This window comes from Pseudomonas baetica, assembly GCF_051216495.1.
GTDB classification, from domain to species: Bacteria; Pseudomonadota; Gammaproteobacteria; order Pseudomonadales; family Pseudomonadaceae; genus Aquipseudomonas; species Aquipseudomonas baetica_B.
In genome coordinates this window covers 228697-286367 of record NZ_JBPKAM010000001.1, presented here as the reverse complement: position 1 = coordinate 286367, position 57671 = coordinate 228697, and the positions used below count along the sequence as shown (strand labels likewise).

At 54.3% G+C, this 57671-nt stretch carries 40 protein-coding genes and 6 pseudogenes (1 of these 46 running past the window's edge); 33 read left to right on the top strand and 13 right to left on the bottom strand.

Features of this window, described 5'->3' with window-relative positions:
- Positions 1–176: 176 nt before the first annotated feature.
- Together ACSFE6_RS01340 and ACSFE6_RS01335 are read right to left on the bottom strand one after the other, a co-directional pair.
- Positions 177–284, bottom strand: a pseudogene (locus tag ACSFE6_RS01340) (IS66 family transposase); the annotation flags it as partial.
- A gap of 231 nt (positions 285–515) precedes the next feature.
- Positions 516–698, bottom strand: a pseudogene (locus ACSFE6_RS01335) (MobH family relaxase); the annotation flags it as partial.
- 226 nt (positions 699–924) lie between these two features.
- Here ACSFE6_RS01335 and ACSFE6_RS01330 point away from each other — a divergent pair.
- Positions 925–1119: a DUF7740 domain-containing protein gene (locus ACSFE6_RS01330; protein WP_260956150.1), complete on the top strand. Its 195-nt coding sequence runs from the start codon at positions 925–927 to the stop codon at positions 1117–1119.
- A gap of 698 nt (positions 1120–1817) precedes the next feature.
- Here ACSFE6_RS01330 and ACSFE6_RS01325 read toward each other — a convergent pair.
- On the bottom strand, positions 1818–3290 hold the full coding sequence (locus tag ACSFE6_RS01325) for an APC family permease (protein ID WP_435425939.1): 1473 nt from the start codon (positions 3288–3290) through the stop codon (positions 1818–1820).
- Between the two features lie 1533 nt (positions 3291–4823).
- On the opposite strand from ACSFE6_RS01325, the gene ACSFE6_RS01320 reads away from it, so the two are divergent.
- The 3 genes and pseudogenes from ACSFE6_RS01320 to ACSFE6_RS01310 form a co-directional block, all read left to right on the top strand.
- Entirely contained in the window at positions 4824–5726 is a 903-nt protein-coding gene (locus tag ACSFE6_RS01320; protein WP_435425938.1) for a LysR family transcriptional regulator, read from the top strand.
- A 130-nt stretch (positions 5727–5856) separates the two neighbouring features.
- The gene (locus tag ACSFE6_RS01315; RefSeq protein WP_435425937.1) at positions 5857–6483 is read left to right on the top strand and encodes a glutathione S-transferase family protein; all 627 of its coding nucleotides are present in this window, start codon (positions 5857–5859) and stop codon (positions 6481–6483) included.
- Between the two features lie 62 nt (positions 6484–6545).
- Positions 6546–7428 (top strand): annotated as a pseudogene (locus ACSFE6_RS01310) (pyridoxamine 5'-phosphate oxidase family protein); the annotation flags it as partial.
- Between the two features lie 203 nt (positions 7429–7631).
- Here the strand turns inward: ACSFE6_RS01310 and ACSFE6_RS01305 are convergent.
- Positions 7632–8024: a limonene-1,2-epoxide hydrolase family protein gene (locus ACSFE6_RS01305; RefSeq protein ID WP_435425936.1), complete on the bottom strand. Its 393-nt coding sequence runs from the start codon at positions 8022–8024 to the stop codon at positions 7632–7634.
- A 303-nt stretch (positions 8025–8327) separates the two neighbouring features.
- Between ACSFE6_RS01305 and ACSFE6_RS01300 the strand changes: the two genes are divergently transcribed.
- Complete coding sequence (locus ACSFE6_RS01300; protein ID WP_435425935.1) at positions 8328–9380, top strand: LacI family DNA-binding transcriptional regulator; 1053 nt, start codon at positions 8328–8330, stop codon at positions 9378–9380.
- Positions 9381–9422: 42 nt separating this feature from the next.
- On the opposite strand, the gene ACSFE6_RS01295 is transcribed toward ACSFE6_RS01300, so the two are convergent.
- From ACSFE6_RS01295 to ACSFE6_RS01285, 3 genes are read right to left on the bottom strand one after another with little or no spacing between them, the layout of a single operon-like run.
- On the bottom strand, positions 9423–10226 hold the full coding sequence (locus tag ACSFE6_RS01295; protein ID WP_435425934.1) for an SDR family NAD(P)-dependent oxidoreductase: 804 nt from the start codon (positions 10224–10226) through the stop codon (positions 9423–9425).
- The gene (locus ACSFE6_RS01290; RefSeq protein WP_435425933.1) at positions 10223–11191 is read right to left on the bottom strand and encodes a zinc-binding dehydrogenase; all 969 of its coding nucleotides are present in this window, start codon (positions 11189–11191) and stop codon (positions 10223–10225) included. The genes ACSFE6_RS01295 and ACSFE6_RS01290 overlap by 4 nt, the downstream gene beginning before the upstream one ends.
- Positions 11188–12078 (bottom strand): isocitrate lyase/PEP mutase family protein, encoded by an 891-nt coding sequence (locus ACSFE6_RS01285; RefSeq protein ID WP_435425932.1) that lies wholly within the window; start codon positions 12076–12078, stop codon positions 11188–11190. Before ACSFE6_RS01285 ends, ACSFE6_RS01290 begins: the two co-directional genes overlap by 4 nt.
- Before the next feature lie 290 nt (positions 12079–12368).
- Here ACSFE6_RS01285 and ACSFE6_RS01280 point away from each other — a divergent pair, with 290 nt between their 5' ends.
- From ACSFE6_RS01280 to ACSFE6_RS01250, 7 genes are all read left to right on the top strand, one after another.
- Entirely contained in the window at positions 12369–12938 is a 570-nt protein-coding gene (locus tag ACSFE6_RS01280) for a VOC family protein (RefSeq protein ID WP_435425931.1), read from the top strand.
- Positions 12939–12951: 13 nt separating this feature from the next.
- Positions 12952–14127, top strand: a complete 1176-nt coding sequence (locus ACSFE6_RS01275; protein WP_435425930.1) for a serine aminopeptidase domain-containing protein — start codon at positions 12952–12954, stop codon at positions 14125–14127.
- A 219-nt stretch (positions 14128–14346) separates the two neighbouring features.
- Positions 14347–17868, top strand: a complete 3522-nt coding sequence (locus tag ACSFE6_RS01270; protein ID WP_435425929.1) for an indolepyruvate ferredoxin oxidoreductase family protein — start codon at positions 14347–14349, stop codon at positions 17866–17868.
- Positions 17865–18383, top strand: a complete 519-nt coding sequence (locus tag ACSFE6_RS01265) for a DUF1993 domain-containing protein (protein ID WP_435425928.1) — start codon at positions 17865–17867, stop codon at positions 18381–18383. The genes ACSFE6_RS01270 and ACSFE6_RS01265 overlap by 4 nt, the downstream gene beginning before the upstream one ends.
- A gap of 45 nt (positions 18384–18428) precedes the next feature.
- Positions 18429–19613, top strand: a complete 1185-nt coding sequence (locus ACSFE6_RS01260) for an acyl-CoA dehydrogenase family protein (protein WP_435425927.1) — start codon at positions 18429–18431, stop codon at positions 19611–19613.
- Positions 19610–20380: an SDR family NAD(P)-dependent oxidoreductase gene (locus ACSFE6_RS01255; protein WP_435425926.1), complete on the top strand. Its 771-nt coding sequence runs from the start codon at positions 19610–19612 to the stop codon at positions 20378–20380. Before ACSFE6_RS01260 ends, ACSFE6_RS01255 begins: the two co-directional genes overlap by 4 nt.
- Entirely contained in the window at positions 20377–21405 is a 1029-nt protein-coding gene (locus ACSFE6_RS01250; RefSeq protein WP_435425925.1) for a phosphotransferase, read from the top strand. The genes ACSFE6_RS01255 and ACSFE6_RS01250 overlap by 4 nt, the downstream gene beginning before the upstream one ends.
- 90 nt (positions 21406–21495) lie before the next feature.
- Here the strand turns inward: ACSFE6_RS01250 and ACSFE6_RS01245 are convergent, their stop codons facing one another.
- A complete protein-coding gene (locus tag ACSFE6_RS01245) occupies positions 21496–23292 on the bottom strand; it encodes an acyl-CoA dehydrogenase (protein WP_435425924.1) in 1797 nt (598 codons plus the stop codon).
- A gap of 399 nt (positions 23293–23691) precedes the next feature.
- Between ACSFE6_RS01245 and ACSFE6_RS01240 the strand changes: the two genes are divergently transcribed.
- The 14 genes and pseudogenes from ACSFE6_RS01240 to ACSFE6_RS01175 all read left to right on the top strand — a co-directional run bounded on the left by ACSFE6_RS01240 (position 23692) and on the right by ACSFE6_RS01175 (position 41695).
- Complete coding sequence (locus ACSFE6_RS01240; RefSeq protein WP_435425923.1) at positions 23692–25392, top strand: FAD-dependent monooxygenase; 1701 nt, start codon at positions 23692–23694, stop codon at positions 25390–25392.
- A complete protein-coding gene (locus ACSFE6_RS01235) occupies positions 25389–26270 on the top strand; it encodes an SDR family oxidoreductase (RefSeq protein ID WP_435425922.1) in 882 nt (293 codons plus the stop codon). The genes ACSFE6_RS01240 and ACSFE6_RS01235 overlap by 4 nt, the downstream gene beginning before the upstream one ends.
- A 165-nt stretch (positions 26271–26435) precedes the next feature.
- Positions 26436–27548, top strand: coding sequence for an alcohol dehydrogenase catalytic domain-containing protein (locus ACSFE6_RS01230; protein ID WP_435425921.1), 1113 nt, complete (start codon positions 26436–26438; stop codon positions 27546–27548).
- Between the two features lie 20 nt (positions 27549–27568).
- Positions 27569–28111 carry a cupin domain-containing protein gene (locus ACSFE6_RS01225; RefSeq protein ID WP_435425920.1) on the top strand — a complete coding sequence of 181 codons (543 nt, stop codon included), beginning with the start codon at positions 27569–27571 and terminating at the stop codon, positions 28109–28111.
- Positions 28112–28288: 177 nt separating this feature from the next.
- Positions 28289–29935 carry an AMP-binding protein gene (locus ACSFE6_RS01220; protein WP_435425919.1) on the top strand — a complete coding sequence of 549 codons (1647 nt, stop codon included), beginning with the start codon at positions 28289–28291 and terminating at the stop codon, positions 29933–29935.
- 154 nt (positions 29936–30089) lie between these two features.
- Positions 30090–31217: an OmpP1/FadL family transporter gene (locus tag ACSFE6_RS01215; protein ID WP_435425918.1), complete on the top strand. Its 1128-nt coding sequence runs from the start codon at positions 30090–30092 to the stop codon at positions 31215–31217.
- A 159-nt stretch (positions 31218–31376) separates the two neighbouring features.
- The gene (locus ACSFE6_RS01210) at positions 31377–32954 is read left to right on the top strand and encodes a Re/Si-specific NAD(P)(+) transhydrogenase subunit alpha (RefSeq protein ID WP_435425917.1); all 1578 of its coding nucleotides are present in this window, start codon (positions 31377–31379) and stop codon (positions 32952–32954) included.
- An 11-nt stretch (positions 32955–32965) separates the two neighbouring features.
- Positions 32966–34372, top strand: coding sequence for an NAD(P)(+) transhydrogenase (Re/Si-specific) subunit beta (locus ACSFE6_RS01205; RefSeq protein ID WP_435425916.1), 1407 nt, complete (start codon positions 32966–32968; stop codon positions 34370–34372).
- 46 nt (positions 34373–34418) lie between these two features.
- Positions 34419–35690, top strand: a complete 1272-nt coding sequence (bktB, locus tag ACSFE6_RS01200; RefSeq protein ID WP_435425915.1) for a beta-ketothiolase BktB — start codon at positions 34419–34421, stop codon at positions 35688–35690.
- A gap of 129 nt (positions 35691–35819) precedes the next feature.
- A complete protein-coding gene (locus ACSFE6_RS01195; protein ID WP_435425914.1) occupies positions 35820–36545 on the top strand; it encodes an enoyl-CoA hydratase-related protein in 726 nt (241 codons plus the stop codon).
- Positions 36546–36711: 166 nt separating this feature from the next.
- Positions 36712–37734 (top strand): annotated as a pseudogene (locus tag ACSFE6_RS01190) (PAS domain-containing protein); the annotation flags it as partial.
- A pseudogene (locus tag ACSFE6_RS01185) lies at positions 37729–38025 on the top strand (methyl-accepting chemotaxis protein); the annotation flags it as partial. The pseudogenes ACSFE6_RS01190 and ACSFE6_RS01185, both read left to right, overlap by 6 nt.
- 398 nt (positions 38026–38423) lie before the next feature.
- The gene (locus ACSFE6_RS01180; RefSeq protein WP_435425913.1) at positions 38424–40250 is read left to right on the top strand and encodes an amidohydrolase; all 1827 of its coding nucleotides are present in this window, start codon (positions 38424–38426) and stop codon (positions 40248–40250) included.
- A 392-nt stretch (positions 40251–40642) separates the two neighbouring features.
- Positions 40643–41695 (top strand): helix-turn-helix domain-containing protein, encoded by a 1053-nt coding sequence (locus tag ACSFE6_RS01175; protein ID WP_435425912.1) that lies wholly within the window; start codon positions 40643–40645, stop codon positions 41693–41695.
- 15 nt (positions 41696–41710) lie between these two features.
- On the opposite strand, the gene ACSFE6_RS01170 is transcribed toward ACSFE6_RS01175, so the two are convergent.
- Positions 41711–41854, bottom strand: coding sequence for a hypothetical protein (locus ACSFE6_RS01170; protein ID WP_435425911.1), 144 nt, complete (start codon positions 41852–41854; stop codon positions 41711–41713).
- Positions 41855–42225: 371 nt separating this feature from the next.
- Between ACSFE6_RS01170 and ACSFE6_RS01165 the strand changes: the two genes are divergently transcribed.
- The 3 genes and pseudogenes from ACSFE6_RS01165 (at position 42226) to ACSFE6_RS01155 (ending at position 45918) form a co-directional block, all read left to right on the top strand.
- Complete coding sequence (locus ACSFE6_RS01165; protein ID WP_435425910.1) at positions 42226–43578, top strand: DUF1329 domain-containing protein; 1353 nt, start codon at positions 42226–42228, stop codon at positions 43576–43578.
- Positions 43579–43962: 384 nt separating this feature from the next.
- Positions 43963–45060, top strand: a pseudogene (locus tag ACSFE6_RS01160) (HAMP domain-containing protein); the annotation flags it as partial.
- On the top strand, positions 45037–45918 hold the full coding sequence (locus ACSFE6_RS01155) for a methyl-accepting chemotaxis protein (protein WP_435426022.1): 882 nt from the start codon (positions 45037–45039) through the stop codon (positions 45916–45918). The pseudogene ACSFE6_RS01160 and the gene ACSFE6_RS01155, both read left to right, overlap by 24 nt.
- A gap of 692 nt (positions 45919–46610) precedes the next feature.
- On the opposite strand, the gene ACSFE6_RS01150 is transcribed toward ACSFE6_RS01155, so the two are convergent.
- The 4 genes from ACSFE6_RS01150 to ACSFE6_RS01135 all read right to left on the bottom strand — a co-directional run bounded on the left by ACSFE6_RS01150 (position 46611) and on the right by ACSFE6_RS01135 (position 51209).
- Complete coding sequence (locus ACSFE6_RS01150) at positions 46611–47663, bottom strand: IS4 family transposase (protein ID WP_435425909.1); 1053 nt, start codon at positions 47661–47663, stop codon at positions 46611–46613.
- 350 nt (positions 47664–48013) lie between these two features.
- Positions 48014–48808 (bottom strand): SDR family oxidoreductase, encoded by a 795-nt coding sequence (locus ACSFE6_RS01145; protein WP_435425908.1) that lies wholly within the window; start codon positions 48806–48808, stop codon positions 48014–48016.
- A 61-nt stretch (positions 48809–48869) separates the two neighbouring features.
- Positions 48870–49922: a phosphotransferase enzyme family protein gene (locus tag ACSFE6_RS01140; protein ID WP_435425907.1), complete on the bottom strand. Its 1053-nt coding sequence runs from the start codon at positions 49920–49922 to the stop codon at positions 48870–48872.
- 9 nt (positions 49923–49931) lie between these two features.
- Complete coding sequence (locus ACSFE6_RS01135; protein ID WP_435425906.1) at positions 49932–51209, bottom strand: aspartate aminotransferase family protein; 1278 nt, start codon at positions 51207–51209, stop codon at positions 49932–49934.
- A gap of 419 nt (positions 51210–51628) precedes the next feature.
- Here ACSFE6_RS01135 and ACSFE6_RS01130 point away from each other — a divergent pair, with 419 nt between their 5' ends.
- The 4 genes from ACSFE6_RS01130 to ACSFE6_RS01115 form a co-directional block, all read left to right on the top strand.
- Complete coding sequence (locus tag ACSFE6_RS01130; protein ID WP_435425905.1) at positions 51629–53251, top strand: DUF1302 domain-containing protein; 1623 nt, start codon at positions 51629–51631, stop codon at positions 53249–53251.
- Positions 53252–53408: 157 nt separating this feature from the next.
- Positions 53409–54479 carry a WD40/YVTN/BNR-like repeat-containing protein gene (locus ACSFE6_RS01125; RefSeq protein ID WP_435425904.1) on the top strand — a complete coding sequence of 357 codons (1071 nt, stop codon included), beginning with the start codon at positions 53409–53411 and terminating at the stop codon, positions 54477–54479.
- Entirely contained in the window at positions 54476–56941 is a 2466-nt protein-coding gene (locus tag ACSFE6_RS01120; protein ID WP_435425903.1) for an efflux RND transporter permease subunit, read from the top strand. The genes ACSFE6_RS01125 and ACSFE6_RS01120 overlap by 4 nt, the downstream gene beginning before the upstream one ends.
- Before the next feature lie 130 nt (positions 56942–57071).
- Positions 57072–57671 carry the start of an amidohydrolase gene (locus tag ACSFE6_RS01115; protein ID WP_435425902.1) on the top strand. The gene runs 1062 nt beyond the window's last position, so the window shows 600 of its 1662 coding nt (coding positions 1–600); the start codon lies at positions 57072–57074; its stop codon lies off the right edge, out of view.

Here is a 57671-nt window from a genome sequence, read left to right as displayed (position 1 = left end):
ATCGCGACGAGATGAAGGCGATGCTGATCCACTCCATTCGGTCCGACGAAGCGATGTGCGCTCTCAGCGTGTCCAGCAAGTACAACGCGGGCTGGGACTTCCTTTGCGGACTGCGCGACAACGGACGCCGCGAGGCAGAACGAGTGGTGCAGTAGGCCTAGACGCAAGCTTGGTGGTTTTTTCTCTTTCGGTGCGAGCATCTGCACTGGCGTTTCGTCAGCGTGGATCACGCCTTGAGCAAGCACTGTTTCGCGCAGAGCATCGACCAAGGGCTGGAGCTGCACATCGGGCCCGGGGACATTTGGTCGAGGTTGGGTGAGGAAGTCATACCGCGAATTTTGCCAGAGCAGGCCGTTCTCAGCGATAGACTAATGGGCTAATGGCGGGTGGAAATCCTGACGTTAAGGGCTATTACGTCCGCTTAAAAATGCGCGGACACCATCGCCCTTAATGCTGGAGTTCGGAAGCTGTGTTCCCTGAACGCTTTCTTCTACGTGACGATGGATTGGATTTTAATAGAGTTGGATGAACTGCGCATGGGAGAGGGTGGTGTACTGTCAGATGCGATCTAGCTACTGGCGGTGGTACTCCGCTGCTAACAGGCTGTGGGCAGACTCGATGGGCAGGTAACTTGCGGCGACGCTCATGGTCGGTGGTGGAGAGGGCTTCTGCCTTTTGTGGCGAAATAGACTGAGCATCGTGACCTTCGGGAAATAGTTGGGACAATGGTCTTTTAGCCTTTTCGGATAGAGCTCTTACCCTTGAGTCCCCATTCCCTTCCGACCCTTGCCCGTTCTTTTTGGCTCGTGCCCCCTTTGTGTGGCAATCAAAATATCTATACTGCTAAACATCGTTTTGTTGGGAGGGCTATCTCGGCAAAGACAAGAGTCGGTACACTGCCGCGTAAATTTTTTGGGTGCTGCCATGAACCTCACTGACGCCACGCTTGTGCTGCTGCTCGCGGCACGTATCCATGGGACCGACGAAGCCGTCAGGGTTTCGGCGAAGAGCGTGGTCAAGAAGTTGCCGCGCAGTAAACGCGATTTGATCTACAAGGTGATCGACAGCGAGAGCCCTCTAGACTTAGTGGGCTTTTTGATCGAGAACCTCGAGCTGTGAATATCCATGCTGTGTACCCAGCTCCAGTGAGCGCAAGAATCAGGTAGTCCTTACCAGTCCTGTAAAAACAAGCCAGCATCAATTGGTGAGTCTGGATTTGACGGTGCCACTGAGGACGAAAGTGCATGTGGTTGAAGTGTTGCGGGACGCGGGGTTGAAAGTGTTTTTCGAACGGCTCACATCCGCACCGCTGCTTCTTTAGATACAAGGATAGATTGAGGTCGCATACGCCCGTTAGCGGGATCAACCTCGGGTCTGTACCTCTGCCCTGCTTCTTACGCTGTATAGTTTTATACGGCAGCGATGGGGCTACCCATGGTCCATGATGTTATTGTCGATCGCTCGGCGCATTTTGATAACTCATAAGCAGTCGCCTTCGGGCTATAGGTTGTTACCGAGGCGGAGCGAGTCTCCATAAGCCGAATCGGGTAAATGACTGCCGCCATCCTCCGACAGCCTGGACCTCTAGGTAGCACTTTGCGACTGGGTTCTAGTAGAGGCTGCGCTTCTGTAATTCGGGGATGATTAGTTACACAAGTTTTCAGGTGTGCCGGGACTGATCAACGGATTAATTATGTATCCGCTGGCGCCGGAAGTGCTCGCGTGCTCTTCGATTCGGTCGACTACCTTTTGCGAGGAGTCGACCAGGATCAAGATTGGCTGACTGGTGCGAGCCCAGTCAGCAAGCTGAATAGATGTTAGCTCTTCGAGTTAAAGTTCTGAGCGATTGCGGAATATACATCCGGATGAGACTTCTTAAGGCGAATGGCATACAAGCCACCAATGATAAACGCCAGGACAAGCAGGTAGGGCAGGAGAAGTACTACTGGGTTCTTACTTCCAGTCAGGAGGTCGAAATTTCTTACGGCAAGTGACACCGCCAACGCAAGACCGATGAAGCTTACGATGGGGGCGGTCAGAGTGCGCCACCAATGAGTGCGGCCCTTGCGACGGAAGTAAGCGATGATCGCAAGGCTGGTAAGTGCCTGAAGCGCGATGATACCAACCGTTCCGAATCCGATTCCGACTGCTCCCAAGCCTAGTAGAGGATCAAGGCCCAATGCAAAGGTGATGGTAACAACGGTAATCGTGATCAGGGTAATAAGCACACTCGCATTGTGAGGTGAGGCGTGCGTCGGATGTACACGCCCTAAAAAAGCCGGGAGACAGCCCTGTCGACCAAGGGCAAAGATATAGCGACTGGCCACATTATGAATCGCAAGCAAGGTTGCAAACATGCTCGTGGAAAGGAACAGTTCCATGGTATGGGTGGCAAGCTTATTGAGGTATTGGTCCCCGAGATTGAAGTAGAGCGTTGCCAATTGACTCGTCGCGACATTCTGGACATCACTGCCCACAGCGCCAATGGTGATCCACGTGGTCACAAAATAGAACAGCGCCGTGAGGGAAACAGCCCCGAAGGTTGCCAGCCCGATACTGCGCGAAGGTGAATGGGTCTCTTCGGAATACAGTGCTGCAGATTCCACGCCGATGAAACAGGTAAACGCCAACATGATGGCGATGCCAGGTGCCCCGCTGAAAACCGCGCTCAAACTGAAAACACTGACGGGAAATGCGTCTGCCCCTTTGCTCCAGATAATGCTAATGTTCAGTGCAATCAGGACGGCGAATTCGACCGCCAGCAGAATGGCGAGCATGCGCGAGCTGAAATCGATCTGCCGATAGCCAAGGATCGCCGCGAGTACCACAGCAACTATTGCCGGCACTATCCAATGCACGTTGATACCGAAAAGATCGCTTAACGCAACCTGTGTAAAGAAAGCCACATAACCAACGACCCCACACACGAAAGCCGTGTAGGAGAGTATCGCCAGGAAGGCTGAGCCAAGCCCCAATACACTACCGAAGCCACGGGCTACATAAGCGTAGAATGCACCAACATTCACCACCTCCTTGCTCATCGCGTTATAGCCGACCGTAAAAAAGCCCAGAATGACGGCGACTCCCGCGAAAGTGAGTGGTACCCCCAGTCCATTACCAAAAGCAAAGGCGATGGGTACGACACCCAGTACCGCCGCCATCGGTGCCGCTGCAGCGATGATCAGAAAAATAAGACGCAATGTACCTAGGCTCGGGCGGAGCGTATCGGCTTCCTCTGTTGGGAGGCTGGTTCCCAAGCTGTCCAGAATACTTCTGTTTTCAACTTTCATCGCATTCTCCGCGTGCAGCGACTCCAAATCAGGAGCGCTACTAAGATTTATCGGTTTTATTGGTTTCAATGACGGGATCACGATGACTGGCCATTTTAAAGTCAGCGCGCAGGCCCGTTGACAGTGCCTTTGTCCTATATCCATTGTTTTCTTCTGAAGTGAACTCAGAAGTCGAAGTCCGATAGATCTATCCTACGTAGCCTGGAATGCTAGCGTTAGCCGGAATTGGCACAACATGTCTTGATGCGAACGGGACCAATGCCAGCTTGGCGAGCACACATAAAAAGAACAATTTGAGTGAAAACCGTATCAGCCATTACTACGGGCATTGCTATTTTACTGGGGGATGCCGCGTGCCTTCAGTAGCGCTTTGTATCCCGCCTTGCGCAGCAAAAATATCGGTTGCCCGTCTGTACGGCAGCAGTCTGCAGGCGGTGCTTATCACTGCCTGGCAAACAGAGACCGGCCTACGCAGTGTCACGGTGGAGACGGGTGGTGCGGAAATAACGCCATGGAATTTGAAAGCTTTGCACCTGCAGATCTTGAACCCGGGAGCTCCCACGGTGTGTCGCCACTCTCGGTACTGTGTTCAGGTTTGTATAGCCCGACCCGCGGTATCAGCATGAAATGCTTATGATGTTCCACTCTGCGTAGAGGTCGGCCCCGCGTGTGTCGGGGGTTTGTACGCTGCGGTTCAGGCTCGAGAAGTCATAGAGCAGCGCGCCGGTATTCACGGTCGGGAGAAAACCGCATTGAAGCCAGCATGGTGGATTTGGGTATTAATTTTAACAGGGCCTGCATAGTTGCTTGCAATCTCGCTGGGAACCAGGAGCCTAGTGCCCGGCCATTGCTGTAGAACATCGGATCGTAGCTTTCGGAGGAGCGACTATAGCGATATTTGACTACAGGCTTCATTGGCCGCTGAACGTCCATCCCGCCTCCAAGTGCCAGGCGCTTTCTCGCCGAGTGTCAGTATGTTCTCAGGCATAAATCAGGTCGATGCTTTCGTTGTCCGTGCTGAGTAGAGGAGGCTTCCCGTTTCTGGTGGAGTATGCGTTCCATGCCACACGAGTTCCCCAATGAAGCATATGACCTTCGCCGACGCCGAGTGCGCGCAGCGGGCATGGATGCAGTCGGCATGGTTGAAGGGCGCAAGGCCGAACAGGATTAGAGGCGGGTGTTGGCGCGAATGACGGAAAAAGGCGAAGCGTGTTCCAACTTGATGAGACAGACATGGGAGAAGATTATCAGGGCCTGCAGACGCAGTTGGGATAAGGGAGGCTGCAAACGCTGTTGGAGCTGCTCAATGACTTGAAAGCGCTCAAGCGCTAATCAATTGCATCATGAGTCAGTGATGACTGGCTCATGATTAGGGCTGTCATCATCTGAATCCACCACTCATGGTGCATATCGGATAGCGGTCGAAGCCGAGCAGGCGTGTTCCGCCAGTGTTGATTGGGCGCAATGCCAACAGGGCTTAGTGAGCCAGTTTCGAATATAAGTACCGATGTGGCGGTAGTAGGAAATTAATCCATGGACCGATTTCAGGAAATGCAGATTTTCGTCACAGTATCCCAAATGCAAGGCTTCTCCTCGGCGGCGCGGCATTTGGGGGTGTCGGCGGCCAGTGTCAGTCGGGCAGTGACGGCACTGGAGGCGCGAATTGGTACTCAGCTGCTGACGCGTACTACCCGCACAGTAAATTTGAGCGAGGCTGGTCAGCGTTATCTGGAGGACTGTCGGCGAATTCTCGCAGAAGTACAGGAAGCCGAGGACTCGGCGGCCGGGAGTCATGCCCAACCTCGCGGGCAACTAACGATCACTGCTCCGGTGTTGTTCGGTCAGTTGTTCGTCACGCCGATCATGGTGGACTATCTTGATCAATTTCCAGAAGTCAGCATTAACGGTGTGTTGGTCGACCGCGTGGTGAGCATGGTCGAGGAAGGCATTGATGTGGCCGTACGCATTGGTGAGTTACCCGACAGCAACCAGCACGCGATTCGGGTTGGTGAAGTGCGGCTGGTGATCTGCGGTTCACCAGGCTTCCTGGCAGCCCGTGGCAGGCCACAGCATCCTGAGGATCTCTATGGGCTACCCATCGTCGCAACCTCTGCCATTGGACAGCAAAGAAGTTGGCTATTTCTGGAGGCAGGAAAGTCGCTGAACATTCGCCCAGAACCACGACTGGTAGTCACTGCCAATCAGGCCGCCATCACTGCCGCTTGCCTGGGGTTGGGATTAACCCGGGCTCTGTCTTATCAGGTAGCGAGCAATATTGCGGCGGGTGAGCTGGAAGTTGTTCTGGCAGACTTCGAGATCCCCCCTTTACCCATCCATGTTGTTTACCAGGGTGGGCGCAAAGCCCCGGCGCGGGTTCGTAGTTTTGTGGATTTTGTCGTGAAAGCGTTGCGTGAAGATCCTGCCTTGAACGGTTAAAGCACTATTGCAGTGGATGAAATTATGGATTGCATTTCATGATTATTCTGTTGTTTTTAAAGCGGGTGGAAGATAGCTCCCGCTCGGCGCCGTTCACGATGGAACGGCGCCATCACCCAGCGGAGTCACCATGCACACGATCAAACTCTATAATTTTCCCCGCTCTGGCCACGCACACCGTGTGGAATTGATGCTATCGCTGCTGAAGCTACCGACTGAGCTTATCTTTGTCGATCTGGTCAATGGTGCACATAAGCAGCCGGACTTTCTGGCCCTCAATGCCTTTGGCCAAATTCCAGTGCTGGACGATCAGGGTGTAATCCTGGCGGATTCGAATGCCATTCTGGTGTACCTGGCAAAAAAATACGGTAACGGCCGCTGGCTGCCCACCGACCCAGTCGGTGCCGCCAAGGTTCAGCGCTGGTTGTCGGTTGCAGCCGGTCAACTGGCCTCTGGCCCTGGCATCGCCAGGTTGATCACTTTGTTTGGCGCACCTTTTAACGCCGAAGAGGTGATTGGCCGCTCTCATGCATTGCTCAAGGTGCTTGATCAGGAGTTGGCCGAGACTGATTATCTCGCCGGCACCGACCCCACCATCGCCGATGTTGCCATTTACACCTACACCTCTCATGCGCCCGAAGGCAACGTGTCCTTGGATGATTACGCCAACGTTCGTGCCTGGTTGGCGCGAGTGGAAGCCTTGCCAGGATTTGTCGGCATGCCACGCACTATCGCTGGTTTGCAGACTACCGCTTGATGCACACGGCCCAACCCGGTTGGGCCGTTCACATTGTGCGCGCAGGTGCATGGAGACGCATTATGGAGCACTCACCTTGGAATGCCGGCGAGAAACAATTGCAAGGCCATCTAGGGGTTATCGAGCAGATGGAAGTGTACGGCCGCAGGGCGATACGCAGCGAAATGCCGGATCAGCATCGCCAGTTCTATCAGCAGCTCCCCTTCATGTTGTACGGTGCGGTGGGTGCTGATGGCAACCCGTGGGCCAGTATTCTTGAAGGGCCGTTGGGCTTCGCTCATTCTCCCGAACCTTCGCTTTTGCTGTTGGATTCTCTGCCGGCCGCCGATGATCCTGCTCAGTTGCATCCCGGGGCAGCCATCGGCCTGTTGGGTATCGAACTGCACACCCGGCGGCGCAACCGAATCAATGGCCGGGTTGGGGGTCATGACGGCGAGCGGCTTCGGCGTATCGGTGGAGCAGTCTTTCGGTAACTGCCCGAAATACATACAGTTACGGCAATTTCATTCGGTGCCGTTGGCGGATCCTTCGACCCGCATCGCGCACTATCTCGATGGGTTGGATGATGCGGCTAGGGCGATAATCACCGAGGCGGATACCTTCTTTGTCGCCAGTTATGTGGACGTCGATGGCCAACGCTCGGTGGACATTTCTCACCGGGGTGGCCAGGCCGGTTTCGTGTGCATTGATGGCAATCGTCTGACGATTCCAGATTTTGCCGGTAACCGGTTTTTCAATACCTTGGGCAACCTGTTGCTCAATCCGCGTGCCGGATTGTTGTTCATCGACTTCAACTCCGGCGACCTGCTGCAGCTCAGCGGTCGGACCGAGATTATTCTCGAAATGCCTCAAGTCGAGTTCTTTCAAGGGGCTGAACGAGTATGGATATTTCAGGTGGAGAGCGTGATACGCCGTCCCGCGGCGCTTGTTCTGCGCTGGCGCTTTCACCCAGCACCTTAACGACAGGTACCTGTGAGGACTCGTATGCAAGTTCAGGAGTGGTGGATTGCTGAAGAATGAGCCGCAGTAATATGTGCTTGGCGGGAAGCCACGACAGCCGCCTGATCAAACCGGGGTTCGCCAGGCAATGCTCAGGTCGGTGAATCGGGGCTTTCCTCGGGCTAATTGGAGCCAGCGAAGGTGCAGGCTTAGAGCGCGATATTTGCGCGCTCCGCTTGACGCGTAAGATCGCCGAGATCGAAATAGTCTCGCCATTCGACGATTTCACCGTTTCGAACGCGGAAACTTCCCATCAGTGGGATGGAGATACGTCCGCCATCTTCAGTGATGAAGTCGTCAACCCGCTCTGTGAGAACGACCTCCCCGGCAGCTGCGATTGCGACTGTCTTCCAACTTGATGTTAGTCGGCTGCCCATGCCAAAAGCGTGGGCAAACTCGCGAGCAGCCTCTCTTCCATTGATGGGGGGCAGCGGAATGTTGTGATAAAAAACGTTTTCGCTGAGATGATCCATGGCTTTATCGATCTGCCCTGAGTTGATGTGCTGGATGAAGCTCTCAACGATTTGGATTGGTTCTGACATGATGAGTCTCCTTTGAGGTGCCGATGGATACAGGCTCTTTTGTAATACTCTATAAGTCACGATTTCTGAGCGGCTGTCCTAGCTAGATGCTTGGACGATGCGGGGCGGCTGCACGCGGGTTATTTTTGAGGTTGGCAGCATCATTTCAGCTCCGTTGAGTGCTTGGTGCAAACTTGTTCGGAGAATCCTTAACCCTGTCTTTCAGTACGCGTTATTATTCGCTCTGGCGTTGAACATGGGAAAAGCGGAGTGCCATGTTAAGGTGATTCCATCCCGTATCATCCATCCACTATGTGTACCCTAATGACGACAGCAAAAGATCTCGCCAAGCATTTGAATTTGTCCGTATCGACGGTGGGGCGTGCTCTTGCCAATGACTCTCGAATCAGTGCCGAGACACGACAGCGGGTCATGAAGGAGGCTGAGCGTTCTGGGTATGTTGCCAACCGCGCGGCCCAAATGATGCGCGGTGGTTCAAGCAAGCTTGTCGGCCTCGTGCTCTCTGATCTAGGTAACAGCCAATACAGTATTGGCGCGCACGCCCTCTCGAAAACTTTGGAAGAGGAGGGCTACCAACTGGTCCTCTCCGAAACCAATGATGATCCCGATGCAGAATTGCGTCAGTTGCGCGAATTGATCAGCGCCAGCGCCGCCGGGATTGTGATTACCCCAACCAAAAATCCGCGCCCCGAAACCATCCGGCTTCTCAAGTCCACGCCGCATGTTCAATGGATCAGGCGACATCCGTCTTTGGGTGAGCAATGGTTTTGCTTTGATAATGTCAAAGCACTTGAGGTCGGTACTGAGCATCTTATCGCCTTGGGCCATAAACGGATTGGTTACATCGGGTTGATGCCAACAACCTTCGCGGGCGAAGAACGCCTCAAAGGTTTTTATATGGCGCAAAAGCACATAGTCATCGATGAGGAGCTTATGGTGTTCGGTCCTGGCGCCTCCTCAGAGTTCGGGCGCACGGCCTTGCGACAGCTTCTTGCTTTGAATGAGCCGCCGACGGGTATTGTGCTCGGCTCATTGCAGATCACTCGGGGTATTTTGGATGAGGTGATTGATCAAGGTTTGAGGATTCCCGAACAGTTTTCAGTCGTAGGCTTCGGTGACGAACCTGGTTTCCGCTGGTGGCAGCCTGGCTTAACGACGGTTTCTGTGCCGAACGCTCAGATTGCCACGGCGTGTGGCCTTTGGCTTCTGCATCAAATGAAAGTGGGGAGTGCGGCATCGAATGCTTCCTTCGGGTCAATTACGCCCGGAGAGTTAATTGTGAGAGGTAGCTCCGGCGCTCCCGGCAAGTTATTTTCATCACCAGCTACCGCTCTGGAAAGTCGAGAGCTGCTTTAACGGCTCGGGCATCTCGATAGGTGAAAACACCTATCGAGGCAATTACTGGAAAGCGCGCCCTCCATCCACGATAAAGTTGCTACCAATAACGCATGAGGCTTCGTTGCTTAAAAGGAAGACGACAACGTTGGCCACTTCTGCCGCTTGGGACAAGCGACCTAGCGTGTAACGGGAAATGAAGCCTTCCCGGTTCACACCTTCTCTGGAAAGGAAGCCATCGGTCATGGGGGTTTCGACTGCGCCGGGGCAGACACTATTTACCCGAATATCCGGCCCCAATTCTTTGGCAATGGTTCGGCTGTATTGCACCAAGCCTGCCTTGGCGGCGGAGTAACCTGCGCTGCTGACACCTGGCATTATCGCTGCGAGCGCTGCGATGTTGACGATGGCTGCGCTCTTTCCGTTTCCTGCTGCCTCGCGCAAAAATGGAAGTGCTGCCCGACAGGCCAAAAACGGGGCAGTCAGATTAGCCAGGATGCTTTGATTCCAGCGATCCAGATTGCACTCCTCCAGGGTGCAGACGTCAAGGACCCCCACTGCATTCACCAGTCCGTCAAGACCGCCCATGGATGAGGCACATTCGTAGACGGCACGCTTGGTAGCATCCTCGTCGCGTAGATCGGCGCATACTGAATAGCCGCCCGTAACTGCCTGCACCTGAGATAGTGGTGCTTGCCGTCGGCCAATGACCGAGACGATTGCGCCTTCCAAACTGCACCGCTCGGCTATCGCACGACCAATTCCGGTTCCGCCGCCTGTGATAACAATGCGTCTCCCCGAAAGGCGCTGGTGTGCCCCGCTATGCATCATCGAAAGCGTTTCTGTTTTGCTGAATGGTGAGCTCATACGATTGCCAACAATATTTTGCCGAAGTGTTTGTTGTCCCGCATCAGCTCCTGTGCGGCGCCTGCTTCGGCGAGTTGAGCTATACGGTCTATACGCGGTTTGAGTTTGCCCGCAACGACGAGGGGGATAATATGCGAGGCAAAAGCTCTGGCGATGGCGGCTTTTTCTTCAATATTCCGAGATCGAAATGTCACTCCGGTAATCTGTGCGCGCTTGAAAGCAAGCATGCCGATATCCAGCGTGTCGCTTGCGCCGCCCAGACGGCCTACTGCAACCATACGGCCGCAAATGGCGAGAGCCTGAAGGTTGCCGTTCAAAGCCCCGCCGCCAACCATGTCGATTATGAGATCTACACCTTGTCCACCTGTAGCCTCGCGCACAGCTTCGGCCCAGCCGTCCTTCATCGCAAAGGTCTGATCCACTTCCTCGCTCGTTAACTGATCCAGTTTGTCTTGCGAGCGCGCGACGCCAATAACGGTTTTCGCGCCGTTTAACTTGGCTAGTTGCGCAGCAGCTTGACCCACCCCTGAGGTGATCCCCTGGATGAGTACCGTCTCTCCCGCGCGCAATTTACCCTGCGTGATCAACGCGTCATATGCCGTCATGAACCATGCGGGTAACGAGGCGGCAGTCTGCCAGTCAATATCATCCGGCAGTTTCACTGCGATTCTATGGTCGACCTTGGCAAACTCAGCGTGGGACCCGCTTGAAAGCGCCATGACTCGGTCCCCTTCAAAAAAACCGCTGCAACCAGCACCCACTTCGACGACTTCTCCAGCCAGTTCGGTGCCAACGACCGTGTTGGGTGCGTAGTGGTCGGGGGTCAGCCCCAGATCTGCACGGTTAAGGCCTGAAACCCTAACGCGAATAAGGAGTTCGCTTTCGCTGATTTTGGGTTTTGGTATATGTGCCAACGTGAGCCGGGGTTTATCCGGCGTACTATCATCAACGATGAGCCCTTTCATTCGGTGATACCTCCAGTGACCTTTTCAAGTGATAGCCATTCCTCGGCTTTAACGGCGTTGGCGAGAAGGGCGCGAGCGCGTTTTTCATCCTCCAGCACTGGTGGTGGTGTGCCGTTTATTGCGCTCAAGCGAAGCGCCTGGAGTGCGTCGTCAAACAACGTGCACATTGGCAACAGCAGTGCAAGCGGATACAAGATCTGTGTATAGCCCATACCATGGAGTTCACTGACAGTCATTGCCGGCCAGTCCTTTCCTCCATAAACAACGGCGATAAGCGGCGTGCCACGGAACACCTCACCGATACGTTCAAGCTCTTCGGGCTTGCGTACGCCTGCGAGAAACAAACCATCCACACCGCTCTTCAAATACAGCTCCGCACGGCGGATTGCGGCATCTAAACCTTGTGCGCCATAGGCGTCGGTGCGCCCGATGACCCACATATCTTTGCTATCACGAGTATCGAGGGCCACCTTCAGTTTTGCCGCGATTTCTTCGTCATGCACCACGCCGACGGCAGCACTCTGACCGGGACGTTTAAGCGCACGTTTTTGGTCTTCAAGTACGAGCGCACCGACGCCGAGGGCCTCATTTGCACGAACGGTCCGCGCGACGGATTTCACGTCGCCGTAGCCGTCATCGCCGTCGACCATGCAGGGTATCGATGTGGCATCGAGAATGTTGCGAGTTACATCGCAAACGTCTGCAAGACCCGCTATTCCCAAGTCGGGAAGTGCAAAGCGTGCAGCGAGTGCGCCGGAGCCGCTGATCGCAAATGCTGGGAAACCAGCCTGTTCGATCAGTCGCGCCGTGAGCGCGTCGTGAGCGCAGGGCATGACTAGCGGCGCTCCTGTGGCGACTAGCTGACTGAAGGTTTGACGCTTTGCCATTCATCACCTCTTGCTTCATTTTTGGTCATGTGTCGACCTGCCAATTGCTCTAACTGTGCAATCGTTATAACACACGATTTTAGGATGCTCAAACCTGACGCACTGCAATGAATAGCTCCTATTTTCCAATGTTTTGGCATATTTTTAGACATAAGCGCTCTGAATACTGACGAATTCGTATGGCATTCTCACTTTACAGCGGTCCATAAAAAAACTAACGTTAGCACTGTGCTGAAGGTTTACAGGTCACCCATGCGCTTGCTCAAGCGCAAATCAACAGGAGACAAGTGATGACTAGATGTCCGCGCAATCCCGAATTGCCGCAAATCTTCGGGTTGGATCACGCTGCGTATCGATGCCGGGACGCGCAAGAGACATGTGACTTTTACGAAGGTGTGCTCGGCTTCCCGCTTGAGGTTGCAATGATCAACGAGCGGCACCCGACCACAGGGGAGGAGATGCGCTATTTGCACTTGTTCTTCGACATCGGGACAAACGTCCCCGGTGAGTCTTCCTACTTGGCATTTTTTGACGTGGCGGACGTTCCTGATGGTTCTGTCTTTGAATTCAAGCGCCAATGGGGTATGGACCTGCATTTCGCCATCAAAGTAAAAAGTATCGAGGCCATTCATGAGTGGCAGGATCGCCTGCAGGAACGTGGAGTGAAATGCGACGGCCCGGTTGATCATGGAGTCTGCACATCGCTGTATTTTCATGACCCGAACGGCTATCGGTTAGAGTTTATTACTTACTCTGAGGAGAATGCCGAGGCGTGGGAGCATCACAAGCGCGATGCTCATAAGTCTTTGAAGGCTTGGAACAAGATAAAGGCGCAGCCTGCAATAGCGCTGAAGGGTTAAGGAGAAGCACATCATGGCAAGCCAAGATCACGCCTTCTCTTGTGAATGGGTACATATAACTTACGAGGAGCGTTCACGTTTCGCCGAAACTTATGGTTACTCGGGCACGCAGGGTAAGGTCAATTTAGAGGGCATGCTTCTGCGCCCAACTGAAGGGTCTTCCAAGACCCTCATCATTTTAATGCACCCCAGCTCCACACTGCATTTGCTTCCTGTGCCTCAGGCCTTTGCGCGGTCAGGGTTGCATGTTCTATGCGCGGGCAGTCGTTATCCCAAGAACGATACGGCGCTCATCATGGAGAAAGTTGTTCTTGATCTCGGTGCTTACATTCGCCATGCAAAGGAGTCGTGGGGTTACGAGAAAGTCGTCCTCCTGGGTTGGAGTGGTGGTGGGTCACTGTCGCTGTTTTACCAGTCGCAGGCTGAGACACCTACGATCATCGATACCCCGGCGGGTGACCCTGTCGATATCGTAGGGGCCGGGCTGATACCCGCAGATGCCGTTGTGTTTCAGTCTGCACACGCAGGGCGAGCCTTGAATCTTGCCGAGGTGATTGATCCCTCCGTGCGTAATGAGGCGAATCCGGATGATCGGGATGTGGAGCTCGATATCTACGACCCGCGCAACCCGAACCAGCCGCCATATACGTCCGAATATGTCGCTCGTTATCGTGCAGCTCAACAGGCTCGTCTTCGCAGGATCACAGCCTGGGTGAAAGACACGCTCGAGGAGCTTAAGTCCCGCGGCACCGGCGAGCTTGAGCGAGGGTTCGTTGTGCATCGCACCTGGGCTGATCTTCGCTTCCTGGACCCGACACTCGATCCCAATGACCGTGCGCCGGGCGGGAGGCTTCTAGGGGATCCTGAAACCGTAAATTCCGGACCGATTGGTTTGGGACGGTTCTCGACATTGCGTGCCTGGCTTTCGCAATGGTCTCCGGAAGATTCCCGCGCCAATGGTTTTGTATGCGCCGCCGCGATGACCTCTCCGCTTCTTGTGATCGAAGGGAGTGCTGATGATGGTGTTCCTCAGCCCGATTCCAGGCGAATTTTTGAAGCGGCTGGCTCTCAGGACAAAGAAATGCATGTCATCAAAGGGGCAACGCATTACTACGCAAATCAGCCTGAGCAGATCGCCGAGGCGACAAGCATTGTCCGTAGGTGGCTAGAGGCTCGCCAGTTGCTTTGAGTCAGTCTGAACGCCGCACGTCCTTAAATGGTTCATAGGGCGCCTGCAGCTTTTTCCTATAAGTGAAGTGGCGTTGCAAAGCGCTATCCCACGTGATTGTTCATTTTAGCGTGTCCTTGTTTGTCGCGGTTTCGGCGTGCGCTGAAGCCGCCGACTCCGGCGCACGCCGTAACGGCGTGGCCAACAAACTCAAAGCCGTTCACATCTCTGGAGTCCCAAATGGCAGTGTTAGATAAACCACGCCAAACCAAGCTTGAAGATCGCTATGAGCTGCGTGAGGGGGTCGTCGCTTTGTCTGGCACGCAGGCGCTCTCCCGTTTGCCGCTTGAGCAGCGCTGGCGCGACCAGAGCGTTGGTCTTAACACGGGCGGCTTCATCTCTGGTTATCGCGGTTCTCCCTTGGGCTCCTATGACATGGAGCTGATGCGGATCAGAGCCAAGCTGAGCGAGCTGAACGTCGAATTCTTGCCTGGAGTTAACGAGGATCTTGCTGCAACCGCCGTTTGGGGGACGCAATACGTCAACCTCTATCCCGGTGCCAAGGTCGATGGAGTGTTTGGTATTTGGTATGGCAAAAGCCCCGGCGTTGATCGCAGTGGCGATGCCTTTCAACATGCCAACACCGCAGGCACGGCGCCAAACGGCGGGGTGATCGCTCTGGTTGGAGATGATCATGCGGCAAAATCATCTTCTCGTTCTGCGCAATCGGACATGCAGTTGAAGGCTTGCGGGATGCCGATCCTGTATCCCTCGAACACTCAGGAAATTTTGGATTACGGTCTGCACGGCATTGCCATGAGCCGATATGCAGGTCTTTGGGTTGCGATCAAGCTGGTTACAGATGTCGTGGAAACAACCTCGACCGTCGAAGTCGGCCCGAATCGCGCACGTCCTGTACTTCCCTCCATGCCCACGCTAGCGCCGAAGGGGGTGCATATTCTTGCCAACGAGCCGCCGCTTGAAATGGAAGCGAGGCTTTATGAGCATCGAGTTCCTGCTGCCATCGCTTATGCGCGGGCCAATGGGCTCAATCGAATTATGCTGACTCCAATCAGACCCAGATTGGGCATCGTTTCTGCAGGAAAAAGTTGGACTGATACGCGCAGCGCTATGACCGATCTGGGGCTGACCGATGAAGTCGCCACGAATGCGGGTATACGCCTTCTAAAGCTGGGCATGACTTATCCGATCGATCCGAAAATCGTTGAAGCGTTTGTGAAAGACCTGGACTGTGTATTGGTCGTCGAAGAAAAACGGCCCTTTGTTGAGGAGCAAGTTCGCGCCATCCTGCAAGCGGGAGGGCTGCATGTTAGGGTTTGGGGTAAGGCGGATCCGTCTGGTGCAAGCCATACGTCTGAAGGTGTGCCTTTATTGCCAATGTCGGGAGAGCTTTCTCCCAAAATCATTTCCCGCACCATCGCAGGGCTGGTTGGTCTGAAGGCACTTGCATCTGACGAAGAGGGTGGCGGGCTTTCACTCGATGTGCCGGCGCTGTTACGCACTCCGAATTTCTGTTCGGGCTGTCCGCACAATCGATCCACTGTGGTGCCTGATGGCAGTCGCACGATGGCTGGGATCGGTTGCCATGGCATGGCTATGTGGATCCGGCCCGAGACCACTGGCACCGTGACCCACATGGGTGCTGAAGGCATGTTCTGGGTTGGGCAATCACGTTTCACCAGCGAAAAGCACGTTTTTGTGAATCTCGGGGATGGCACTTTTTTTCATTCTGGAAGCATGGCGATTCGACAGGCAGTCGCCGCCCGAGTGAGAGTGACATACAAACTGCTTTATAACGGATATGTCTCGATGACCGGCGGGCAACTCGTGGACGGTGAGCTAACGGTCCCGCGTGCAATTGATCTGGTCCGCGCCGAGGGGGTGGAGCGGATCGTGCTCGTAACCGATGACGTGACGCGCTATCACGGAGTCAGTCTGGCGCCAGGCGTCGATTTGCGCCCTCGCAATGATCTGGATGCGGTGCAGCGAGAGCTCCGTGAGTTTGAGGGAGTGTCGGTGCTGATTTACGACCAAGCCTGCGCCACTGAGCTACGGCGCCAACGCAAACGCAACCCTGCAATCGATGTGGCAAGGCGTGTGTTGATCAATGCCGAGGTGTGCGAGGGCTGCGGCGATTGTGGTCGAAAGTCCAACTGTATGTCGATTGAACCGCTCGAAACAGAATTGGGCCGCAAGCGAAAAATCAATCAGTCGAGCTGCAACAAGGATCTCACCTGCGTTGAGGGATTCTGCCCAAGCTTCGTGACTGTCCGCGGCGGAAAGCTTAAACGCCAGGTAGGTGTCAGCGCGAATGCCTCAGACAGATGGGGCGATTTGCCGGAGCCGATTCTGCCAGATACCAAGGGCGGATATGGGGTGCTCGTTGCCGGTATCGGAGGCACAGGTATTGTAACCATCGGGGCAATCCTGAATATGGCTGCAACCCTTGAGGGGCGTGAAAGTAGTGTGCTTGATGTGACGGGCATCGCTCAGAAATACGGTGCTGTGATGTCTCATCTGCGTTTTGCTCCAGCAGGCGAGACGCTGCGAAGCTCCCGGTTAGGTTTGGGCGAGGCAGATCTTGTCATCGGTTGTGACCTGATTGTGGCTTCCGGTGAAGAGGCGGTCAGCAAGCTAAGCCTCAGCCGGAGCCATGCCGTCATCAATTCTGTTATAGCGCCAACTTCGGACTTCCCTAAACGACCTGACTGGAAGGCCAATGCCGAGGGGCTAATAGAGCGTTTAAGCGTGACGACTGGAGGGAAGATTCACACGCTTGAGGCCAGCCACATAGCGACAGGCCTGATGGGCGATACCCTTGCAGTGAACATGTTCATGCTGGGCTTTGCTTGGCAGCAGGGGCGCGTCCCTGTCGGCCTCAAGTCGCTTCATCATGCGATTGAGCTCAACGGAGTGAAGGTGGATTTCAACATTCAGAGTTTTGAATGGGGGCGTCGCATGGCTGTCGATCCAGAGGCTGTTCGCCGCGAGTTGATGAGCCAAGCCAGGTCAGGCAATGAAAGTGTTGTACGGATCATTGAGCCCAATCCTAGCGTGAATGACATCGTTGAAGATCGCAGCTCGCGTCTCATTGCATATCAAGGTAAGGCTCTAGCCAAGCGATATACGAGCGCTGTGAAACGTGCACAGGACAAAGATGCTGAAATGGGGGCCGAGGGCGCTTTGGCCAGTGCCGTAGCGCGGTATTACTACAAGTTGCTAGCGCACAAGGACGAGTATGAGGTGGCGCGGATTTACTCTTCCCCTGCGTTTCGCGAAGAGGTCGAGAGCCAATTTGAAGGTGACTACCGGCTGCACCTAAACCTTGGGGCGTGGCCGTTTTCAAAGAGGGACCCCGTCACGGGAAACCTACAAAAATGCGAAGTAGGTTCCTGGGTGTTCCCGATCATGCGGGCTCTTAAATCGATTCGAGCCATTCGCGGAACGCTGATTGATCCGTTCCGCTACAACGCGGAAAGCAAATTGGCGCGCGAGCTTCTCAAGAACTATGAGGACGATTTGGTTCTGATTAATGAGTGCACGGGTCGGCAACAAGGCATTGCTGATGCGTTAGCCCTGGCTTCACTGCCTGAGAAAATTCGTGGCTATGGGCATGTGCGCGCCGACCACGCCAACAAGATTGCTGGTGAGCGTGTGACGCTTCGGGAGAGGCTTCGCAATGTGCTCTCCCAGGGTGAGGCTCCGAAGAACACCGTCCTGGAGTGCAAGGAGAGCCTATGACAGTTTCACTTTTTGATGCGCTGGTGCCTTCCTGGATACAAGTTCTGGAATCCATGTCCGGTCTGATGGATAAGGCCGAGCACCATTGCGCAGTGTGCGGAGTGGAGCCACAAGTGCTGATCAATGCGCGTTTGGCGCTTGATATGCGCCCGCTGAGCTATCAGGTAAAGGCTGCTATAAGCCATTCCAGCGGCGCTATCAATGCGGTGCGCCGGGGCCGGTTTTCGCCCGACCTTTCGTGGCCTGAAAGCTTCGGTGCAATGAAGGGGGGTGTGGATATGGCGATTGAAGAGCTGTCAGCTTTAGACAAGGATGAAGTCAATGCTTTTGCTGATAAGGACCTTCTCTTCATGGCAGTGGATTACCAGGCCGAGTTTACGGCTGAAAATTTCCTGCTCTCGTTCTCGTTGCCGAACTTCTATTTTCACACCTCCATAGGCTACGCCATCTTGCGCGAGCAAGGCCTCGACATTGGAAAGATCGACTACCTGGGCAGACTTCGAAGGAAGTGCTGATAACCCGACGCAACTCGCCATTCCTTGACGCAGACGGATGACATGATGAACTTTAATCTATCCCCTGAGCTTGAAAGCCTGCGTGATCACACGCGGCGATTCATTGCTGACAAGATCATTCCTTTTGAAAATGATCCACGCCAAGGCGCGCATGGTCCAAGCGCAGATTTGCGCCGAGATCTGGTCGAACTGGCCCGCGCCGAAGGACTTTTGACGCCACATGCAGGTAAAGAGCTGGGCGGTTTGGGTCTCAGCCACATTGAAAAGGCGGTGGTATTTGAAGAGGCTGGCTATTCATGGCTCGGCCCCACTGCAATGAATATTCACGCACCCGATGAGGGCAATATTCACTTGATGGAGGCGGTTGCTACACAGGAACAAAAGGAACGTTGGTTGCGCCCGCAAGTCGCGGGGCAAACTCGCTCTTGTTTTGCGATGACCGAGCCTTCCCCTGGGGCGGGGGCAGATCCAAGCATGCTCCAGACCAGTGCTGTTCGCGATGGCGATACCTTCATCATCAATGGTTTGAAATGGCTGATCACCGGTGCTGATGGCGCCGATTACGTCATCATCATGGCTCGAACGGAGGGTGGTGATGCGACGATGTTTCTGAGTGATATGGACGCCGATGGCATTACGCTAGAACGCAAGATGGATGCGATGGATCGTTGCTTCACCGGTGGGCATGGTGTTTTACGTTTTAGTAACCTACGGGTGCCTGCGGCAAACGTCCTTGGGGAAGTTGGCAAAGGATTTCGCTATGCCCAAGTCCGTCTGGCACCTGCTCGTCTAACCCATTGCATGCGCTGGCTCGGACAAGCACGCCGCGCTCATGATCTGGCAGTGGAATATGCAAGCCGCCGCGAAGCCTTTGGCAGGCCACTTGGCAAGCATGAAGGCGTGGGATTCATGTTGGCCGACAACGACATGGACCTTCAAACCGCCCGGCTTCACATCTGGCATACCGCCTGGATGATGGATCAAGGTCACCAATGCAATTTTGAATCAAGCCGGGCAAAAGTGGTTTGCTCAGAGGCTGAATGGCGCGTGGTTGATCGTGCGGTGCAGATCCTGGGGGGGCAAGGTATGACTGGTGAAACCGCCGCCATGCGCATCTTCACCGATATGCGTGCATTCCGTATCTATGATGGCCCGAATGAAGTGCATCGCTGGAGTATGGCGCGCAAGATCATCAAGGCATTTGAAGATGCGAAGGAGTCGACGCAATGAGCGGATCTGATCGTTTCTCTCTGCTTGGCAAGCAAGCTTTAGTGACTGGCGCATCAAGTGGTCTGGGCGATCACTTCGCTCGGCTTCTCGCGGCTCAGGGCGCACGAGTGGTTGTGGCTGCACGCAGCGTGGAAAAGCTTAAAGCATTGGTCAGCGAAATCTCGGAGAGTGGGGGAGAGGCTCGTGCAGTGGCCTTGGATGTAACCGATCCGGCCAGCGTAAACCAATGCTTTGACGAAATTGCCGACTGGGGTGTGCCGGACGTTGTAGTCAACAACGCTGGCGTCACTGTTACCCAATCCGCCCTCAAGCAAACTCCGGCTGACTTTGACCTGGTGATGGATACCAACCTCAAAGGAGCCTGGCTCGTCGCCACAGAGGCAGCCCGGCGCATGGTGTCTGTCGGGCGTGCTGGCAGTATCGTCAACATTGCCTCAATTCTGGGGGAGCGGGTAGCCGGTGGCGTTGCGCCTTATGCGATTTCCAAGGCGGGCGTTATTCAGGCCACCAAGGCATTGGCGCTAGAGTTGGCGCGTTATGACATTCGAGTCAACGCACTCCTGCCTGGTTATGTCATCACAGCTCTCAATCGTGATTTTTTGCTCGGGGAGCAGGGGGACAAACTTCGGTCACGTATTCCAAGTCGTCGCTTTGTAGAGCTGGCAGATTTAGATGGCCCACTTTTGCTCCTTGCCAGTGATGCAGGTGCCTCGATAACGGGAGCAACGCTGCCGGTAGATGCAGGTCATCTGGTGAGTACGCTATGACTAAGACACTTAATATCCCCGCATTGCAATCCTATCTGTCGGGTCAGGGGCTTGCGGCAGATGGTTTGATCGCTGTTCCGCTCACAGGTGGGCAGTCCAATCCGACCTTTTGCCTTGAAACCAAAACCCGAAAATACGTACTTCGCAAAAGACCCGAAGGCAAGCTATTGCCGGGAGCACATGCGGTCGACCGTGAATATCGTGTCATGCGGGCTCTGGGTGAAACAAGCATTCCGGTACCAGAGATGCTGGCCTTTTGCGAGGACGAGAGCATTCTGGGAGCGCAGTTTTACCTAATGGAATTCCTTGCTGGGCGGGTGATTACTGATCAGTCTTTGCCTGGGATGTCTGCGCATGAGCGCGTTGCGATCTATCGGGAGATGAATAGTCTGATCGCGCGTCTTCATGCGGTTGATTACCGCGCGATTGGACTTGAGACCTACGGCGTGGCGGGCAACTACATCGAACGGCAAGTTCGTCGTTGGTCGCGTCAATGCAGCGAGGCTACTGTGCCGATCACCGCGGATATGCGGCGTTTGATGGATTGGCTGCCGGAGCACGTTCCCGCCGACGATGAAACAACCCTGGTTCATGGCGATTTTCGACTGGATAATCTCGTGTTGCATCCGACTGAGCCCAAGGCGATTGGCATCCTCGACTGGGAGCTGTCCACCTTGGGAGATCCACTGGCGGATTTTTCCTATCACTGTATGGGATGGCACATTCCCCCCACGCTTTGGCGCGGGATCGCAGGGCTGAATCTTGCCAAGCTCGGAATACCTGATGAGTCCGATTACGTGCGCAAGTACGTCTTGGCGACTGGTCGCCAGCGTGCGCTCGAGCACTGGGATTTCTACATGGCGTTCAACTTGTTTCGGATGGCAGCAATCCTGCACGGGATTGCCCAGCGCGCTGCAGACGGAACAGCAGCAGCGAAGGATGCCACTCAGACTGGGGCTAAAGCGGGTCCGCTTGCGGCGATCGCTTGGCAATGTGCATTGCGCTATGAGGCGTCGCGTAAATAGTCTGGTATTTGGTTTGGCCGATGCATGAAACACGTTTGATGCCATCTTTCGTGCTTCTGCATCGGCCGCTTTGTTTTGAATATCGGAACCTCAAAGCGTGTTTGGGTTTGCCCTGAATGGAATGAGGTTCGGGGTCTCTAACAGGTCCATCTGGCGATCTGTTTGTGGCAATTCCCATTCAAGGTAATAACGTGCCGCTGTCAGTTTGCCCTCGTAATAGAGTGCATCGTTTTGCGTTGTATCTTTCTTTTCTTGGGCCACCACTGCTTGCTTCAACCAGAGCCAGGCCACACAGACGCGACCGAATACGTCGAGGTAAATGGTTGCATTGGCCAAGGCCTCGTCAGCTTCCTCGGCATAGCGCTCAAGCAAGTCTTGGGTGAGGCGGATCAGGCGCTCCAATCGTTTTTTGAGATCGCGCGCCAATCCTGGGAGATCTTGGTCCGAGCGTTCCGCTGCCTCGATCGTTGAAGTTACTTGGGCGGCAAATGCATTGACTGCAGCTCCTCCAGAAATTCGTACTTTCCTGCTGAGAATATCCAGTCCATGAATGGCCTCGGCGCCCTCGTGGATTGGGTTGATCCGCTGGTCGCGGTACAGCTGTTCGACGATATACTCCCTCGTATAACCCGCTCCTCCCAATATCTGGATTGCTTGATCGTTCGATGCGCAGCCGTATTTTGCGGACCACGATTTGACAATGGGTGTCATCAGGTCAAGCAATAGGCCTGAGCGCTTGCGTTCTTCAATATCTGGATGTGTATGTTGGTCCTCAAACAGGGACGCGGCAAAAAAACACAGTGCCAGTGCTCCTTCGGAATAGCATTTCTGCATCAGGAGCAGACGGCGCACGTCTGCGTGTTCGGTCAGCATTACTTGCGGCGATTTCGGGTCCTTGCTAGACGGCAGCCGGCCTTGCGGACGTTCACTCGCATAATGCAGCGAATAGAGAAAACCCCGATAAGCCAGTGCGGCGCTGATGATACCCACACCAATCCGTGCTTCATTCATCATCTGAAACATGGCTGCCAGCCCCTTACCTTCTTCTCCTACCAGCCAGCCGACTGCCCCCCCGTTATCGCCAAAACTAAGGGCGGTAGTGGGCGAGCTACGCTGTCCCATTTTGTGCAGCACACCGGCAAGGTGCACATCATTGCGCTTCGACAACTTGCCTTCATCGTCGGGAAGCCATTTGGGCGTAAGGAAGAGTGAGATGCCCGCAGCCCCTGCTGGCGCGCCCTTCGTTTTGGCGAGAACCATATGAACTATGTTGTGCGCCACATCAGAATCACCGGCGGAGATATAGATCTTTTGCCCAAAAATGAGCCAGGTTCCATCCTTTTGGGGTTCGGCTCTTGTAGTTATGTCAGCAAGTGCCGAGCCTTGCGCCGGCTCAGTTAGGGCCATGGTGCCGATGGACGCTCCGCTGACGAGCTGTGGAATCCATAGCTCCTGTTGCGCCTGCGTCCCGAAGCTACGAATCAGATTGATGACGCCCTGCGTAAGGAATGGATAGACCGCGAAACTAGTGTTGGCGCTTTGAAAATACGTCTGCACTGCCCGTGAAATGACTTCGGGTACTTGCAGTCCGCCAGCGTCGACGTCGGCGGACATGTCCATGAAGCCACCATCGCAGATCGCACGCCACGCCAAGATGACTTCAGGTGTTGAGACGACTGCGCCGTCCACCATTTGCACCTCCTTTTCGTCGCCCTTCTGATAGAAGGGCAGCAGGTAGCGTTCGGAGGCAGCGCGTGCTGAGCGCAGAATTTCATCATAAATCGTTCGGTCTTGCTCGGCGTATCTCGGGCGCGCATGGAGCGCTGTCGTATCGAGAAACTCATAAAGCAAGAATTCAATTTCTCGATCGCGGACAAATTCAGTCATTTTGGTGCCCTATGGAAGCGTGGACGGATGTGGTTGATCAATGAATTGATCAAGTCGTCGCCGGCTCCAGCGTTGCTGGAATCTGGTCTCGTTGCACTGAGCTCAGCTGCGAGAGGGTGACGACTATGAGTGCTTCATTTGTGCTAACGTTATAGCAGACGTTGTGCGCTTTCCGCTGCTAAATATTTCGGTTCTAAAGGGGGTTGTCTCTATTTTTTTTTAAATAATACTGATGTGGGGATTTTATTTTGCTTTGTTTGTGCTAACGTTAGGCATAACAAGTCAGCCGAAGGATGTCATCCTAGGACTGCTGTAGCAGTGAGCTTCAGGGCTTGCTGGTAGTCCAGGTAAGTCTGAGGCTCGGGCTAACAACAAAAACAATAGTGAGGAGACTTCTGCATGCAGAAAGCTACTATCGATGCGGACGTCGTGGTGGTCGGTGCCGGGCCTGTTGGATGTGGCCTGGCTACGGAATTGGGTCGCCGTGGCATAAAATGCATCATTGTCGAAATGACAGACGGAGTTTTCACAGATCCGCGCTTGCACGCGATTAGCATTCGAACCATGGAGTTGGTCCGTACTTGGGGTATTACTGATCAATTGCGCGGTTGCGGATGGCCGGCGGATCACCCTCAGGACGCTGCCTACCTGACCTCGCTCGTTGGGTACGAACTGGCGCGGATTCCATGGGCTGCGATTAGCAAGATGGAGCCGCCGCAAGAAAGCCCGACCTTTGCGCAGCGTTGCCCACAAAGCTGGTTCAACCCGATCCTTCATCGTTTGGCAGGCAGTTTCGATTCGGTTGAATTCCTATGGGAACATAAATTCCTGGACATGACCCAGGATGAGCATGGAGTGTCGATTGAGGTTCAACCGCTGAAGGGCGGTGATGTTTTCTCGATCCGCGCAAAATACTTGGTGGGTTGTGATGGCGCTCGTAGCGAAGTACGCCAGAAAATTGGTGTTCAATACCAGTGCTCCGGCATCTATGGGCATTCGGCTGAGGCGATTATCCAAAGTAAGGAAATCGCTGATCTTGCCCGGCCGCGCATCGGTGGTCGTTATACCGCAGTGACAAATAACGGTGTGTCAGTGACCTTGCTGCCCTATGACGGTATTGATCAATTCCGCATTGTGTTGGTTGCCGAACCAGACAAAGTCGACAAGGCGCGCATGGATGAGGCCGTCGAGCAAGTAGTCGGACAGAAGGTCGAGTTCAAATATCTGACCGAGCTTTTGCCCTGGCTGAATCGAGAGCGGACCGCAGAGCGATTCCGCGATGGGCGGGTTTTCATCGCAGGAGACGCCGCGCACACCATGCCGCCTGCTGGTGGTCACGGAATGAATACCGGAATCCTGGATGGATTTGACCTCGGATGGAAGTTGACCGGGGTGCTCCAAGGCTGGGCCGATGAAGCATTACTCGATAGCTATGAATATGATCGGAAAATGGGTGCGGCGCGGACCGCAGCCATGGCTGGTGAGCTGTATCTTGATTGGGGGAGGGTGAAGCCAACCATCGATCAGCATCTCCCGAATCTGAATCAAGAAGACGCTGAAGGTGACGCGTCGCGCAAAGTGATCGGTGAGCTGATTACGAGGGTCTTCAAGCGTGAGTACAACTCCTTGGGCACTCCGCTGGGCTACCGATACTCCGGTTCACCTGTGATTGTGGATGATGGCTCGCCCGAACCTGCTGACGATATCGTTCAGTACACCCAGGTGGCGCGCCCCGGCCACAGGCTTCCGCATGCCTGGCTAATGGATGGTCGTTCGACGCTAGACCTCGTCGATAAGGTTTACACGCTTATCGAGGTTGAGGGCGACACCCTCTCGAAGACCTTTCAAGCCGCGGCAGAAAAAAGGGGGATTCCCCTCGTCATTCATCACATCCACGATCCCCAACTAAGAGAACTTTTTGCATCACGTGCCGTTATTGTGCGCCCCGATCATCATGTGGCTTGGCGCGACAACGGTAAGGCGTTTGATGTCGACAAGGTATTTGATGTTCTGATCGGGCGAGCGAAAGTTTTGTCTTCTGATGGGGCAGATCAGATCACCAGGTTTGAATGCGTCAGCTCCGAAGAGGGTGTGGCATGAGTACCTCTAGTAAGCCCCTTGCGGGCAAGACTCTATTCATCACTGGGGCAAGTCGCGGAATTGGCCTTGCCATTGCGCTGCGCGCTGCGGCCGATGGGGCAAACGTCGCGATTGCTGCTAAAACCGCCGAACCGCATCCCAAGCTGCCAGGTACGATCTATTCGGCGGCGGAGGCCATCGAGGCGGCAGGTGGCAAGGCGCTGCCTCTCATCGTCGACGTGCGCGACGAGGATCGAGTAAAGGAAGCCGTAGCCGAAACCGCTGCACGTTTCGGTGGCATCGATGCATGCATCAACAATGCTTCAGCGATCGACCTGTCCAAGAGCTCGGACATCGCGTTGAAGCGGTTTGATCTTATCCAGCAGATCAATATGCGCGGAACATTCGTGGCCTCACGCGCTTGCATTCCGTATCTGCGTCAAAGCAGCAATCCTCATATTCTGGCGCTATCACCGCCGTTGCAGATGCGCGCCGACTGGTTCGCTCAGCACCTGCCCTACACTTTGTCCAAATATGGCATGTCGATGGTGATGTTGGGGCTGGCGCAGGAACTGCGCGAAGACGGCATTGCCTGCAATGCTTTGTGGCCCCGCACAACGGTGGCGACGGCCGCAGTCGAGTTCGCATTGGGCGGCGATGCCATGCTGCGTCAATCACGTACTCCCCAGATTATGGCGGATGCCGCCTACGCCATCCTTTGCCGCGATGCCCGCATCTTCACTGGAAATTTTGTGCTGGATGATGACGTCTTGTCAGAGGAAGGGGTGAATAATTTTGATCGCTATCGCAATGATCCAAATACCGCGCTTCTGCCTGATATTTTCGTCGATCCCAAGGATCCACTTCCTCCGGGGTCCAGATATGAGGTTAATCCATGATGCGGCTCGCTAATCACATCGTTGTGCCTGCGATGCTGCCTGGCTGGTATTTTGAGCAAGGGTTGGTGAGTGCATAACGAACGGGGTTCGCGGGAGACGAGTCTGCGGACCATAAAACAAAAGCAGTCATAACTGCCGATAAATCTGACACGGAGAAAAATAATAATGTTCAAACCAATGATGCGTGCTGCTCGCTTGCATGAACCCGGTGGTCAGTTCCAGGTCGACGAAGTACCTATGCCGCAAGTTCGTGATACTGACGTGATTGTTCAGGTGAAAGCTTCGGGTGTGATCCCGAATCTTCCCAACGTCATCCACCATTTCGCTCAATGGTTCCCGTCTTTGCCGATGGCAGAACTTCCCGCTACCTACGGTTTGGACTCTGCCGGTGTGGTCGTAGCGGTCGGAGAGCGAGTGCGTCAGGACATCAAACCGGGCGATCGGGTTTATGTGAACCCCGGCCTTTCTTGCGGAAGCTGCACAGCCTGCCGCGCTGGGCAAGATGTGAATTGCTCGGCCTATACCTTCATGGGGTATTTCGGCTTCGGTCCGGGCTCGGTTGATATGTTCAAGGACTATCCGTATGGCGGTTTCGGGGAATTCCTGACAGCGCCTGCACGTAATCTGGTAAAGCTTCCCGACAACGTCAGCTATGAGGCTGCCGCGCGATTTGGCTACATCGGCACAGCTTATTCCGGTCTGCGTAAGGCGAACCTGCAAGCCGGTCAAACAGTCATGATCGATGGTGGCACGGGCACTCTGGGTGTTGGTGCAACGATTTGCGCGCTCGCCATGGGGGCGGCAAAAATTTTTGTGACTGGTCGGAATACCGACCTCCTCGCAAGGCTCAAATCCGTCGCTCCAAACCGTATACATGCCTTGGTTGCAGGAGAAGGGGTGGTCGAAGAAATTTTGCAGAATACGCACGGCCTGGGCGTGGATGTGATCATCCAATGCTTAGGAGCCAACGCGCCTGCAAAGTCTGTGGTGACCTCCATAAAAGCGTTGCGTCGTGGGGGCATTTACGTCAACACCGGTGGCCTTTTTGAGCCACTTCCAATTGATACCGTCGATCTGATGACTCACCAGAAGTCCATCCTTGGTTCGCTTTGGTTCACTACCGCTGAAGGGCAGGCGATGGCCGATATGGCTGAGGCGGGTGTACTGAACCTGCAGGTTTTCGAGCGTCAGAGTTATTCGATTGAAAAGGTCGATGAAGCCCTTGCAGCGCTCGAAGTTCGGGACGGTGGTTTCACTAACATCGTTATTGTGCATTAACGACTGCGAGGAGAAACCTGATGGAATTTCGCCGTATTGTGACCGGGTACGATGACGCCGGAAAGTCAGTCATTTTGTCCGATGGACAGCCAGCGACCAGCCATGATTTCAACCATACCCCAGAGATGCACGTATCACTTCTCTGGACCACTGGCCCTGATCAAAGTGTGGGTAAGCCGGCAACGGACCCTACGGATTCGGTCACCTGCTGGACACCGGCGCCGGGCGGCAGCGTAGCTATGGTCGTGGTGTTTCCTCCTGACTCGGTGATGATGGCGCCGGATTTCGATCCTTTGGCTGCGGGGGGGGAGTTCCTTGGGAAACTGCCTGGTTTCGCTTGCAAGTTTGAGGCGAAAAACCCGGGCTTTCATACGACTGACACCGTCGACTATGGCATTTTGCTTGATGGCGAACTGATCATGGAGCTGGATGACGGTACGACCACCCTGGTCAAAAAGCATGACGTTATCGTTCAGAACGGCACCCGCCATGCATGGCGCAACCGTTCAGATAAGCCGGTTCCGGTACTCTTTGTGCTTGTCGGGGCAAATCGTATTTCCTGATCCGCATAGAGCGCCCGTTCGATGTGCCTGAGTCCATTCTCAAGCGGTGACTCACGGTGGAGCAGTATTTCCCCTGTTTCGGCTGCGGGCTGAGACATCGGCAATGTGAGGCTTCCAACACTGATCGGGTTGCAGGTTACAAAGCGATCATGAGCATTGCTCCAAGGAGTGAAAGCTATGGAAAAGTTTGAACACATAGTCCGGTCAGCTTTTGACGACTTTATCCCGGGCCCCGCGAACAAAATCGCGTTGACACCTATAAGCACGCTGGCGCGCGCAGCTCGTGTTTTTCCGACCAAGTCAGCCGTTATTGATGGAAACCGGTGTACTACCTACGCCGAAATGAACAGGCGCTGCCGCCAACTGGCCGATGTGCTGTGCAAATCCGGGGTAGGAGCAGGCGACGTGGTGTCGATCATGGCGCCAAATGTGCAGGCCATGATTGAGGCGCATTTTGCTGTGCCAATGTCCGGTGCAGTGCTAAACACTATCAACACACGCCTGGACACCAATGCCGTTATTGCGATACTGCGCCACGCCCAAGCGCGTGTTTTCTTTGTAGATGAAGAATTTTCAGCAGTCGCCAATGCCGTGCGAGCCGATAGCTCCCTCGATATCTTGGTCATTGATATTGTGGAAGACGATCACACTAAAGGATATGAGGCGTTCCTGGCGAAGGGAGACCCTTGTGGTGAGCTACCCGAGATCGTTGACGAAGATGCGGCCATTTCGCTGAGTTATACCTCGGGCACGACAGGCGATCCCAAAGGGGTCGTCTATTCCCATCGAGGGGCGGCACTGAATGCACTTGGCAACGCTTTGTCGATGGGGTTCGGACCAAGCAGCACCTACCTTTGGACGCTGCCGCTGTTTCATTGCAACGGCTGGACGCATTGCTGGGCCCTGGCTGTTGTCGGCGGCACTCAAGTCTGTCTGCGAAAGACCGAGCCGGCAACGGTCTTTAATCTGATAGCAAAACATAGCGTAACCCATCTGGCCGCTGCGCCTGTGGTTCTGTCGATGTTGATCCATGCTCCAGAGTCCGACCGTCGCAGATTCGATCATGTGGTGCGGATTGCTACTGGTGGCGCTGCTCCGCCAAGCGCGGTGATTAAGGCGATGGAGGATCTGGGTTTCACTGTCACCCATCTTTATGGCTTGACCGAGACCTACGGCCCGAACCTCATTTGTGAGCCGCAGAAAGAGTGGGCCAATTTACCGCTCTCAGAGCGCGCACGGCTAATGGCTCGGCAGGGCGTCCCACATCCTTTGGTCGGGGACGTTTCGGTGCGCAATCCTGATGACATGGTCCCCTTGCCCTGGGATGGCCTGACCATCGGCGAGATCATGGTGCGCGGCAATACAACGATGAAAGGTTATCTCAAGAATCCAGAAGCCACGGCCAAGGCCTTCGCAGGTGGTTGGTTCCGAACTGGTGACCTGGGGGTCACTCATCCTGATGGCTATGTTGAGATCAAGGACCGATCCAAAGACATCATCATCTCTGGCGGGGAAAACGTATCGAGCCTTGAAATCGAGGAGGTGCTCTATCTGCACCCGGACATTATGGAGGCCGCCGTAGTCGCACGCCCTGATCCTAAATGGGGCGAAACACCGATGGCATTCATCACCTTGAAGCCGAACACTGTCAGGCCTACCCCCGAAGCCCTGATCGTCTTTTGCAAGGAGCGACTGGCTGGGTACAAGACTCCCAAGCATTTTGAATTTGGAGACTTGCCCAAGACACTCACGGGAAAGATCCAGAAAAATATCCTACGTGAACGCGTAGCGGAATTAATTAACGAGGAGAGTACTGTCCATTAAAACCGAACATTGTCTTGCCTGAGTTTTCGAATACTTTGGGTCATATGAAAAAATAATCGAGCTTCCGGCTTAGATCGCGATGCGTCGGCTGTTGCGTCCTAGAAAATAACCCAATTGCACTACCTGAATAAAAATAATAATTAGAGGGTGAATCATGAAAGTTAAATACCTGGCCACAAGTTGCGCGGCGGTTCTGCTACCTATTCTGGGTGGTGAAGCTAGCGCAGTGAACGGATTGCAATTGACCGGTTATGGAAGTAAGGCCCAAGGAATGGGGGGTGCCTCTATCGCTTTTCCACAAGATGCCATGGCCGCGGCGAATAACCCCGCAGGGATGGCTTATGTCGGGGACCAACTTTATCTTGGTACGCAAGCGCTTTGGGATCATACGGATAGTCGTAGTGGACCGATGACAAACCATGGTGCGGGCGTCAGTTTTACCCCGGAGATTGGTTACAACCATGATCTCAATGAACAGTGGACGATAGGTATTTCAAACGCCTCCAATGGCGCCGGTTTTGAGTATGACAACAATATTGCTACTGGTGGAAGCGACGGAACGAAGGGAACTGTCATCACACAAATTATATTGCCGACAGTCACCTATAAACCCACCCCGGATTTGGCAATTGGCTTCTCTCTCGCTCCAGCAGTCTCGGCCATTAATCTCGAAAATTTTCCAGGAGTGACACACAAAGGGTACGAATTCGCAACGGGACTTGGCTGGCGCGCCGGGGTCCTATGGCGAGCCAATGATATCTGGTCGTTCGGCGCCATGTATGGCTCAAAAATCAAAATGGGTTCCTTCGATGGTTACGGCGAACAAGCTCTCGCCGGCACTAACGGCGCGTTGGATGTGCCGGAGCAATATGGGATTGGCGTTGCTGTTAACTTAACCCCTAAGCTCACGCTGGCTGCCGATTTTCTTCGAATTCGATGGGGGGATACGCAGTTTGCCCCCTTGTTTGGATGGAACGATCAAAAGGTTCGGAGGATCGGGCTTAACTATGCAGTGAATGATAGTTGGGCAGTTCGTGCCGGTGTAAGTTACGCGAATCGTACATTTGATTCTGACGATACGGTAAGGAATCTTATGTTGGTTGCGATCAATTCGAAAGCAGCCTCCATCGGGGCAACGAAAACCTTTTCCGATGGTGACGAATTAACATTTGGCGTGGAATACACTTTTGACTCGCCCGCAGTTGGAACTGGCGTGAGTGCGGGCAATAAAATCGATACGGATTTGATCGTGGCATCAGTTGGATACAGTTTTCATTTTTAGCTTGGCGGTGATCTGAATAGGCCTTATTTGAAGGCAAACGAAAAGACTGATGACAGTTTTTACCTGGCTTTTCTTATCAAGAACGCGCGCTCAGCAGCTTTCGGGTTCTCCGAAAACGCTTTGTGTCGCGGTTTTTAAATGTACTCGGAGAGTTAAATAATGAATTTGAATCCGATGCGAATAGGTGTTCCGAAGGAGATAGACGAAGGGGAAGCGCGCGTGGCACTGACCCCGGAAGTCGCCAGGCAGTTGAAGACGCTAGGCTTCAGTTTGGCCATTGAAACCGGCGCCGGTGCACTGGCCAATTTCGACGATGATCAGTTTCGTGAAGCGGGCGTGGAGATTATCGAAGATCCGAAAGAGCTGTGGCGCACATCCGATATCGTCATGAAGGTACGCCCACCGACTGAGCATCCGGAATTGGGCTTTTATGGTGTCGAGCTTCTGGGCAAGGGGCAAACCTTGATCAGCTTCCTGTATCCGGCCCAGAACCCCGAGATGCTAAAAGAACTGTCCCGTCGAGGCGTCACGGCGTTGTCGATGGACTCGGTACCTCGTATTTCCCGCGCTCAGAAAATGGATGCCCTGAGCTCCATGGCCAACATCGCCGGCTACCGTGCCGTAGTCGAGGCAGCACAGCACTTCGGTCGCTTTTTCACCGGCCAGATCACTGCCGCCGGCAAGATCCCGCCGGCCAAGGTGCTGGTGATCGGTGCCGGTGTCGCGGGTTTGGCCGCCATCGGCACGGCCAAAAGTATGGGCGCCATTGTGCGTGCGTTCGACACTCGTCCCGAGGTCAAAGAGCAAGTCGAGAGTATGGACGGCGAGTTCTTGATGCTCAATTTCGAGGGGGAGGACGGCAGCGGCCAAGGCGGTTACGCCAAGACCATGAGCCCAGAATTCATCAAAGCTGAAATGGAGTTGTTCGCTGAGCAGGCCAAGGATGTCGACATCATCATCACCACCGCCCTGATCCCGGGAAAACCTGCCCCTGAGTTGATCACCGAGGAAATGGTTTCCAGCATGAAGCGGGGTAGCGTCATCGTCGATCTGGCGGCGGAGGCGGGTGGTAACTGCAAACTGACGGTCGCCAACGAGGTAGTTGTAAGGCACGGCGTCACCTTGATCGGTTACACCAATCTACCCAGCCGCTTGGCAGCGCAGTCCAGCCAGTTGTATGCCACCAACCTGCGCCACTTGCTGACTGAGCTGTGCCCTGAGAAGAACGGTGAGATTTTCGTCAATATGAATGACGAAGTGATCCGGGGTGCAACGGTAGTCAAGGAGGGTCTAGTGACCTGGCCACCGCCCGCACCGCGCCTGTCGGTCGCCCCCAAGGTTGATACGAACAATAAGGCCAGCGCAGTACTGCAAAAAGCCGAACCCAAGCCGGCAAGTCCGCTGACATTTCTTGCGCCGCTAGCACTGGCAGGCATTGCGCTGTTAGGTCTTGGCTCAGTGGCACCGCCGGCGTTCATGGCCCACCTGACAGTGTTCATGCTGTCCTGCTTTGTCGGTTACATGGTGATCTGGGGCGTATCCCATTCGCTGCACACACCCCTGATGAGCCTCACCAACGCGATCAGTAGCATCATCGTCATCGGCGCGCTGATTCAGATATCCAGTAACAGTCAGCCGGTGGTGATACTTGCGGCGTTGGCCGTATTTCTCACCAGCATCAATATCGTCGGTGGCTTCGCCGTTACCCAGCGAATGCTGCGGATGTTCCGCAAATAAGGTTCCCTAAGATGAATACAGGTGTCATCACAGCTTCATACATCGGTGCCAGCGCACTCTTCATCCTGGCCCTGGGCGGTCTGCGCCATCAGGAAAGTGCGCGTCGGGGCAACCTTTACGGGATGTTGGGTACGGGCCTGGCGATGGCCGTCACCGTCTTCGGCTTGGTGACCCATAATCAATACTTCCTGATCGGCGGTATGGTCGCAGGCGGGGGTATCGGCTGGTATCTGGCAAAAAAAGTCGAAATGACTCAGATGCCGGAGTTGGTTGCGATCCTTCATAGCCTGGTCGGCTTGGCAGCGGTTTTGGTCGGGTATGCCAACGCGCTGGACCATGGCAGTGTCATTAACAATGTCGAGAAGACCATCCATGATGTCGAGACCTACGTAGGCATTCTGATTGGTGCAGTGACTTTCTCCGGTTCTGTTGCCGCCTACCTTAAGCTCAGCGCCAGAATCAGTGGCAAGCCGCTGCAGCTTCCGGGCCGTCATCTATTCAATGCGGGCATGGCCGTGCTGGCGATCCTGTTCGGGATGTTCTTCATCGAAGGCTCAGTCGCAGGTGATGGTTTAGTCTGGTTGGTGCTGATGACCCTGGTCGCACTGGTATTTGGTGTACATATGGTCGTCGCGATCGGCGGCGCTGACATGCCGGTGGTGGTATCGATGCTCAACAGCTATTCCGGCTGGGCCGCGGCAGCTATGGGCTTCATGCTCGGCAATGATTTGCTGATTGTGGTCGGCGCCCTGGTGGGTTCAAGCGGTGCCATTCTCAGCTACATCATGTGCAAGGCGATGAATCGCAAGTTCATCAACGTCATCCTCGGTGGCTTCGGTTCCGGCTCAAGCAAGGGCGGTGGCTCGGCGAGTCCGGCAGGCGTAGCCGGCGAGGTTCAGGCAATCGATGCCCAAGAGACGGCCGATCTGTTGGGAGGCGCCAAGAATGTGATGATCTTGCCTGGCTATGGTATGGCCGTTGCCCAGGCGCAGCATAGCGTGTACGAGATTGCCAAGAAACTACGTGAGAATGGCGTCAAGGTACGCTTTGGTATTCACCCCGTGGCCGGCCGTATGCCGGGCCACATGAACGTTCTACTCGCAGAAGCCAAGGTGCCCTACGACATAGTTTACGAAATGGATGAGATCAACGAAGACTTCTCCAACGTGGATGTCTCGATCGTGATCGGTGCCAACGATATCGTTAATCCGGCGGCGCAAGAAGAGGCTGACAGTCCCATCGCCGGGATGCCGGTGCTGGAGCCCTGGAAAGGAAAAAACACGATCGTGCTCAAGCGTGGCATGAGCTCCGGCTACGCTGGTGTCGATAATCCACTGTTCTATAAAAACAACACACGCATGCTATTCGGTGATGCCAAGGACAGTGTTGATGCAGTGCTGAAACTATTGAACTTCTGAGTATTTTTCTTGCTGCATCGAGACTCCAAAGAGTGAAATTTGGGACTTGGCAGTTGGGCAGTACGGGGGTCGTTATAAAGTTGTTCATGTCGATTTTTTAGCCGACCGACGTTGGTGCACCGAGGAATTTATTCATGAAAATGCATTAGGTGGTGGTACTGAGTGGAGTACGCACAGTATCGGTACATTGGGTGGAATCCTCAAAGCGGAGCCGCCTGGTGAGCTCGCTGGGCTCGTAGTGCGTGAAGCGGTCGCGCGTGCAGGTATCGCAACTGAAGCAGTCGGGCACTGTGTATTTGGCCATGTCATTTACACTGAGGCTTCTGATGCATACATGGCGCGAGTGGCTGCCCTTAAGAGTGGACTGGCGCACATAACACCCGCTGTCACTGTCAATCGCCTGTGCGGCAGTGGCCTGCAGGCGGTGATTCTCGCTGCCCAGCAGATAGAGACCGGCGTTTGTAGTGTTGCGGTGGCGGGTGGTGCGGAAAATATGAGTCGCGCGCCTTACTGGGTACCCAACGCCCGTTTTGGTTACCGAATGGGTGATGGTCAATTGGTAGATGCCATGGTGGGAGTGCTGCACTGCCCGTTCGAAAATGTGCATATGGGGATGACTGCAGAAAACTTTGCGCAAAAGTGGACCATCAGCCGCCAGGAACAGTATCAAGCAGCATACGAAATCCACAATCGCGCCCAGCGCGCCATTAAGCAAGGCTTTTTCAAAGAGCAGATCGTGCCAGTCGAATTGAAGTCCCGCAAAGGGGTAACGCTGTTCGATACGGATGAACATGTTCGCCATAACGGTCCGGTAGAAGATATGGCTGCGCTCAAGCCGGTATTCAAACGGGATGGAACAGTCACTGCCGGTAACGCCTCCAGCCTCAACGATGCGGCTGCGGCGCTGGTGTTGATGGAGCGGGGGAAGGCTGAGACACGGGGGCTTAAGCCCATGGCCAGATTGGTGGGTCATAGCTTTGCGGGAGTGGATCCTAAATACATGGGTATTGGACCGGTGCCGGCTATCCGACAGGTGCTGGAAAGCGCCAACCTAATGGTGAGCGATATCGATCTATGGGAAGTCAATGAGGCGTTTGCCGCCCAGGCATTGGCGTTGGCAAAAGAATTGGGTATTCCCGGTGACAAATTCAACCCCAACGGCAGCGGCATCTCGCTTGGTGATCCTATCGGTGCCACGGGCGCGGTAATTACCGTGAAGGCTTTGCACGAGTTGGTGCGCATTAAGGGGCGCTACGCGGTGGTTAGCCTTTGTATCGGTGGTGGACAAGGCATTGCCGCGCTGTCTGAGCGTCTCTAAACAAAATTGGTTGGCAGTTGGGGCGGCAAGAGTAATCCGTTGAACGCTGGTGGCCATCGATGGCACGGAGTGATTCACCCACTAATCGAAGGTGCGATAAAACGGAATGGACGAGCTTATTCAAAGCGAATGCATTGGAAAAATACTTTCGATCACCCTCAACCGAGCGGGAAAAAAAACGCTCTCAGTACGGCAATGTACGAAGCGTTGACCCGTCTATTCGTGCAGGGTGATAAGGACGATACAGTCGTAGTCATTCATATTACCGGCACCGGTGACAGTTTTTGCGCTGGCAACGATATTGGCGATTTTTTGGCGGCGGTGCGGCGTGGGGCTTTGGATAGCCCTGCACGCCTGTTCTTGCAGCAGTTGAACCGTCAGAGAAAGCCGGTGGTAGCAGCAGTGAATGGGATTGCAGTAGGCATTGGGGTAACGATGCTACTCCATTTTGATTTTGTTTACGCAGCAACCGACGCGCGTTTCCGACTTCCATTCGTGGACCTTGGCCTGGTACCCGAAGGCGGGAGCAGCGCGCTGCTCCCCTTGATGTTGGGCCATCGGCGCGCATCGGAGCTGCTGATGACCGGAAGCGGCTTCGATGCTGCGAGTGCCGAGCGATTGGGGATTGTTAATGCCGTTTTGTCGACGGAACAACTGATTGTTCGAAGCTGGGCAATGGCAGAGTTGCTGGCTGGAAAACCGCCCCTCGCATTACAGCAGACCAAAGCGATGATGAAATTGAACCCAGGACAGCCCCTTGGCAAGGTCATCGACAGCGAAGTCGATCAATTCATGGACTGTCTTCGCGCGAGTGAAGCACAACGCGCTCTTCGCACGCTTATGGGCGGTGACTAGTGAGCGGGGCCATTCGCGCCTGCCCCGCGAGGCTACTGTTCCAGGGATTATTGAAGATAGTGAGCTGCCCTCAGCAAAATCCCGGCTACATCTATACATAAAATCTGTGCTGTGACGATATGACAAGTACCTGTAGGTGCTTTAGAACTCATCCAATAAGAAGAGCATGCCCACAATGTTCAGTCTTCCAGGTTCGCGCGGTGATCGAAAAACTCGCCTGCAGCTCATAGCTGCCTTAGAGGGAAAGCAAGACCAACCCGAGTTCCGCGCAAGCGCCAGGGATCAAGAACTCAAGCGCGCATGGGAGAGCGCAGCCAATAGAGAAAAGGGACTGCTGGCACACGTCAGTTTATTGGAAGCTGAGCTTGAGGCAGTTCGCGCGCTATTGTCAGCAGCGGAGAACAAGATTGAAGCTCAAAGGGAGCGTTTTGACCTTATCAACCGTGCGTCCAACGAAGGTCTGTGGGACGTGGAGGTGGTCGGTGGTGATCCGATGAGCCCGAACAACATCTGCTGGATGTCACAGACTTTGCGTGAGTTGCTGGGTTTTAGTGACGAGCGCGAATTTCCCAATGCCATATCCAGCTGGTCTGATCGCATGCACCCAGATGACAGACTAACCGCGTTTGAGGCGTTTGGCCGACACTTGAATGATAAGTCCGGGAAGACACCGTATCGCGTGAATATCCGCATGGCATTGAAGGGCGGTGGGTACCGCTGGTTCTTCTCACAAGGCGAAACGCTGCGCGACCTGCAAGGCGTGCCTCTCCGGATCGCCGGATCGATACGGGATATTCATGATGACTGGGAGCGCGAAAGAGCGCTGGATGTGACCCTTACCCGGTTCGAGCTTTCCCGCGAGTTGCTAACCGATGGTCTATGGGACATGGAAGTGATCGCTGGCGATCCGGTTAACCCACGAAACCCTATATGGTGGTCTCTGCAATTCCGCCGCCTGCTTGGTTTTGAGACAGTCGAAGAATTTCCGGATGTACTCGAAAGCTGGACTTCACGCCTGCACCCCGAGGACAAGGAGCGCAGCCTGACGGCATTAGCTGAGCATTTGAATGACCGCACCGGCAGAGCCGCGTTCGACATTCAATATCGGCTCAAGCTCAAGAGCGGTGAGTTCCGCTGGTTCCGCGCCCGTGGCCAAACCCGTAGGGATGAGCGCGGCACACCACTGCGAGCGGTTGGTGCGCTGGTAGACATCCATTTCCAGCACGAGCAAGAACAGTTGCGCGAAACCGAAGCCAAGCATCAGCAGAAGCTGGAGCAGAACATTGCTCAGCTGACGCAAATTGTGGGCACTATCCAGAGCATTGCCAGCCAAACCAATTTGCTTGCACTCAACGCTGCTATTGAAGCAGCCCGAGCGGGCGAGGCTGGGCGCGGATTTGCGGTGGTGGCCGATGAAGTCAGGAAACTTGCAACCCGAACCACTGAAGCCACGCAGGAAGCGACCAGCATGATGAGCAAGTGATTCTGCTTCGAGGGGAAGCAGCGGCGGGGCGATGCGCGGTGGGTTTGTTTCTCTCACCAGCTGCTCTATAGGGCGCTGACTGCCAAAGCATCAATTGAGCAGCAGTCTGGCTGTTATTGCTCAACAGACAGTAATTAGTCACCTCCCGATCAGGCAGAGGCCCAACCAGGTTGCACAACATCGCTCACGATGGAGGCAACTGCTTCTATTGCACTGATGAAGATCATCTGCTCAGTGCGCATAGGCTGTGCTGTGAAGACGCGATGCCAAAACTGGATAACGGGCGCTTTTGCTGCGCTCTTACTCTCATGAGAATGACCTGCAACCCTCTTGTGTGGCCGCATGCTGGCTGACAGGTTGGTTAAATCCAGAAAGACCTTCTTCGAGGACCAGAAATGGAAAGTTCAACTCGTCGCACGCTGATTTTCGGTGGCCCTGTCTTAACTCAGAATCAGGGGCGGGAAACTCACGAAGCCATCGTTCTTGAGGGGGACTCGGTGGTTGCTACCGGAGCGTTGGCGGACATGCGCAGTTTAGCGGGGCCCGCAGCACAAAAAATTGATGTTGGTGGCGCCTGCGTTATTCCCGGCATCATTGACAACCACCCACATTTTCTTCACCTCGCCAGTTTTGATGCGATGTGTGTCGATCTGTACGATGCACGCAATCACGATGATATACGTGCGCGGATTCGAGAGCGTGCGGCAGTTACTCCCGTCAATGGTTGGATTGTCACCACCCCCGTGGGTGAACCCCATTACTTTATTCGCCGCTCTTGGCGGGACTTGCCTGAAGGGCGTCTGCCAAATCGATATGAGCTCGACGCCGCCGCGCCTGATCATCCGGTCTGGATTCAGGCCTACGCGCCACAAGTGCCGAACATCAGTGTTCTGAACTCCAAGGCATTGCAGATCCTGGGACTCGGACGAGATTTGCCCGATGTGGTGGACAATGTCTGGATTGAAAAGGACGATTCCGGTGAGTTGACCGGTATCTTCCGGGGTAGCGTGATCAATTACTACAACGACAGCGCGTTCTGGATGACCCGAGTGGTTTCGCAGATGCCACTGCCGCCCGCAGATCTTTGGTATCACGGTGCGCTGGCGGGTCAAATCAGGGCGGCCAATCAAGGGGTAACCGCATGTTATGAGGCGCATGTGATGGACGCTTCCCATATCGCTGCTTACCAGCGCGTACGTGATGAAGGTCTCCTGAGTATGCGAGTCATGTCCGCTCTTGATGTCGCCCCAACGTCCTGGGATTTAGGGCTCGGCCTAACTGACGAGAATGTGTACAAGAATTTCGAGCTGGCGATGAAACTGTCGCAAACCAGCGATCCCTTGTACCGAGTTAATGGTATGTCGCTGGCAAGGGGGGGAGGCGCCTGGTCTGGTTTTCTTAGAATCGATCAGACTTACAAGGATCCCTATGGACGTCCAACTAATGGACGTACATTCGTACCACAAAGCATTGAGCGCAACGCCATTGAATATTGCCTGCGTAACAATGTTCGATTGAACATGGTACAGGGCGGCTATCAGGATCACAGAGAGTTTCTCGAGTCCCTTGAGCCTTTCCTCTCACAATGGAATGTGCGGGAGAGGGAGTGGATCATGCAGCACAATATCCTCATCGATGAGAAAACTATCAAGCGTTATGCCGAACTGAACTTCCATCTGACCAGCAGCTTGAGCTTCTGCTGGGGCAAGGGAGATTTGTATCAGGAGCGTATTGGCGAACATGTGCTCCCGGATCTGGTGCCGATTGGTAAGATGATGGCTTCCGGTGCCAACGTCGGGCTGGGTTCTGACTGGGGGCCAACCAGTCCATTCGAGCACATGGCGCTTGCTGAGACGCGCGAATTTTCAGGTTCGGGGCGCAAGCATTCCGGCCCTGGTAACACAATCGATCGACAACAAGCATTCGACGCCTGGACGATAAACAATGCCCGACTGATGCAATGGCAAGGTATAGGTGCGCTGATGCCGGGATATAAGGCCGATATTGCCATCATCGATCAAAATATTCGGACATGCAGCCTCGACCAATTAGCCAACACGCAAGTCCTGCGTACGGTGATGGGGGGGAAGGATGTTTTTGATGCAGGTGTCATTCCTCGCTTAGACGGGGGCGAGTTATCCCTTGAGCGTTCGCGGCCGATAAAGCGCAGCGCGATGAAAGGTCATATTTGTGGTGCTAACTGCGGTCATGCACATGAATAGGGCACATTTTTAGAAGGCGATCATTTTAGAGGCAGATCGGTCGTAACTTTTCTTTATAAGGACTCGGCCGATCTTTCACCTTTACTCTTTTTTCTTCTTTATCAGTGATATGGCGAGCCCGAATTCTGGATGGGTGTACTTTGGTTACACTGCATTAAAAACGCGAATTTTCGTTACGTTTTGAGCGGGGGTAGCCGGCCGAAATGCTCTCGATATCAAAGTCGAGCCTGTTTTGGATGTTATCAAAATATCTGGATGTTTGTAGGAGTGGTGTTTTTTATAACCATGCTTCGATTTTTTGTGTTTTGATTAGCAGTTCGTCATATTAATAAATTTGGTGATGAGGTTATTGAGTTTTTCAGCTTTCTGGAACGTCTTTTGCTTGTTTTTTAGTGGCCGGATTTTTCGGTGCGTTGGCAAAAGTCGTATCTTTCGAAGGCTATAACAATATGAGATCAGAGAGTGTTTGCCGTACTAGAGATTACTATGTTCATGCGGGTCATCACTCAGACCCGTTCACCAATTCTGTAGCGTTTGATGGCTGGGATCTGGAGTACATTCAACTTTCTTCAGGGCAATATCAATGTAATACTAAGGAGTTATGGCTTTCTGGATTACAGATTTATACAGAGATCGGAAATGTAACGAGCCACCAACTTGGTATTGCGTGGGCTGATTCATTTGTTTTTGCCCTGCCTTGGTGCATGGAGCGCGAAGGGCGAATAAATGGTCGAAGCTGGATGGAAAATGATCTCGTCATTTTTAGAGGCGAGAATGATTATGATGCATTGGTTCCCCCGACAAAATTGCTGATTGTGGCAGTCTCTCGTAAAGTGGTTGCTGAATATATGGAGGCAGTCGAACATGTGTCGGTAAAAGACTGGCTGAAACGTGGGATGTTCCTGGTCGACGACTCGACATGCACGGCAAGCATGACCAAAGTGTTCCTTGGTATGCTCGACGTATGTCATGACGATCCGGAGATGCTTAGTCATCCTGAGGTACGCTCAGCCTTGATGCAAAAGGCGATGGAGACACTGGCCCCTGTTATCCTGAAAAATTTTACAGTACCAGCGATTGTCCATCGAGAGTTCAACCATGTGCAGATCGTGCGCCGGGCACGCGAATTTTTAGTTGATAATATTTCAGAGCCCATGCAGATTATTGATGTCTGTCGTGAGCTTCGTGTTTCTCGACGAGTATTGCAATACAGTTTTCAGGATCTTTTGAATATCAACCCGGTTAGTTACCTTCGGCTGCTCAGGCTGAATGGCGCTCGTCGTGATTTGGTGAGTGCAGGTGATGGCGCGGTGCAAGTGAAAGACGTTGTGGCTAGTTGGGGGTTCTGGCATTTGAGTCGTTTCAGCTCTGAGTATAAAAAAATATTCAATGAACTTCCTTCGGAGACATTAAATCGCGTAAAGCGGGACATACGCGCTCTGTAGCGCGTTTATAAAATATCAAAGCGTCACTGCGGGTTGCGATGTCTTCGGGAACCTCTTGCAGCTTATCGCCTCGGTATCGACAGTCTGGCCGATGCCAATATAGATAGCCTTCTCGATACCGATCAGGATCGGCATTGATGGGAAATCCAGCTTGGTCATCGACCTGCATCGATTATCCATTGAAAATCGCCCTCTCTCTCGGGTGCATCATTGTGATTGTACGGAAATCGGATTAGAGGTTCGGTTTGTCGTTCAATCAGGCCCGATAGCCAGCTTGGCTGGTGATGCAGTCGCCACTTTCCGTTATCGATGGGGGAAGCCTCTGCCTTCTGACGGATGGCACGAGTTGTTTTACCTTATGCCAAATCTGGCTAACACTACTCTTTTGCGCTTCGTACTCTTGCAGGCATCAGTATTGCGATGAGGTGCAATTTACTGAGTAGTGAAAGATAAAACGCTTCTTATAAAAATCGCTCAGGGGCGCTTTCAATATGCCGCTCCACCGCAAGTTAAAACACAGGAGCAAACAAATGAGCAAACTATTATTCCCCCCGCTGCTAGTAGCCTTGCTAGCGTGTGGTCCTGAGGCGTTTGCAGCCGTCTCTGCCCAAGAGGCTGCGAAGCTGAACAACGAACTCACTCCGTTAGGAGCCGAAAAGGCCGGGAACAAGGATGGCACAATCCCTGCTTGGACGGGTGGCTATACTAAGCCAATTCCTGGGGACGAGCCGGGCGGGCGTCGTGGCGATCCGTTCAAGGATGAGAAACCGCTGTTCTCAATTACGCCAGCGAATGTCAGCCAGTATGCCGATAAGCTCACCGATGGGACCCAGGCGTTGTTGAAGAAGTACCCGGAAAGCTTCCGGGTCAATGTTTACAAGACCCATCGAACCGCAGCCGCACCACAGTGGGTGTATGACAACACCTTCAAAAATGCGACCAATGGCAAGATGAATGGTGACATTCCGCAAGGTGTCTATGGCGGTATTCCTTTCCCCATTCCGCAAAGCGGTGCGGAGCTGATGTGGAATCACGTGCTGCGCTGGCGTGGGACTTCAACATCGCAAATGTTCAAGGGCTATCAGTTGACCGCCAATGGCGACGCCGTACTGGTTTCTGACATGGTTCAAAACATCGAGATGCCTTACTACTTGCCAGACAGTAATCTTGAAGAACTGGCCAAGACCAATAATTATTGGCGCTCCCGACTGGATACCACGGGACCTGCAATCCGTGCAGGAGAGGCGCTTGCCGGCATCGAAAACCTGGACGGTGACAAGTCACAAGCTTGGGTATATCTCGTTGGCCAACGTCGGGTGCGCAAGCTGCCAAACGCCTGTTGCGATACACCATCGCCGGCCACTGCCGGGGTGATGAGCTTCGACGAAGTCACGACCTTCGCGGGTCGGCTCGATCGGTTCGACTGGAAAATTATCGGCAAACAGGAAAAGTATGTCCCTTACAACAGTAACGGTGCGCTTCAGGTAAAAGATGACAAAGAGTTGCTGTCCAAGCATCACATCAACCCTGAGCACGTACGTTGGGAATTGCACCGGGTTTGGGTGGTGGAAGCCACCTTGCGCAATGGCAAGCGCCACCAAGCGGTGAGAAGTCGCTATTACTGTGATGAAGACAGTTGGATCTGCTTGTTGGGCGATCGCTGGGACGCTAATGGTCAACTCTGGAAGACACTTCATGCGGACGCCGTTGTTGCACCTGACGCTCCGGCAGTGGTGATGACCAGTTTTGGTTTTAACGACCTCATATCGGGTACAAGCTTTGAGGCTATCATTAATAACAAACCGAAACAGTATGCGCTCACCCCACGCTTCGACAAAGATGCGTTCTCGGCCGACTCGCTGGTCGGCGACAGTTTGCGCTAGATAATCTATCTATATTTGGCACTGTCACCTGTTAAACGCCGCTAAACCGGGAAATGGTGTCCACTTAGCTAAGTGGGCGCCATTTTTTTAGGTGTAATTTCATGCAGCTGAAAATTTTGCGGTGCTCTCTTTATCTGTCCTCCAATTGTTACGTAATCGGCTTTGTCAGTCATAAGGCATACGGAGGTCGATTTTGGCAATGTGAGCAATTGGAAGTCTGTCTGATAGCTGCAGGACTGGCATTTTTTTCGATTTTTCAAAGTGTGCCATAACTCCCATATTCGTACGGTCGACTTGCACGAGGCCGGGTGTGTACCTGGAAGGCTTTAGTTTTTGCCAAGAAGTCCAGCGCGTCGCGCCATCAAAAAGAATGGAGTGCTCAAAATGTTTGAGTTTGTCAGGCGCTTATTAGTTGATCTTTCTGTGGGCAAGAAATTGCTCTGTGGCTTCGGGTTGGTTCTTTTCTTGACAATAGCGGTGATGGGCACAGGTTTTTTTGCCCTAAACTCGGTGCTCGGGCAGTACCGGCAGGTCATGCAACTGTCGACCATTGATACGCTGATCTTGCAAGCACGGCGCAGTGAGCGGGACTTTGCCATCAGCCGTGCCGAGGTTGACGCCCAGGCGGTACGCCAAGGGCTTGCTCGTGTGCGTGAGCTGCTCGGGCAATATCCGGAGTCGGTGGACGGGGACGAGAAGGCTCGTCTGCAGGCTATGGACCAGGCTGCATCGGTTTATCTCGAACAATTTGAGGCGTTTGTTGAGCAGCATGCTAAAGCCCTCCAGGCTCGACAGCAAATGACCCAGACAGCCAACGAGGCACGCAGGCAGTTCGAGACAATTGAGTTGGATATATACGATGCTCTGCGTGAGAAGAACTCTGAGAGCGGTCAGTCCAATGATAATGATCCACTGGATTTGGCCGAAAAAGTGTCTGGGATGAGCAAGCGCATGCTCGACCTGCGTAGCAATGAAAGTCTGTACATAATCGATGGATCTGCCGAAGCTTTGGACGCTTGGCTCTCTATCAGCACAGAGCAGGGCGCACTCGCACGTAATCTGAGCATCTGGCTGGATGAGAGGCAGCGCAATAACATCGATGCAGCCCTTGCTGCACTCAAGAGTTACCAGGACGCTTTCTTCAATTATCAGCGTGTGGTTAAGAAGACTGCCGAGATTGAAGGAGTGATGCTTGACCGAGCTCTGACTGTGCTAACGCTGGCTGAAACGGCCAAAAAACTGCAAGGCCAAGCGATGAGCTCTGGCAGTCACCGCGTGCTGTTTCTGCTCGGGTTGATGGGCTTTGTAGCTGTGCTGATCGGATTGTCCGCCTCCTTGTTGATAACACGTCAAATCGTCCTGCCGCTGCGCCAGGCAGTGGTCTTAGCACAGCGCATTACCGGGGGTGATCTAAGCCAGGACATCACATCAGAGCGTCGTGATGAGGTTGGCCAACTAATGACGGCCATGCAAGGCATGACTCTCAATCTACGGAACCTGATTCGGCGCATAGGTGTGAGCGTTACTCAGATATCTGGCTCCGCAGAACAACTTTCCTCCATTACTGCTCAGACCAGTAGTGGAGTGCAGACGCAGAAGCTGGAAGTCGAGCAGACAGCTACAGCCATGCACCAGATGGCTTCGACTGTGCAGGAGGTCGCCCGGAACGCTGAGCAGGCGTCGCAGGCGGCCCAACAGGCTGATTCGCAGGCGCAGCAAGGCAATTGGGTGGTGCAGCAGGCAATCGGCCAGATCGGTGGTCTGGCAACTGAAGTGGCGCGTTCCTCTGACGCTATCGCCGCGTTGAATCAGGAAAGCATGCGCATTGGTAGCGTGCTCGAAGTCATTCGCGGGGTGGCCGAACAGACTAACCTGTTGGCGCTCAACGCGGCCATCGAAGCGGCCCGTGCGGGCGAACAAGGGAGGGGATTTGCGGTGGTCGCCGATGAAGTGCGCGCTCTGGCTCGCCGCTCTCATGACTCAACCGAGGAAATTGAAAGGCTGATAGTTGGCCTGCAAACCTTGGCGAGTAACGCGGTGCACCAGATGGACAGCAGTTGTAAGCAAACTCAGCGAACCGTTGCTCTGGCCAGCGAAGCTGGCGATGCTCTGATCCGCATTACCCGTTCGGTTAGTACGATTGAGCAAATGAACCAGCAGATCGCCGCTGCGGCTGAGCAGCAAAGTGTAGTTGCAGAGGTCATCAATGGAAGCATCAGCCGGGTTCGTGGCATTGGAGAACAAAGCGCCGATGCAAGTCAGCGCACTGCAGTTTCCAGTGCAGAGCTTGCACGATTGGGAAGAGAGCTCCAAGAGCTGGTTCAGCGATTTCGAACCTGATTTTCTGACGAGCAATTTCCGGCAGGGGGGAGGGCTATGAGTTTCAGTTCGTCAGGCCCAACTGTGGCCTGGGACGTCTGGATGCCGAGATATCAATCGAATCTGCGGGGCGCTTGCCGGGTGCTGCTTGAGTGAAGGTTTCTATGGGAAGATCGGGTCATTTTCCAATGGGCCGCGATGGCGAGGCTACGCTGGAGGTGCTGTTGGTGCTATTGCGCGCAGTCATTGAGGTAAGTGAGGGGCCGGACAGGCGCAATCGTCTGTTTCGAAAGGCTATTGCTTTCATCGATGCGCACATCCACGAAGCTGGTCTGTGTCCGGAATTGATCGGTCGTCAGGTCGGTGTTTCTGTTCGGGGGGCTGTATCGGATGTTTGCTCGCCGCGGGCTGGTGGTCTCGCAGCACATCAAAGGCTGCTGACTTGAGCGTTGTGCCGAGGTTCTGCGTCGGGCACCAGTCGGGCGGCCCCTTTCAACACTCGGTGGTCAATGGGGCTTTGGCGATTACTTCTACACAGCCTTCAAGGCGCGCTTCGGCATGAGTTCACGTGAATGCTCACTAGTCTCCGGTAAACACGTTTCATAGCTGAAGGCTGCCTTGGGCAGCCTTCAGCTTTTCTCGCTCCAGCCTTCGTCGATCCCTCAACGCTGGGATAGTGGGCCGTTCATGCAGGACATGCGCTATGTGAACCGTCAGCTCGAACAACGAGCCGGTAAATCCTGAGCGACGATGGAAAAGTTGCAGTAACAAGTAGCTGACAAGGCACTGTAAATTTGCAAGCGCACGGCGTTTTCAGAGAAGGCATAGAAGCGGTTGAGCTTCAGATGTTGTTTGATCCACTTGAAAAACAGCTCGATCTTCCAGTGATCTTTGCACAGGGCTGCGATTTCTTCAGCTGTTCTCGTGAAGTCGTTGGTCACCAGGATTAGCGGTGTGGCATGGCCCTCACGCTCAACTATGACACGTCTTACCGGTGTTTCCCGGTAGGCATTCAGGCGTTTGCCGGCCAAATGCTTTTTGCCAAACTGGACGACTTCATCGGTCATGACCGGGCTTTGCTCGGCTGCGGTCGAGTGCTCGTGCTGCACTTTGATATTGGCGTTTTTCTTCAAGCGGGTGACGAAGAAAGCCCCCTTGGTCTGCAACTGGTGCCACCAGTTGTAATCGCAATAGCCCTTGTCAAAAACATGCGTCATGCCGGCCTTAATCGGCATGTTCAATGCGCTCATGTCGTTGACGTTGGCGGGGGTAATGTTCACGTACACCGAGGCCAACTGCGCCAGATCCAGCCCGACATGCACTTTGAGGCCTTGTGTAATGCGGGTTTTCGTCGCGGCTGTCCAGTCATCGAAGTGAGGTCCGCGCAAGGTGATCGAAGTGGAATCAATTAGGCTCACCATGGCACCGACTTCCTTGTGCTGCTGGCGGCTGATGCCGAGCAGCAGAAACTCGCAGAGGTTCTGGAAAGGTCGGTAGTCGCGCTTATTCAAGGCATCGGACAGGGTCGAGCGGGCAATAGGGCTGGCTTTAAGATGGTAGCTATGCGGGCCTAGAGTTTCGGAGAAATTCGCCAAGGACCGCAGGCTTGAGGCTTGGGTCAAATGAGCGCTGATCAGTGTCACCAGCAATTGCCAGGACATGCAGCGCTTGACGTAGCGATCTGCCTGGTGCCTTTCGGTGGATTGCCGGAAAAACTGACGGGGGATCGCACTGAGTAGGTGGGCTAAACGGGTGCTGGTAAACATGAGTCAAAATCGAGACTGAAAAATCCGATTATGACTGACAGCCGCCAACAGCAAGGGGGAGCGAGCTCCCCCTTCGGTTTTTACCGGACACTAGTGGCGTGCATGCCGCAAGTGTCACGGTTGATCTGGCGTAAATGGGCTATATCTCTGCCCGGGGAATGACGATCACATCGCCCCATCGTTATTTTCAGGCGGGGCAATGTTCCCCGGCCTTAGCGGCGCCAACACACGGGCTTGGCTTCGCAGTCGGCGTCCAGCCAGTCAACTCGACTTAAACACTCAATGACCAGCGCCGGATCGGTATCAGCCAGCGCAATGGCAGGATTTTTGCCTTGAGGCATCACTATTTATCAGCCGCGCTCTGTATAGAAGCCTTGCAATTGAACTGAGCTTTCTGGTGTGCATGATCCGCCGTCGACGATGATGCTCTGCCCGGTGACGTAGTTCGCCTCGTCGCTCGCCAGATAGAGCATGGCGTGAGCGATGTCGTGAGGGTGACCGAGTCTTCCGATCGGTACCTGGGTGGCCATTTCCGCCTGTTCCTCGCGACTGACCAGTTGGTCCATTGCTTGGGTGAGGATGTAGCCGGGCTCAACGGCGTTAACGGTAATGCCGTCTCGTGCGTATTCGAGCGAAGCGGCGCGGATGAAACCATTCAGCCCGGCCTTGCTGGCCGCGTAGTGAGCCAGCAGCGGCATCGCCACACGTGGGCCAGTTACTGACGACGTGAAGAGAATGCGGCCATGACCGCGTTCGCGCATCGATGGTGTCACTGCCTGAGTCAGCCAGAAGGCGGCCTTCAGGTTTACCGTCAAGGTTTCTTCCAGTTGCGCGTCGCTGAGGTCGTCGATCGTCGCCATCGGGAATACCCCAGCGTTATGCACGAGTACATCTAATGCGCCGTGCTCTGCGAGTACAGCTTCGACCAGATGCCTGGCATTATCCGCTGTACTGAGGTCGGTCTGCTGCCATTGTGCCTGGCCGCCGCTGGCGATGATGTCGGCGACTACCTTGCGACCTTTTTCAGCATTGCGGGCCGCCACCACAACGTGAGCTCCTGCTTTGGCGAACACCTCGGCGATGCCCTGGCCGATGCCCTGGCTGGCGCCGGTCACTAAGGCTACTTTTCCTTTCAATCTAAACATACATCACCCCTTTGATTGACCGCGCCGTTGTATGGGCTGTCGTATATCGATGGTTGGCCATTTACTCGGTTTTGGCGGAACTGCTATAGGTCTTGACAAATTCGGCGGCAAGATCGCATGCCAGTTCGGTCAAGAAGGGAGCGAGTTCCCTGGCGACGTCCGACCCTTCTCGGGTTTGCACCCAGCCCAAGTAGGTGAAGCCCCGTGCCATCATGAAGACCGGCAGTTTGGCCAGGACCTTTTCAGGTAGAACTCGATATGCTCGGTAGCCTTCGATCAGAGCGTCGTGAGCAACCTTGAAATTCGCATCTCGGCGGACGAAGTAAAGCGCAGTGGCCAGTTCAAACAGATGCCATCCGAAACCAGCGTCATCGAAGTCCAGCAGACGCACGGTATCGCCCGAGATCATCAGGTTCTCCGGCACAAAATCGGCGTGGATCAGGCCGTAGTAGTCGTCGTGCTCGGGGGCCTGGGTAATTGTTTGCAGCTCGGAGCGAACAATGTTTCGTGCCGTCAGGATTAGTTGCTGTTGCTCTTCGTTGAGGCTGCGCAGTTCCCAGAAGCGCCCCCAGAAAGGGGAGTCGCCGACCAGGCCTTCAGCGTCCCAGGCATGTCGATTGAACCCTTCGGGTCGACGCCATTGTCTGCCGTGCTCATGGAGGCGTGCGGCGATGTTTCCAATGGTCCGGTAAGTATGCTGGATCTGCTGTATGTCATCGCCGAGGCCGCCTTCGGCCGTGCCGAGCTGGCGACCTTCGATCCACTCGAACAGGTCGATCTGTAAGGTTTCGCCAGTGGAGGGTAGCGTGGCCAGAATGAACAACTCACCTTTGTCGGTCGGTACCACTACGGGCACGTCGATTCCGAATTGCTGTAGTGCAGCCATCCATTGCAGCTCGGAGCGCAACGCTGCGTCCGAGTGATAGCCACCACGGTGCACACGGAGGGCGTAGCGGTTTCCGTTTGTAGTCTCGATTTTAAATACTGCGTTTTCGCGGTATTTGATTAGGTTGACGTCCAGACAGTCCATGTTCCAGTGATGCAACGACGCCCGTGCCAGCCCCAGCAGATTGCTCAGCATCTGCTCCTGGCTAATTTCAATGTGTTCGCTCATGGGCGGCTCCTACAGGGTTGCCAGGCAATCGTCGAGGGTGTTGATGAACAGGTCGGCGTGTTCGGTCGTGAAAGGCAGCGGCGGGCGCACTTTGAGTACGTTGTCGTTCGGTCCCAGGCGGCTGATCAGAACACCGCGGTCCTTCATTAGGTTGACCACCTGCTTGGACAAGTCCCTTGCTGGCTCTTTGCTGTTGCGGTCCAGCACTAGTTCGATGCCGAAAAACAGCCCTGAACCGCGGACGTCGCCGATGATCTCGTGGCGCTGCTGGAGTGCGATCAAACCCTTGAGCGTATGCTCGCCAACCTGGGCAACATGCTCCAACAGTCGTTCTTCCTGGATAACATCCAGCACAGCCAGTCCTGCTGCGCAGGAGACTGGATTTCCCCCGAAAGTGTTGAAGTACATCACCCGCTCGCGGAAGTTGTTGACCAGATCTGCTCGAGACACCACGGCGCCGATCGGATGTCCGTTGCCCATGGGTTTACCCATGGTGACAATATCCGGAACAACACCGACCTGATCCTGCCCCCACATATGTCCGGTGCGACCGAAGCCTGACTGGACCTCGTCAAAGATCAGTAAGCCACCGGCTTCGCGAACCAAGCGAGCTACTTTTTGGACGTAGCTGGAGGGAGCGCCAGGCAGGCCCTCGTTGGCGAAGATCGGACAGATCAAAAGCCCGGCGAACCCCAAGCCGTCTGCCTTCAATGCTTCGATTGTTTTTGCGACTTCAGCGACATAGGTGTCGATGAGTGCTTCGCCCTGTAGGCCGCCGAGCGGACGATAGAGGTCGGGGAATGGCACTGCACGTACATTGAGACTTCCGGTGACGCCACCGGTAAACATGGTCGACAGCTCATCCACTGCCGCCGTATTGCCATGATAAGTACAGTTCGAACAAATGATGCCCTTGGCGCCGGTTGTCATCCTGGCTATGCGCAAGGCCAATTCATTGGCTTCGCTGCCGGTGCAGGTGAAAATGGCCATATCCAGTGATCTGTCAAAAGTCGCTGTCAGGCGCTCGGCATAATTGACTACATTCTCGTGTAGGTATCGGGTATGTATGTTGAGATCGGCTGCCTGTTTGCAAAGAGCCTCTACTACTTTGGGGTTGCAATGCCCCACTACCGGTACGTTGTTGTAGGCATCCAAATAACGTTTACCGTCGGCGTCAAATAGCCAGACGTCTTCGCCGCGCACAATGTGTAGCGGTGTGTCATAGAAAAGCGGTGCAGCCTTGCCTAGTAGCTGATTTCTGCGCTGCAGCAATTCGATGTTGGTCACCGTTCGCTCCTTTTTATATCGTTTTTGCATGTGCAGAGGGTTTCAGTCGACCACTGCTGTCCAACCTCTGCAAAAAGATTTGATGTCGATCTTAGTGCTGACGAACAAGATACAAAGAGAAGGAGGGGGGTGTTATCCAATATTGGCATGCACCAAAATCGCTGGACTACTCTGTAACTGGAGTCGACAGGATGGGACATTCTGCGAACTCTCATCGACTTCTGGATGAGTCAGGCTTGCCGCAGTGGGATTTCAATGCTTCTGCGTTTGTGATGCCAAATTAGGCTAACGGACGCCGCGATGCCTTCGTAATCTAATTTCCGTGGGAATGCTCTGACACAACTCCGGCGTTTGTCGGTGAGTGATGGGTAGTTCCATTGGTCGATGACTATGAATCAGGCACTAGCGGAACCAATAAAATGAATAAAAATAAAGCCTTACGTCCACTCGCTATCTCCATAATAGCTATCATGTCGCCGAGTGTTTATGCATTCGTGATTGACACTGAAAATCCAGATTTCAAGCTTCGGTGGGACAATACGGTCAAGTACAACAGTGCTTTTCGTGTCAAGGGGGCGTCCGATAAGTTGACTTCCTCGGTCAACCAGGATGACGGTGATCGAGACTTCAGCAAGGGCTTGATTTCCAACCGGTTCGACGTTCTCTCAGAGTTGGATATGAGCTACCAGGGTTTCGGCGCACGGTTGTCGGGAGCTGGCTGGTATGACACCGTTTATAACGAATCCAACGATAATAATTCGCCGAGCACGGTTAACTCCTTTTCCCGTCCCTTTGACGAGTTCACCAGCGATACCGAGAAATTGCACGGGCGAAAGGCCGAGTTGCTGGATGCATTTGTTTATGGCCGAGTGCCTATCGGGGATACCAAGGCCACCTTTCGAGCGGGCAGGCATGCCCTGATTTGGGGTGAGAGCCTGTTCTTTGGTGCCAACGGCATTGCAGGTGGGATGGCACCGATAGATGCAGTGAAAGCTCTGTCTGTACCCAATACCCAGTTCAAGGAGCTGATTCGCCCGGTCCAGCAGTTTTCCGGGCAGCTTCAGTTAACGCCGGACGTCTCCATCGGCGCCTATTACCAGTGGAGGTGGGAGGAAACGAAGTTGCCTGCTGCTGGCAGCTATTTCTCGACCCTCGATGTTATCGGAGATGGTGCCGAGCGATTGATCGCCGGTCCTCCTGTCATACCGGGAGGCGGGCCATTGGCGTTCTTCCGAGGGAAGGACATGAAGGCCAGGAATTCCGGGCAAGGTGGCTTGCAAGTACGCTTCAGCGTCGATGAAACGGACTATGGCATCTACGCGATCCGTTACCACGACAAAACACCTCAGCTTTATTTGCGACCTGGTGCCCTCAATCCTGTCAGTGGACAGATCGGTGAGTACCGATGGGTTTTTCCGGAAGATATCACTGCTTACGGGGCGAGTTTCAGTCGCACGTTTGGCGACTACAACATTGCCGGCGAAGTATCTGTGCGTCGCAACACTCCTCTGATCAGCGGTGGCGCGGTCGATTTGACAGGCACCGGCGATAACGATGGCAATCCGCTTTATGCCGTAGGTAATTCCCTGCATGCGCAAGTGTCTTGGTTGGCGACCCTGGGTCCATCTTTCATCTCAAATGAAGCCAGTTTTCTCGGGGAGGTCGCTTGGAATCGACGCACGAGTATTACCAAGAACCCTGATCTTCTAAGCCCCAATGCTGATCGAGATGCGGCCAACATACGCGTACTCTACGAGCCATCTTATCGCCAGTTTTTTTCTGGGGTAGATATCTCCGTGCCATTGGGTCTGGGCTTCGGTATTGGCAACTCGTCAGTAGTGGGGTCGTTTAACGGAGACCATGTCGGAGATGTCAGTGTCGGGTTGAAGGCGACATACCTCAGCGATTGGAAAGCGGGGCTTACCTACACCCATTTCTTTGGGCCGGAAGGTACGTTCCTGGATGACACGAGTTTCCCGTCATACAAACAATCGATGAAAGATCGCGACTTCGTTTCTCTTTCGCTACAGCGCACATTCTAAGAGGAGGGTTTGCCCACTGGTTCGCGCTTCGTTTGTTAGGTCAGGCGCTCATCATTGGGTAAACAGTTGCAGTGAACTCACGGTAAACGCGTTGAGTATCAAAGCTGCATGCTCAACGTTTTGCCGGTGAGTTACTGAACGAAGTACGGAGTCAATTATGTCAAACATGAATAACATTTCTCGACATTTAGCATGGTGCCTTCTTTGGGGCTTGGTTCTTATATCGACATTGTCGATTGCCAGTGGGGCGCCGGTTGGATCTGCGTTAGAAAGACCCTCAATTCCCACTGTAATGGCGGAACGCTCGTACTTGCTTGGCGTGGCGCAGGCGGGAAATCGTCTCGTCGCTGTGGGGGAGCGGGGAATTGTGGTGTTGTCCGATGATTCTGGAGCGAACTGGCGGCAGGTGCAGACCCCCGTCAGCGTGACGCTGACCGCGGTGCGCTTTGCCGATGCCAGCAACGGCTATGCCGTTGGGCATGGAGGCTGTGTGCTAGTGACCTCTGACGCTGGCGAAAGCTGGACACTTAGCCTCGACGGTCGGCGGATTGCCCAGTTAGTTCTTGCTGAAGCGCAAAAAAAAGGCGAAGCCCGGCCAATCGCTTTCGCGCAACGCATGGTTGAGGAAGGGCCGGACAAGCCTCTTCTCGATGTTCTGGTGCGCGATCCTCTTAATGCCGTTGTGGTGGGTGCTTACGGAATCGCCCTATCAACCAACGACGGTGGCAAGACTTGGTCATCTTGGGGAGACCGAATTCAAAACCCTGGTGCGCTTCACTTGAATGCAATACGCGGCGAGGGCCAGACGATCATTATCGTTGGCGAACAAGGGTTGGTTCGCACTTCAGAGGATGGCGGTGCGACCTTTTCCATCGCCCAGACGCCCTATCGCGGCAGTTATTTCACGGTAGAAATTCTATCGAGGCATGAAGTTGTCGTCGCTGGTTTACGCGGTAATGCCTTGCGCTCCGAGGATGGCGGCAAATCATGGACATCACTGGTCTCGCCGGATGAAGCGTCTATTACCTCTTCTGCGATCCAGCCTGATGGTCACTTGATTCTGGTTAATCAGGCGGGATTGGTAATGCGCGAGCGGGGAGGAAAGCTGGAACCACTCAATACCCGACCTTTTCCACCCCTTAACGGTGTGCTGCTCACATCAAACTTGAGCACGGTGGTGCTCAGTCAGCTTGGCGTACATGTAGTCAAACCTGGAGATAAGCTGTGAAGATTCAATCGTCAGACCTCTCAGGGATTGCCGCCAATTTCGATCATCAGTCGGGCTCCCTGCTGGAACGCGCGTTATTCAACAATCGACTCGTGGTCATCATTCTTTGTGTCATTGTTACCGCTTTATTGGGGTGGCAGACGACCAAGCTGGAGCTCAATGCCAGCTTTGAAAAAACCATTCCGACGCAGCACCCTTACATCCAGGAGTTCAACAAATACCAGAATCAGTTGGCTGGTCTTGGCAACGCTGTTCGCGTTGCAGTGGAGAGTCCTAAAGGCACCATTTACGATCCCGGATACCTCGATGCATTGCGCCGCATGTCCGATGAAATCTTCCTTTTGCACGGGGTGGATCGGGCGAACATGAAGTCGCTGTGGACGCCGTCAACACGCTGGACGGGCGTGACCGAAGAGGGTCTTGAAGGTGGCCAGGTGATTCCTGAAGGATACGACGGCAGCCCTTCGAGCCTAGAGCAGTTGCGGGCGAACATCGCCCGCTCCGGTGAGATCGGCCAGATCGTGTCCACCGACGGCAGGTCATCGGTGATCTACGTTCCGTTACTGGCCAAGGACAGCGAAGGTCGCCCCTTGAACTATGCGGTGTTCGCCGGATATCTGGAGCAACTGCGTCACAAGTACGAAGCCGAAGGTAATGTGGTGCACATCACAGGGTTCGCCAAGATTGTCGGCGATCTTATCGACGGTGTGCGTTCGGTCTTGGTGTTCTTCGCCATAGCCGTCGGCATCGCCACTGTTACGGTGTTTTGGTACACCCGTTGTGCCCGCTCTACGTTGCTGGTGGTTACAGCATCGTTAGTCGCAGTGGTATGGCAACTCGGACTGTTGCCGACGCTTGGTTATTCCCTGGATCCCTATTCTATTCTGGTGCCGTTTCTGGTGTTCGCTATTGGCATGAGCCATGGCGCGCAGAAGATGAATGGCATCATGCAGGACATCGGGCGGGGCATTCCGAAGTTACTCGCCGCACGCTTCACATTCCGCCGTCTGTTTTTGGCAGGTATGACGGCACTGCTGGCCGATGCTGTCGGCTTCGCAGTGTTGCTGGTGATCGACATTCAGGTTATCCGCGAATTGGCTATTGCTGCCTCGATCGGCGTGGCGGTACTCATCTTTACTAACCTGATCCTGTTGCCGATCATGCTTTCCTACACTGGTGTCAGCGCCTTTGCTGCCAAGCGTAGTCTGCATGCCGAGTCAGCAGATGATAAAGGGCAGGGCAAGCATCCGCTCTGGTCTTTTCTGGATCGCTTCACTCAGCGCAGGATGGCTGCCTTCGCATTGGTGGGGGCCACGATCATTGGTGTGGCCGGTTTTGTCGTCAGTACCCATCTGAAAATCGGTGACCTGGACCCAGGGGCGCCCGAGCTGCGTTCTGACAGTCGTTACAACCGTGATGTGGCCTTCATGAACGCGAGCTACGGTGCATCAAGCGACGTTCTCGCTGTCATGGTCGCGAGCCCCGCAGGCCAATGCTCCCAATACGAAACGCTCAACAAGATCGATGTGCTGGAATGGCAACTACGCCAACTACCGGGCGTCGAGACGACCAACTCACTATCTCTGCTGAACCGGAAAATGCTGGTTGGTTTGAACGAGGCCAACCCTAAGTGGTACGAGTTCCTTCCCAATCAGAGCATGCTGAACATGATCACGGCTGGCGCACCGCGCGGTCTTTACGACGACAGCTGCAGCCTGTTGACGCTTTATATCTATTTGCGCGATCACAAGGCTGACACGCTGTCTTCGGTGGTCCGGTTTGTCGAAGCATTTGCCCGCGAGAACGATACTGATGATACCAAGTTCCTGTTGGCTGCCGGGAATGCCGGTATCGAAGCGGCCACTAACATTGTGGTCAAACAAGCCTGGTGGCAAATGCTGTTTCTGGTCTATGCCGCTGTTGCGGTACTAAGCCTGATTACCTTCCGTTCCTGGCGGGCGGTGGTAGTAGCGGTATTGCCATTGATGCTTACCTCGATACTCGCCGAGGCTTTGATGGTCACTCTCGGCATGGGCGTCAAGGTTGCGACATTGCCTGTCATCGCCTTGGGGGTGGGAATCGGTATCGACTACGCCCTGTACATTCTGTCCGTCACTTTGGCTCAGTTGCGAGAGGGTAAGAGCTTATCCGAGGCCTACTACCGAGCCCTGTTGTTTACCGGGAAGGTTGTGATGCTGACGGGTATCACGCTGGCCATTGGTGTTGTCACCTGGGTGTTAAGCCCTATCAAGTTTCAGGCGGATATGGGGCTGCTGTTGGCCTTCATGTTCCTATGGAACATGTTGGGAGCACTGATCCTTCTGCCGGCACTAGCACATTTCCTCCTCAGACCGAGTGATATAGCCGCCGCTCCCGATTCGCAGCAGCCTGAACAGTCGTGCGCAGCGAAGGGCGAGGTAGATCACGGCCAGCTAAGCCACAACTTGAAAATACCGGTTTGATATCGGAGCTCCAGGCGTGGGCGACATGTCCGGACGGCGCTCATGAATCAATACATTGTCGAGAGGGGGCTGGCACTTGTTCCAAGTGTTTGACCCTCGAACTTACTAACTTTCAAAGAAGGTGTTTGTCATGGCATATCAAGGAAATGAACTTGTTCTGGTAAACGGTTCGATCTACACGATGAATGCTGATACTCCATGGGTTGATGCCTTGGCGGTACGAGACGGTCGGTTGGTTGAGGTAGGGAGCGAAGAAGCTGCAAGGGCTGCCGTAGGTGCCAATGCCAGCGTGATCGATCTGCAAGGGAAAATGGTGATGCCTGGCATGATCGACGTCCATAGCCACTTTGTCCTTGCAGGTCGGGGCGAGCTATACGAGGTGAATTTTCCGCCGACTGCCAATCTCGACCAGATCATTGAAATGGTTCGCGATGCGGCCAAAGATCGTCCTCAGGATCGGTGGATCGTCGGTGGTATTTGGGGCAGTACGTTGCTTGATCAGCTGACCTACGAGGCGCGCCTTCGTCTAGATGAGGCATCCGCTGGACGTCCGGTCATGCTGCGAGATGATTCCCATCACAACCGCTGGCTTAACCTTGCAGGATTGAAGGCTTGTGGTATTGACGACAACACCCCCAATCCTCCCAATGGCACCATTGCGAGGCATCCGCAAACCGGTGAGGCTACCGGCTTGTTGCTGGAAACCGCATCCGCTCTGGCTGAGGCTACG

Excerpts from the sequence above, each read along its gene's own strand:
- ACSFE6_RS01220 (WP_435425919.1), top strand. The coding sequence starts at position 28,289 with ATGGAAAAGTTTGAACACATAGTCCGGTCAGCTTTTGACGACTTTATC.
- ACSFE6_RS01240 (WP_435425923.1), top strand. The coding sequence starts at position 23,692 with ATGCAGAAAGCTACTATCGATGCGGACGTCGTGGTGGTCGGTGCCGGG.
- ACSFE6_RS01210 (WP_435425917.1), top strand. The coding sequence starts at position 31,377 with ATGAATTTGAATCCGATGCGAATAGGTGTTCCGAAGGAGATAGACGAA.
- ACSFE6_RS01215 (WP_435425918.1), top strand. The coding sequence starts at position 30,090 with ATGAAAGTTAAATACCTGGCCACAAGTTGCGCGGCGGTTCTGCTACCT.
- ACSFE6_RS01245 (WP_435425924.1), bottom strand. The coding sequence starts at position 23,292 with ATGACTGAATTTGTCCGCGATCGAGAAATTGAATTCTTGCTTTATGAG.
- ACSFE6_RS01250 (WP_435425925.1), top strand. The coding sequence starts at position 20,377 with ATGACTAAGACACTTAATATCCCCGCATTGCAATCCTATCTGTCGGGT.
- ACSFE6_RS01140 (WP_435425907.1), bottom strand. The coding sequence starts at position 49,922 with ATGAGCGAACACATTGAAATTAGCCAGGAGCAGATGCTGAGCAATCTG.
- ACSFE6_RS01280 (WP_435425931.1), top strand. The coding sequence starts at position 12,369 with ATGACTAGATGTCCGCGCAATCCCGAATTGCCGCAAATCTTCGGGTTG.
- ACSFE6_RS01155 (WP_435426022.1), top strand. The coding sequence starts at position 45,037 with ATGACGGCCATGCAAGGCATGACTCTCAATCTACGGAACCTGATTCGG.
- ACSFE6_RS01300 (WP_435425935.1), top strand. The coding sequence starts at position 8,328 with ATGACGACAGCAAAAGATCTCGCCAAGCATTTGAATTTGTCCGTATCG.
- ACSFE6_RS01180 (WP_435425913.1), top strand. The coding sequence starts at position 38,424 with ATGGAAAGTTCAACTCGTCGCACGCTGATTTTCGGTGGCCCTGTCTTA.
- ACSFE6_RS01195 (WP_435425914.1), top strand. The coding sequence starts at position 35,820 with ATGCATTGGAAAAATACTTTCGATCACCCTCAACCGAGCGGGAAAAAA.
- ACSFE6_RS01275 (WP_435425930.1), top strand. The coding sequence starts at position 12,952 with ATGGCAAGCCAAGATCACGCCTTCTCTTGTGAATGGGTACATATAACT.
- ACSFE6_RS01205 (WP_435425916.1), top strand. The coding sequence starts at position 32,966 with ATGAATACAGGTGTCATCACAGCTTCATACATCGGTGCCAGCGCACTC.
- ACSFE6_RS01130 (WP_435425905.1), top strand. The coding sequence starts at position 51,629 with ATGAATAAAAATAAAGCCTTACGTCCACTCGCTATCTCCATAATAGCT.
- ACSFE6_RS01230 (WP_435425921.1), top strand. The coding sequence starts at position 26,436 with ATGTTCAAACCAATGATGCGTGCTGCTCGCTTGCATGAACCCGGTGGT.
- ACSFE6_RS01125 (WP_435425904.1), top strand. The coding sequence starts at position 53,409 with ATGTCAAACATGAATAACATTTCTCGACATTTAGCATGGTGCCTTCTT.
- ACSFE6_RS01145 (WP_435425908.1), bottom strand. The coding sequence starts at position 48,808 with ATGTTTAGATTGAAAGGAAAAGTAGCCTTAGTGACCGGCGCCAGCCAG.
- ACSFE6_RS01225 (WP_435425920.1), top strand. The coding sequence starts at position 27,569 with ATGGAATTTCGCCGTATTGTGACCGGGTACGATGACGCCGGAAAGTCA.
- ACSFE6_RS01235 (WP_435425922.1), top strand. The coding sequence starts at position 25,389 with ATGAGTACCTCTAGTAAGCCCCTTGCGGGCAAGACTCTATTCATCACT.
- ACSFE6_RS01165 (WP_435425910.1), top strand. The coding sequence starts at position 42,226 with ATGAGCAAACTATTATTCCCCCCGCTGCTAGTAGCCTTGCTAGCGTGT.
- ACSFE6_RS01315 (WP_435425937.1), top strand. The coding sequence starts at position 5,857 with ATGCACACGATCAAACTCTATAATTTTCCCCGCTCTGGCCACGCACAC.
- ACSFE6_RS01270 (WP_435425929.1), top strand. The coding sequence starts at position 14,347 with ATGGCAGTGTTAGATAAACCACGCCAAACCAAGCTTGAAGATCGCTAT.
- ACSFE6_RS01265 (WP_435425928.1), top strand. The coding sequence starts at position 17,865 with ATGACAGTTTCACTTTTTGATGCGCTGGTGCCTTCCTGGATACAAGTT.
- ACSFE6_RS01260 (WP_435425927.1), top strand. The coding sequence starts at position 18,429 with ATGAACTTTAATCTATCCCCTGAGCTTGAAAGCCTGCGTGATCACACG.
- ACSFE6_RS01330 (WP_260956150.1), top strand. The coding sequence starts at position 925 with ATGAACCTCACTGACGCCACGCTTGTGCTGCTGCTCGCGGCACGTATC.
- ACSFE6_RS01150 (WP_435425909.1), bottom strand. The coding sequence starts at position 47,663 with ATGTTTACCAGCACCCGTTTAGCCCACCTACTCAGTGCGATCCCCCGT.
- ACSFE6_RS01290 (WP_435425933.1), bottom strand. The coding sequence starts at position 11,191 with ATGAAAGGGCTCATCGTTGATGATAGTACGCCGGATAAACCCCGGCTC.
- ACSFE6_RS01320 (WP_435425938.1), top strand. The coding sequence starts at position 4,824 with ATGGACCGATTTCAGGAAATGCAGATTTTCGTCACAGTATCCCAAATG.
- ACSFE6_RS01255 (WP_435425926.1), top strand. The coding sequence starts at position 19,610 with ATGAGCGGATCTGATCGTTTCTCTCTGCTTGGCAAGCAAGCTTTAGTG.
- ACSFE6_RS01305 (WP_435425936.1), bottom strand. The coding sequence starts at position 8,024 with ATGTCAGAACCAATCCAAATCGTTGAGAGCTTCATCCAGCACATCAAC.
- ACSFE6_RS01170 (WP_435425911.1), bottom strand. The coding sequence starts at position 41,854 with ATGACCAAGCTGGATTTCCCATCAATGCCGATCCTGATCGGTATCGAG.
- ACSFE6_RS01325 (WP_435425939.1), bottom strand. The coding sequence starts at position 3,290 with ATGAAAGTTGAAAACAGAAGTATTCTGGACAGCTTGGGAACCAGCCTC.
- ACSFE6_RS01295 (WP_435425934.1), bottom strand. The coding sequence starts at position 10,226 with ATGAGCTCACCATTCAGCAAAACAGAAACGCTTTCGATGATGCATAGC.
- ACSFE6_RS01285 (WP_435425932.1), bottom strand. The coding sequence starts at position 12,078 with ATGGCAAAGCGTCAAACCTTCAGTCAGCTAGTCGCCACAGGAGCGCCG.